Annotated in this window: 48 protein-coding genes; 36 read left to right on the forward strand and 12 right to left on the reverse strand. The window is 61.3% G+C overall.

The window, feature by feature from the left end; translation table 11 throughout:
• From H512_RS0117855 to H512_RS0117875, 5 genes are all read left to right on the forward strand, one after another.
• On the forward strand, window positions 1-193 hold a 193-nt coding region (locus H512_RS0117855; RefSeq protein ID WP_026784613.1), incomplete at its 5' end, for an integrase core domain-containing protein.
• Between the two features lie 221 nt (window positions 194-414).
• Window positions 415-1,608 carry a hypothetical protein gene (locus tag H512_RS0117860; RefSeq protein ID WP_026784614.1) on the forward strand — a complete coding sequence of 398 codons (1,194 nt, stop codon included), beginning with the start codon at window positions 415-417 and terminating at the stop codon, window positions 1,606-1,608.
• Between the two features lie 170 nt (window positions 1,609-1,778).
• Window positions 1,779-3,899 carry a ParB/RepB/Spo0J family partition protein gene (locus tag H512_RS24720; RefSeq protein ID WP_036792515.1) on the forward strand — a complete coding sequence of 707 codons (2,121 nt, stop codon included), beginning with the start codon at window positions 1,779-1,781 and terminating at the stop codon, window positions 3,897-3,899.
• A 69-nt stretch (window positions 3,900-3,968) separates the two neighbouring features.
• Entirely contained in the window at window positions 3,969-5,006 is a 1,038-nt protein-coding gene (locus H512_RS0117870; RefSeq protein ID WP_026784615.1) for a DUF7146 domain-containing protein, read from the forward strand.
• 315 nt (window positions 5,007-5,321) lie between these two features.
• Window positions 5,322-6,248, forward strand: coding sequence for a DUF2493 domain-containing protein (locus tag H512_RS0117875; protein ID WP_026784616.1), 927 nt, complete (start codon window positions 5,322-5,324; stop codon window positions 6,246-6,248).
• 10 nt (window positions 6,249-6,258) lie between these two features.
• Here H512_RS0117875 and H512_RS0117880 read toward each other — a convergent pair whose 3' ends face one another.
• Window positions 6,259-6,621 carry an MmcQ/YjbR family DNA-binding protein gene (locus H512_RS0117880; protein WP_026784617.1) on the reverse strand — a complete coding sequence of 121 codons (363 nt, stop codon included), beginning with the start codon at window positions 6,619-6,621 and terminating at the stop codon, window positions 6,259-6,261.
• Between the two features lie 253 nt (window positions 6,622-6,874).
• On the opposite strand from H512_RS0117880, the gene H512_RS0117885 reads away from it, so the two are divergent.
• Both H512_RS0117885 and H512_RS0117890 read left to right on the forward strand, forming a co-directional pair.
• A complete protein-coding gene (locus H512_RS0117885) occupies window positions 6,875-7,315 on the forward strand; it encodes a hypothetical protein (RefSeq protein WP_026784618.1) in 441 nt (146 codons plus the stop codon).
• Window positions 7,316-7,898: 583 nt separating this feature from the next.
• A complete protein-coding gene (locus H512_RS0117890; RefSeq protein WP_026784619.1) occupies window positions 7,899-8,228 on the forward strand; it encodes a DUF736 domain-containing protein in 330 nt (109 codons plus the stop codon).
• A gap of 83 nt (window positions 8,229-8,311) precedes the next feature.
• Here the strand turns inward: H512_RS0117890 and H512_RS0117895 are convergent, their stop codons facing one another.
• Window positions 8,312-8,557, reverse strand: coding sequence for a helix-turn-helix domain-containing protein (locus H512_RS0117895; protein ID WP_026784620.1), 246 nt, complete (start codon window positions 8,555-8,557; stop codon window positions 8,312-8,314).
• Between the two features lie 224 nt (window positions 8,558-8,781).
• Here H512_RS0117895 and H512_RS26500 point away from each other — a divergent pair, with 224 nt between their 5' ends.
• The 27 genes from H512_RS26500 (at window position 8,782) to H512_RS0118020 (ending at window position 31,963) form a co-directional block, all read left to right on the forward strand.
• Window positions 8,782-9,063, forward strand: coding sequence for a DNA -binding domain-containing protein (locus H512_RS26500; RefSeq protein WP_084798586.1), 282 nt, complete (start codon window positions 8,782-8,784; stop codon window positions 9,061-9,063).
• Between the two features lie 110 nt (window positions 9,064-9,173).
• Window positions 9,174-9,515 carry a transcriptional regulator domain-containing protein gene (locus H512_RS27675; protein ID WP_245585448.1) on the forward strand — a complete coding sequence of 114 codons (342 nt, stop codon included), beginning with the start codon at window positions 9,174-9,176 and terminating at the stop codon, window positions 9,513-9,515.
• Window positions 9,436-9,936 (forward strand): DUF2285 domain-containing protein, encoded by a 501-nt coding sequence (locus tag H512_RS26510; RefSeq protein ID WP_084798587.1) that lies wholly within the window; start codon window positions 9,436-9,438, stop codon window positions 9,934-9,936. Before H512_RS27675 ends, H512_RS26510 begins: the two co-directional genes overlap by 80 nt.
• Window positions 9,937-10,076: 140 nt before the next feature.
• The gene (locus H512_RS0117905) at window positions 10,077-10,358 is read left to right on the forward strand and encodes a helix-turn-helix transcriptional regulator (protein ID WP_026784621.1); all 282 of its coding nucleotides are present in this window, start codon (window positions 10,077-10,079) and stop codon (window positions 10,356-10,358) included.
• An 18-nt stretch (window positions 10,359-10,376) separates the two neighbouring features.
• Entirely contained in the window at window positions 10,377-11,537 is a 1,161-nt protein-coding gene (locus tag H512_RS24725) for a replication initiator protein A (protein WP_053240018.1), read from the forward strand.
• Complete coding sequence (gene parA / locus H512_RS0117915; protein WP_026784622.1) at window positions 11,534-12,187, forward strand: ParA family partition ATPase; 654 nt, start codon at window positions 11,534-11,536, stop codon at window positions 12,185-12,187. Before H512_RS24725 ends, parA begins: the two co-directional genes overlap by 4 nt.
• Window positions 12,184-12,435, forward strand: a complete 252-nt coding sequence (locus tag H512_RS0117920; RefSeq protein ID WP_026784623.1) for a ribbon-helix-helix protein — start codon at window positions 12,184-12,186, stop codon at window positions 12,433-12,435. The genes parA and H512_RS0117920 overlap by 4 nt, the downstream gene beginning before the upstream one ends.
• Complete coding sequence (locus tag H512_RS24730) at window positions 12,432-13,007, forward strand: DUF2840 domain-containing protein (protein WP_053240019.1); 576 nt, start codon at window positions 12,432-12,434, stop codon at window positions 13,005-13,007. The genes H512_RS0117920 and H512_RS24730 overlap by 4 nt, the downstream gene beginning before the upstream one ends.
• Entirely contained in the window at window positions 13,004-13,549 is a 546-nt protein-coding gene (locus H512_RS0117930) for a S26 family signal peptidase (RefSeq protein WP_026784624.1), read from the forward strand. Before H512_RS24730 ends, H512_RS0117930 begins: the two co-directional genes overlap by 4 nt.
• A 68-nt stretch (window positions 13,550-13,617) precedes the next feature.
• Window positions 13,618-13,950: a DUF736 domain-containing protein gene (locus tag H512_RS0117935; RefSeq protein WP_026784625.1), complete on the forward strand. Its 333-nt coding sequence runs from the start codon at window positions 13,618-13,620 to the stop codon at window positions 13,948-13,950.
• A 4-nt stretch (window positions 13,951-13,954) separates the two neighbouring features.
• Window positions 13,955-14,671: a lytic transglycosylase domain-containing protein gene (locus tag H512_RS24735; RefSeq protein WP_053240020.1), complete on the forward strand. Its 717-nt coding sequence runs from the start codon at window positions 13,955-13,957 to the stop codon at window positions 14,669-14,671.
• A gap of 244 nt (window positions 14,672-14,915) precedes the next feature.
• Complete coding sequence (locus tag H512_RS0117945) at window positions 14,916-16,655, forward strand: relaxase/mobilization nuclease domain-containing protein (RefSeq protein ID WP_026784626.1); 1,740 nt, start codon at window positions 14,916-14,918, stop codon at window positions 16,653-16,655.
• A gap of 273 nt (window positions 16,656-16,928) precedes the next feature.
• Complete coding sequence (locus H512_RS24740; protein ID WP_053240021.1) at window positions 16,929-17,789, forward strand: hypothetical protein; 861 nt, start codon at window positions 16,929-16,931, stop codon at window positions 17,787-17,789.
• Between the two features lie 294 nt (window positions 17,790-18,083).
• Window positions 18,084-20,069, forward strand: a complete 1,986-nt coding sequence (locus H512_RS0117955) for a conjugal transfer protein TraG (RefSeq protein ID WP_026784627.1) — start codon at window positions 18,084-18,086, stop codon at window positions 20,067-20,069.
• A 7-nt stretch (window positions 20,070-20,076) separates the two neighbouring features.
• Window positions 20,077-20,505, forward strand: a complete 429-nt coding sequence (locus H512_RS0117960) for a ribbon-helix-helix protein, CopG family (RefSeq protein ID WP_026784628.1) — start codon at window positions 20,077-20,079, stop codon at window positions 20,503-20,505.
• 203 nt (window positions 20,506-20,708) lie between these two features.
• Window positions 20,709-21,731, forward strand: coding sequence for a metallophosphoesterase family protein (locus H512_RS0117965; protein ID WP_026784629.1), 1,023 nt, complete (start codon window positions 20,709-20,711; stop codon window positions 21,729-21,731).
• A gap of 372 nt (window positions 21,732-22,103) precedes the next feature.
• Window positions 22,104-23,120 carry a P-type conjugative transfer ATPase TrbB gene (gene trbB / locus H512_RS0117970; RefSeq protein WP_026784630.1) on the forward strand — a complete coding sequence of 339 codons (1,017 nt, stop codon included), beginning with the start codon at window positions 22,104-22,106 and terminating at the stop codon, window positions 23,118-23,120.
• Window positions 23,117-23,449 carry a TrbC/VirB2 family type IV secretion system protein gene (locus tag H512_RS0117975; protein WP_026784631.1) on the forward strand — a complete coding sequence of 111 codons (333 nt, stop codon included), beginning with the start codon at window positions 23,117-23,119 and terminating at the stop codon, window positions 23,447-23,449. The genes trbB and H512_RS0117975 overlap by 4 nt, the downstream gene beginning before the upstream one ends.
• A complete protein-coding gene (locus tag H512_RS0117980) occupies window positions 23,449-23,730 on the forward strand; it encodes a VirB3 family type IV secretion system protein (RefSeq protein ID WP_026784632.1) in 282 nt (93 codons plus the stop codon). The genes H512_RS0117975 and H512_RS0117980 overlap by 1 nt, the downstream gene beginning before the upstream one ends.
• Before the next feature lie 16 nt (window positions 23,731-23,746).
• Window positions 23,747-26,227, forward strand: a complete 2,481-nt coding sequence (gene trbE, locus H512_RS0117985; protein ID WP_026784633.1) for a conjugal transfer protein TrbE — start codon at window positions 23,747-23,749, stop codon at window positions 26,225-26,227.
• Window positions 26,224-26,982, forward strand: a complete 759-nt coding sequence (gene trbJ / locus H512_RS0117990) for a P-type conjugative transfer protein TrbJ (RefSeq protein WP_026784634.1) — start codon at window positions 26,224-26,226, stop codon at window positions 26,980-26,982. Before trbE ends, trbJ begins: the two co-directional genes overlap by 4 nt.
• Before the next feature lie 10 nt (window positions 26,983-26,992).
• Window positions 26,993-27,361, forward strand: coding sequence for a putative entry exclusion protein TrbK-alt (gene trbK-alt / locus H512_RS0117995; protein ID WP_026784635.1), 369 nt, complete (start codon window positions 26,993-26,995; stop codon window positions 27,359-27,361).
• Between the two features lie 2 nt (window positions 27,362-27,363).
• Window positions 27,364-28,737 (forward strand): P-type conjugative transfer protein TrbL, encoded by a 1,374-nt coding sequence (gene trbL, locus H512_RS0118000; RefSeq protein WP_026784636.1) that lies wholly within the window; start codon window positions 27,364-27,366, stop codon window positions 28,735-28,737.
• Window positions 28,737-29,420 (forward strand): conjugal transfer protein TrbF, encoded by a 684-nt coding sequence (gene trbF, locus H512_RS0118005; RefSeq protein WP_026784637.1) that lies wholly within the window; start codon window positions 28,737-28,739, stop codon window positions 29,418-29,420. The genes trbL and trbF overlap by 1 nt, the downstream gene beginning before the upstream one ends.
• On the forward strand, window positions 29,417-30,493 hold the full coding sequence (trbG, locus tag H512_RS0118010) for a P-type conjugative transfer protein TrbG (RefSeq protein WP_026784638.1): 1,077 nt from the start codon (window positions 29,417-29,419) through the stop codon (window positions 30,491-30,493). The genes trbF and trbG overlap by 4 nt, the downstream gene beginning before the upstream one ends.
• Window positions 30,490-31,722 carry a TraB/TrbI/VirB10 family type IV secretion system protein gene (locus tag H512_RS0118015; RefSeq protein WP_026784639.1) on the forward strand — a complete coding sequence of 411 codons (1,233 nt, stop codon included), beginning with the start codon at window positions 30,490-30,492 and terminating at the stop codon, window positions 31,720-31,722. Before trbG ends, H512_RS0118015 begins: the two co-directional genes overlap by 4 nt.
• A 1-nt stretch (window position 31,723) precedes the next feature.
• A complete protein-coding gene (locus H512_RS0118020; RefSeq protein ID WP_026784640.1) occupies window positions 31,724-31,963 on the forward strand; it encodes a DUF2274 domain-containing protein in 240 nt (79 codons plus the stop codon).
• On the opposite strand, the gene H512_RS26515 is transcribed toward H512_RS0118020, so the two are convergent.
• From H512_RS26515 to H512_RS0118060, 9 genes are all read right to left on the reverse strand, one after another.
• Window positions 31,896-32,873, reverse strand: a complete 978-nt coding sequence (locus H512_RS26515; protein WP_084798589.1) for a LysR family transcriptional regulator — start codon at window positions 32,871-32,873, stop codon at window positions 31,896-31,898. The genes H512_RS0118020 and H512_RS26515 overlap by 68 nt on opposite strands.
• A 266-nt stretch (window positions 32,874-33,139) precedes the next feature.
• Window positions 33,140-34,501: a NosD domain-containing protein gene (locus H512_RS26520; protein WP_084798590.1), complete on the reverse strand. Its 1,362-nt coding sequence runs from the start codon at window positions 34,499-34,501 to the stop codon at window positions 33,140-33,142.
• Between the two features lie 83 nt (window positions 34,502-34,584).
• Entirely contained in the window at window positions 34,585-35,526 is a 942-nt protein-coding gene (locus H512_RS0118030; protein ID WP_026784641.1) for a carbohydrate kinase family protein, read from the reverse strand.
• A gap of 37 nt (window positions 35,527-35,563) precedes the next feature.
• The gene (locus H512_RS24745) at window positions 35,564-37,249 is read right to left on the reverse strand and encodes a GH32 C-terminal domain-containing protein (protein WP_053240022.1); all 1,686 of its coding nucleotides are present in this window, start codon (window positions 37,247-37,249) and stop codon (window positions 35,564-35,566) included.
• Between the two features lie 188 nt (window positions 37,250-37,437).
• The gene (locus H512_RS0118040; protein ID WP_026784642.1) at window positions 37,438-38,640 is read right to left on the reverse strand and encodes a NosD domain-containing protein; all 1,203 of its coding nucleotides are present in this window, start codon (window positions 38,638-38,640) and stop codon (window positions 37,438-37,440) included.
• 22 nt (window positions 38,641-38,662) lie between these two features.
• On the reverse strand, window positions 38,663-39,805 hold the full coding sequence (locus H512_RS0118045; protein ID WP_026784643.1) for an ABC transporter ATP-binding protein: 1,143 nt from the start codon (window positions 39,803-39,805) through the stop codon (window positions 38,663-38,665).
• A 14-nt stretch (window positions 39,806-39,819) separates the two neighbouring features.
• Window positions 39,820-40,656 carry a carbohydrate ABC transporter permease gene (locus H512_RS0118050; protein ID WP_026784644.1) on the reverse strand — a complete coding sequence of 279 codons (837 nt, stop codon included), beginning with the start codon at window positions 40,654-40,656 and terminating at the stop codon, window positions 39,820-39,822.
• A complete protein-coding gene (locus H512_RS0118055; RefSeq protein ID WP_026784645.1) occupies window positions 40,649-41,530 on the reverse strand; it encodes a carbohydrate ABC transporter permease in 882 nt (293 codons plus the stop codon). Before H512_RS0118055 ends, H512_RS0118050 begins: the two co-directional genes overlap by 8 nt.
• 67 nt (window positions 41,531-41,597) lie before the next feature.
• Window positions 41,598-42,860, reverse strand: a complete 1,263-nt coding sequence (locus tag H512_RS0118060; protein ID WP_026784646.1) for an ABC transporter substrate-binding protein — start codon at window positions 42,858-42,860, stop codon at window positions 41,598-41,600.
• Between the two features lie 226 nt (window positions 42,861-43,086).
• Here H512_RS0118060 and H512_RS0118065 point away from each other — a divergent pair, with 226 nt between their 5' ends.
• A complete protein-coding gene (locus tag H512_RS0118065) occupies window positions 43,087-44,106 on the forward strand; it encodes a LacI family DNA-binding transcriptional regulator (protein ID WP_026784647.1) in 1,020 nt (339 codons plus the stop codon).
• Window positions 44,107-44,172: 66 nt separating this feature from the next.
• Here H512_RS0118065 and H512_RS0118070 read toward each other — a convergent pair whose 3' ends face one another.
• Window positions 44,173-44,511: a hypothetical protein gene (locus H512_RS0118070; protein WP_026784648.1), complete on the reverse strand. Its 339-nt coding sequence runs from the start codon at window positions 44,509-44,511 to the stop codon at window positions 44,173-44,175.
• Between the two features lie 109 nt (window positions 44,512-44,620).
• On the opposite strand from H512_RS0118070, the gene H512_RS0118075 reads away from it, so the two are divergent.
• Window positions 44,621-44,875, forward strand: a 255-nt coding sequence (locus H512_RS0118075; RefSeq protein ID WP_026782280.1) for an IS3 family transposase, incomplete at its 3' end; no start/stop codon positions are given.

Genomic DNA, 44,875 nt, shown 5'->3' on the forward strand with positions numbered 1-44,875 from the left:
CGTCGAACGGTTCTGGCGATCGATCAAGTACGAGGAGGTCTACCTGAGGGCCTATGAAAGCGTTCGAGACGCAAGATCGTCGATCTCGAATTACATCGGCTTTTACAATTCCGGACGGCCACATTCGAGCCTTGACGGCAGCACACCCGACGAGGCCTACTTCGGCGGGCGACAGATGGCCGAGGCCGCCTGATCGCCGCCCGCGATTTCATCACGGCTCTGGTCGGGCTACGCCCTCCCGACGCCGTGATGAAATCGCGAAGCCCCGCAGTCGACACCCCGGCGTGAGATCCACTCAAATTCCGCGGGGCGCTGTCCAAACAATCGGGGCCACCTCTGAAGAGGCAGGTCGGAGTTTCGTGACAGGTAAGGGTCGGAGAGAAGGTCTTCAGTGCCTGTCGTGGAGATTGGTCCATGAATATGCAGATGCTGGATGCCCGCCGTGCCGTGAGCGGGGGCTATAAGGTGGACGTGACACGCGGCGAACGGCTCGGCCGGGTGTCGTCAGAGTGGTTCTCCAGGCCCGATGACGAGCGCTTCCTTTCGCTCGGCGATCTGGGCCATGCGGTGCGAGATCGGACGGAACGCAGCCGGACCCGCGTGGTCGAGACCGACCTCATCCGTGTCGAGGCGAGCCGCACCGACGACGAGCGCCTGTCGTTGATTCTGCCGGGTGCCGAGGTGCCGGCCGTGCCGACACACTGGAGCTTCGGCCAACTCGCGAGCCAGGTCGGTGCACCGGCAGCCTATCTGCGCCAGCTCCCGGCGGCGCTCGCCGGCATCAATCTGCAATACGGCCTCAGCACGCACCGCGGCGAGCAGATCAAGACGCTCGAAACCGACGACGGCCGTGTCGAACTGCGCGCCGTGACCGGCCGGGACTATGGACGCATCTACGACCACGAGTTGGTCGAGTCGGTGCAGCGCATTGCCGGCAACGGCACCGGCGACACGCGCTGGAAGATCCCTGGCGTCCTCGACTGGTCGACCGGCATTTACAATCCCCGCGTCGACATTACCAAGGACACCACGACGCTCTATGCCAGCGATCGCGACGTGTTCCTGTTCCTGGTCGATGACCTCAATCCCATCGAGGCCGGCAAGCTGCCCGATGGCTCGCCCGACCTCTATTTCCGGGGCTTCTATTGCTGGAACTCGGAAGTCGGCGCCAAGACACTTGGCATGGCGAGCTTCTATCTTCGTGCCGTGTGCCAGAATCGCAATCTCTGGGGTGTGGAGGATTTCGAGGAGGTCACCATCCGCCACTCGAAATACGCCGCCTCGCGTTTTGCTCACGAGGCAGCACCGGCGCTCCTCAACTTCGCCAACTCCTCGCCGATGCCCTTCGTCAACGGCATAAAGGCGGCGCGCGAGCGGGTCGTGGCGAAGACCGATGACGACCGCAGTGACTTCCTGCGCCGGCGCGGCTTCTCGAAGACCGAGACCGCGAAGATCATCGACACCGTGTTCGCCGAGGAGGGACATCCACCAACCAGCATCTTTGATTTTGTGCAGGGGATTACCGCCGCCGCCCGCGACAAGCCGCATCAGGACGCCCGCCTCGACATGGAGGCCAAGGCGAAGAAGCTGCTCGACCGCGCTGCCTGAAACCCGCCGAACCGGAGATGCGGCTTTCTGTATCTCCGGTTCGGTGCCTTCGTGCCTTTCCGTCTTTCCGGCATTGTAACGCCGTCCTCAGAGGAAGAGGGCGGCGCTTCGCTTCGTGACGGATTTGGTTCGAGAGAGAGGCTCTCGGCGTCCGTCACGGAGTAAGTTCCATGGCAACTGCCATTCAGAAGATTACCCTCGCATCGTCGCGCGACATCCCCTTCAATAAGCTGGTGCTCAGTCAGTCGAACGTCCGGCGCGTCAAAGCTGGCGTATCGATCGAGGAACTGGCCGAATCCATCGCACGCCGCGGCCTCATTCAGTCCCTGCATGTCCGGCCCGTCCTCGACGCCGAGGGTAAGGAGACCGGCATGTTCGAGGTGCCCGCTGGTGGCCGCCGTTACTGCGCGCTGGAATTGCTCGCCAAGCAGAAGCGTCTCGCCAAGACAACGCCCGTGCCCTGTGTCGTCGGCGATGCGGCGAGCGACATCCTGGTCGACGAGGTTTCACTCTCCGAGAACATCGACCGTGCGCCGTTGCATCCCCTCGACCAGTTCCGGGCGTTTCAGGCCATGCGCGACAAGGGCATGACCGAAGAGGCGATCGCCGCCGCTTTCTTCATCGGCGTCAACGTCGTGAAGCAGCGTTTGCGCCTTGCTTCTGCCTCACCCAAGCTGCTCGGCATCTACGCCGACGACGGCATGACGCTGGAAATGCTGATGGCCTTCACCGTCTCGCCGGATCACCACCGCCAGGAACAGGTCTGGGAGACGATCGGCAATGGCTGGCAGAAGGAGCCGTGGCAGATCCGGCGCATGTTGACCGAGACGACGGTCCGCGCGTCCGACAAACGCGCCGTCTTTGTCGGCATCGATGCCTATGAAGCGGCCGGCGGCATCGTGCTGCGCGACCTGTTCCAGTCCGACGATGGCGGTTGGCTTCAGGATGTTGGTTTGCTCGACCGCCTGGTCGCAGAGAAGCTGAAGACAATCGCCGATGAGATCACCGGCGAAGGCTGGAAATGGGTCGAGGCCGCCGTCAGCATTCCCTATGGCGTCACTCACGGCCTGCGCTCACTTTCCGGCACGCCGCTCGACATGACCGAAGAGGAAAAGGCGACGCGCGCCGCCTTGCAGGCCGAATACAATCGCCTGTCCGAAGACTACGAGAGCACCGAAGAGCTGCCCGAGGACGTTGACCAGCGTCTCGGCGAGATCGAGACGGCAATGGAAGCGCTCGACACTCGACCCGTCCGCTATGACCCGGCCGAAATCGCCATCGCCGGCGCCTTCGTCACCATCGATGCAGACGGTTCGCTGTCGATCGACCGTGGCTATGTCCATCCCGAGGACGAACGGCCGGTTGAGCCCGAGGCCAGCGACATACAGAACATGATGGACGGCGAGATCGTCGAACCCGCCGCTCCCGCCATCCCGCGCGCCGTCATCTCTATCGATGGTCAACCTGCTCAGCCCGAGGAGGAGGAAGAGGATGGCACTCGGCCGCTGCCTGATCGGCTCGTCGCCGAGTTGACCGCGCATCGTACGCTGGCGCTGCGGGATGCGGTGGCAAACCATCCGCAGGTCGCCATGACAGCCCTGTTGCACAAGCTGGTGTCGGACACTTTCCTGCACCGCCCGGCGACAGGCGCGCTCGAGGCGAGTGTCCGGCACGTCTTCTTCCCCGCCCAGACGGAAGAGTTGAAGGACAGCGCCTCGGCAAAGTCCGTCGCCGATCGGTACGAACGCTGGAGCGACGCCATTCCGGCCGATGACGACGCCCTGTGGGATTGGCTTGCAGCGCTTGGTTATGACAACCGCATGGAGTTGCTCGCCCATTGCGTCAGCTATGGCGTCAACGCGCTCTACGAACGGCCGAACCCCTACGGTGGCTCCGGCGTCAGCGAGCACGGGCTGAAAATCCGTCTCTCGCAGGCCGACCGGCTGGCGCGGGCGACCAAACTCGACATGGTGGAGGCCGGATGGCGGCCGACCGTCGACAACTATCTCGGCCGCGTCACCAAGGCGCGTATCCTTCAAGCTGTCCGTGAAGGTGCCGACGAACGGGCCGCGCAACTCATCGACCACTTGAAGAAGGGCGACATGGCCAAGGAGGCGGAGCGCTTGCTGGCCGACACCGGCTGGTTGCCGGAACAGTTGCGCATCCCGGTTGCGGACTCGTCTGTCGTGGAGACGGTGGCAAGCGGCGGTGAATTGGCCATGGGCGAAGATGAGACTATGGACGAGGATGATGTGGCCGACGGAGCGCACCCAGCGCTGGCGGCCGAGTAACCCAACCCAGGAAACCCCGCGACCACTGGCCCGTCAGCAATGGCGGGCCTTTTCTTTTGGAAGTGCATCATGGTGGAGAAACCGCATGATCTGGCCCGCCTCCTTGCAGACCACGCCGAGGCAGTTTGTCGGCACTATCTCGACGCCGGCCGGCGCCAGGGCAACTACTGGCAGGTTGGCGAGGTGCGCAACACACCCGGCCGCTCGATGTTCGTGCGGCTGAAAGATTCACCCAAAGGTCCGGCTGGCAAATGGACCGACGCCGCCACCGGCGAGCGTGGCGATCTGCTCGACGTTATCCGGGAATCCCTCGGCCTCGTCGATTTCGCCGATGTCGTGGAAGAAGCCAGGCGCTTCCTCAGCTTGCCGCATCCTGAACCGGAGCTGACGCGGAGATGGCACGCCAGCACGCCGGCGTCGTCAGGCTCGGCAGAAGCGGCGCAGCGGCTGTTCGCCATGTCGCAGCCAATCGGCGGCACGCTCGTGGAAGCGTATTTGCGCCATCGCGGCATTACGGCTTTGCACGCAACCGGAAACCTCCGCTTTCATCCCCGCTGCTATTATCGGCCCGATGAGCACAGCCCGACCGAAGTCTGGCCGGCGATGATCGCCGCCGTCACCAATCTCGACGGCAGGATTACCGGCGCGCATCGCACCTGGCTCGCACCCGACGGTTCCGACAAGGCACCAATCGACACGCAGCGGAAAGCGATCGGCGATCTCCTCGGGCACGCCGTCCGCTTCGGTATGTCCGGCGAAGTCATGGCGGCGGGCGAAGGCATCGAGACCGTCCTGTCGGTTCGTCAGGTGGTTCCCGGCATAGCGATGGCGGCCGCTCTTTCCGCAGCCCATCTCGCCGCCATCCTGTTCTCAACGTCACTTCGCCGCCTCTACATCATCCGCGACAACGATCCGGCCGGCGATGGCGCGCGCGATAGCCTGATCGAACGGGCGAACGTGGCCGGGATCGAGGCGATCGTGCTTTCGCCCAAGTTCGGGGACTTCAACGAGGATCTCGTCCACCTCGGCATCGACGCCCTCCGGGCCAACATCCGGGTCCAACTCGCCCCACAGGACGTCGCCCGCTTCATGATGCAGGCAGCGTGAACGGAAACGGCGAAGGCGGTGAGAGCCGTCGCTATCATGCCCGCCCGAATGCACCAACCATTGGAGAGGACCGCGCCCCGGCCTTCGAGAGGGCGATCGGCCCACGGCCGGGCCGACCCGGCAATGGCGGCGGCCGGCTATTTTCCGGCGCGGCCTGTGGGTCGCTTTCCATCGCGAGGCAAAATAGCCGGCCTCTGCCATCCTCCGCTGACGCTTCGGCCCCAACGCTTCGCGTCCGGGTGCAAGGCCGTCCCGGCCGTGGGCTTTGTCGCCATGAAGGCCGCGACGGTCGCGGTCCATCCGATGGAGCATCCCATGAGCGAGCACGACGACTTTGAGCCTCACCACGGCTCTTCCCCGACCGACCACATTCTGCAGGAGCTTCAGCTCTACGGCTACCGCCCCTTTGAGGATGAACCCGATCCCCGGGCACTGCCCGAAGGCAATCATGTCGCCGGTGCCATCGCCGACATCTTCGACGCCCTGATCTCGACGCTCGCCGACACCCGCCTCGAGTCGGACCTCGATGATCTCCTGTGGTCGACCGTCAATCTCTTTCACCGCGCCACCGGCCGGATCGAACGCGAACTGGACGACAACGAACAGGCGCAGCGCCGCAGCCAGCACGAACAGGACGGCAGCGAGGTGAAATCGGTCGAACTGGAACGCCTGACCGCCGAGGGCCAGACTCTGATCGAACGCCGCAACGCCTTCGAACTGATGCGCGATCAAGCCGCCGATCACTTCGAGCGTCACACCGGATCAAGCTGGCGGCCGCGCACCGGCTCAATGGTCAACCATCGCAACATGACTGCGGCGATGATCGAAAGTCGCGATTTTCTCGCCGCCAAGCGCCGCGCCGAGACCGAAGTCCTATTACCGGCCGGGCCGAAGATCGCCTTCTCCGGCGGCGACAGCACCAATCACAACCTCATCTGGGCCAAGCTCGATCAGGTCCATGCCAAGCATCCCGAAATGGTCCTGCTGCACGGCGGCTCGCCGAAGGGCGCCGAGAAGATCGCTTCCCGCTGGGCCGACCATCGTAAGGTGCCTCAGGTTGCCTTCAAGCCCGACTGGACGAAACACGCCAAGGCGGCACCGTTCAAGCGCAACGACCAGATGCTGGCCGTCCTGCCGATTGGCGTCATCGTCTTCCCAGGCACCGGCATTCAGGACAACCTCGCCGACAAGGCCAAGAAGCTCGGCATTCCGGTCTACCGGTTCGGTAATGGTGGCGCGTGAGCGCCACCGACTATGGCACAGCCAGCCCAAGCTCGATCCGCTTCTTCTTCGACAATCCCTTCGAGACGATGGAATGCGACGCGCGGATATAGTCGCGCAACGCATCGTCATCGAGGCCGGGCTTGGCGAAGTGCTGGATCCACTTCATCCCCCGGGACGCAAGATAAGGCGCGGGACGCAGTCCCGGCTGCTCCTTGAGTATTTCGTAGGCGATGTCGCTCACCTTGAAGGTGAAGCCCGGTTCGTTACCCTGCCATCCGCCGATCGCGAAGACCTTCCCGCCAACCTTCCAGACATGCGATCCACCCCACTGGACCACATAGCTCGTCGCCGGCAGCGCACCGCAGAACGCGTTGTACTCTTCGTAGGTCATGCACGCTGTCTCCGCCCGAGCCACGTTCAATGGGCTCAGCATGCGCTGCCGGTAGCCGGTTCCTACGCACGCCGAGTCCGGGATCGACAATACCAACTCGCCCCATGACGGGGCAAAGGTCGTCACGGCCGGGGCAGAAACCCTTGCCGGTTTCCACTCCCGGCGATCCTGGTTTCTTGCTATGTTCTGCTTCGCGCCGCGGTGGTGGTGGAAGGCGCGACCCTCAGAACTTTTCTTGTGGGAAGGCACCACCATGATCCTTCTCGGCATTTTCATCAGCATCGCGGCCATCGGCGTTTTCTGCTGGCTGCTGTTTACGCTGGCCGTCTTCGCGCTGCCGTTCTTCGCAGGCATCAGCGCTGGCGTCTGGGCCTATCACACCGGCGCAGACTGGCTCGGCGCCATTGTCGTCGGCGTGATAGGCGGTGGCCTCATGTTGGGTATTGGCCAATTCCTGCTTCTGATGGTGCGCCCGATGTGGGCGAAGTTGGCGATCGTGCTCATCTTCGTCGCACCGGCGGCCATCGCCGGCTACCACGCCGTCCATGGCATCGTGAAGCACACCATGCCGTCCGAGACCTGGCAGATCGTCTTCTCCATCATCGGCGCGGTCGTGGTCGGCATCACGGCGTTCCTGCGGGTTGCGGGCATGGCGACGGCCCACCACTCCGGCCGAGGCCTCGCTCGCAACTGACCATCCCCCTCTGTTCCGTTGGAGAACCAGAACTGGCAGCGAGCATATCAGCTTTGTCGTAGAAGCGGTGGCTGAGCGGCGATGACATCGGAACGGGCATAACCCGAGACGCGCGGTCCTCGTGGAGTGGCCAGAACCAGTGGCCTGCCAGATCCCGGCAAAACCGCCGTGATGCAGCGGTGAGCGTTCCGGGTAGATGACGGGGCGAGGTCGATGCACATCCAAGCCTGCCGGTAGGGAAGACGATGCCAGTAATGGATCGTTCATGTCTCCTGTGCCGGGAGCGAGGCACCGCCATCATCTCCGTCCTGCCTCCGTTCAGCGAGCGCTCCAAACGGCCTCTTCATTGGGCTGATCTGGCCGAAGGCCGGCTTCGCCTCGACCGCCTATGCCGCAACGGCGCGTCCTGACTTTCTTCCCCTGCGAACGGATTCGCATTCCTTGCGAGACAAGAAAGTCCCTCTCGCGCCGTCCTCCGCTGACGCTTCGGCCCTCAAGGGTGCGGCGTCGGTCGCCTCCGGCCTGTCGATCGCCATCGAGGCCGCATGGAGCGGGCTCGGAAACGGAAAACGGAGATTTGAAAATGGCGACCATCGGCACCTTCAAGAAGACCGGCTCGAACGAGTTCACCGGCGACATCGTTACCCTCAGCGTCCAGGCCAAGGGCGTGCGCATCGTCCCCGACCTGCGCTCCACCGGCGAAAACGCCCCCAGCCACCGCGTACTGGTCGGTCGCGCCGAGATCGGAGCCGCCTGGTCCAAGCGCTCCGCCAACGAGGACCGTCCCTATCTGGGTCTCAAGCTCGACGATCCGAGCTTCAACGCCCCGATCTACGCCAACCTCGTGGACGACGAAGACGGCGAGACCTTCTCGCTGATCTGGTCCCGCCCCAACGGGCGTCGGGGCGACTGACACCCCGAGCAAGGCCCCGGCCGGAGTGGCCGGGGTCGCCGCTTTTGGCGCAGCCACAAAGGCCACCGGCGAATGTGATTAGCCTACGGGTTATCGCGGCTATCAAGTTTGGAATTGCTCTGCGGTCGCCGAAGCAATTCTGCTGCTTCGACGCCCAACACTCTCGCTAGCCGGTCGACTACGTCGATGCTTGCGTTGTACACGCTTCGCTCAAGCGCGCTGATGTAGGTGCGATCAATGTCGGCTTGATGCGCCAACTCTTCCTGCGACAGCCCCTTAGCTTGCCGCAGGGATCTCAGATTGAGCGCCAAAACCTCTCGGATCTCCATGATCGAGAGAGCAGCGCCTTGTAGAGTATTTCACCACGGAGTATTCTCGACAAAGCGCATCGCGAAACGATCGCACGCCTATGTTTGGTCCAACTACCAAGGGCGAGGTGGCGGTTGCGCTTCGCTCGTCCGAAATTCACCGACTTTCGGACGAGGCTCGATTAGTAGATTGACAGTGGCTTAATCGGTTTATCAATGTCTGTTCGTTTTCTACGGTATCCCCCATGACGCATGAAGCGCCCGCTTTCTTCGATGAACCGCCGACCAGCGAAAGCCTTACGGATTACGACCGTAAGCACATGGTGCTGTATATGCGGCTACTTGATTCCGCGCGGGATGGTGCCGATTGGAGAGAAGTCGTACAGGTACTGTTCGGCTTCGATCCTGAAGCGAACTCAGACCGCTGCCGCAAAATCTATGACACGCATCTGGCTCGTGCCCGCTGGATGACTGAACAGGGCTACCGTGAACTCGTCCAGGAAGGACAGCGGCCGCCGACCGAGTGATGCTGAGGCGGCATCACCTGATGCTGTTTACCGAACTTCCATAAAGCAACCAGTCCGGGAATCGTGTCCTCCTCTTGCAACACTTCGCTGTGTGGGGGAGTACCACCTTGATGCCCGACGCATCCCAATGGCGCTCCTCGGAGATCTATGATCGCTTCGAGGATCTGACCGCTTCCGAACTTGCCTGGGAATGGCTCCGCCGCAACGAAGCCTACGACCGGGATTTCGCGACACTTGCAGATAAGGATGTTGACCCCCAAACGTTGACGGATCGCATCCGACAGCGTTGGGGGCTGATGTTTTCCGGTCGATCCAGCGCTCGACCTTCCCGCAGCTCAGGTCTTCTGGCTTCCCGAGGAGGACAGCAGCGTCGTGGTTCTCGCGCCGGCGCCAACCCCATTGGCTGGCAGCAACGCACCAAGTATAGAGATCGCAGGTTCGCTTATCGATAGCGACGGGGTTCATGGTTTTCACGATCTCAGCCGCAGTAGCCGTATTCAGATACTACGGCTCGGTGAACCGCCATCGGCGAAGCTCGTCGCAGTCGTGCCGCTCGGTCTTGAGGGTTTTGACCGGATCGAGGCGATCCACCGCCTTCTCGCGTCGCTCCACAACCGGGCCATTCCACCGGACACGCGTCTGACCCGCCAGCAGCGGACCAGACTAAGTCGAGCGCTCCGGGCCTTCGACGGTCAGCGTGCTGGAGCGACGCACCGAGAGATCGGCGAGGTACTATTCCGTATAGGGTCCCTCGACCGTGACGCCTGGCAGGCGTCCTCGGTTCGCTATGCCGTGATGTCGCTGCTGCGGGAGGCCCATGCCATGACTGCGGGTGGCTATCGCCGTCTCCTGCGTCATCGCCGGCGGCCCTGATCCGCCGGGCGTGTTCCCCGGTGTGCGATCTTGGCCCTCCTCAAATTCGCACTGCACCTTGCCGGCTCCGCTTCGCCATCGTGGCCCTTGTCAGCCGTCGTCCGCCGACGGCTTCAGCAAACACCATGAAAGGCCGATCCATGCGACCCGATCTCGCCGTGCTCCCGCCGCGCTTCCTGCGCACCAAGGAAGCCGCCGTATTTCTCAGCCTCTCCGCCCGAACCCTTGAGAAGCATCGGACCTATGGGACCGGCCCCGCCTACAAGAAGCTAGGCGGCCGTGTCGTCTACGCCGTCGACGACCTCCAGGCCTGGGCCGAGCGCGGGGCTGTCACGTCGACCTCCGATCCGCGCGGCAGTGTCCTGCCGGCCAAGCGCCAGACGCTGCCTGCCGTGCCGCAGCCCAGCCGCTACGCGCGCTGACCGCAGGCGGATTCCCAAATGGTGGCGCGGCATCGCTCCCCCTCGGAGCGCGGACAACTTGATTTGTTCCGGGCGCTCCCCGGCGACTTCGCGCCACGAGATGCGCAGGATCTCATGGCCTATCCATTCTTCTCCCTCTCAAAGTCGCATCGCGTCGCACCGATCGATTTTGCCGCCGGCAGCGTAACGATCCGTGTCGAGGCCGTGCCCCATCACGGCATGGCGACAATCTGGGACGCCGACATCCTGATCTGGGCGGCGAGCCAGATCGTCGAGGCACGCGACGCGGGGCTCCGCACCTCGCGCCTGATGGTCGCCACGCCCTATGAAATCCTTGCGTTCATCGGCCGCGGTACCTCTTTGCGCGACTATCAGCGCCTGAAGGCCGCTCTCGACCGGCTCCAGTCCACCACCGTCTGCACCTCGATCCGGCAGCCCGCCGAAGGCCGGCGTCATCGCTTCTCCTGGATCAACGAGTGGAAGGAGCGCACTGACCGCAACGGCAAGCCAGACGGCCTCGAGATGATCGTGCCGGACTGGTTCTACCGGGCGGTGCTCGACGACGCCTTGGTCCTCACCATTGATCGCGTCTACTTCGACCTGACGGGCGGCCTCGACCGCTGGCTCTATCGGATCGTACGCAAGCATGGCGGCCGTCAGCGCGATGGCTGGCGTTTTGACTTCCGGCATCTGCACGAGAAGTCCGGCAGCCTGTCGCCCTTCCGGCGCTTTGCCTTCGAACTGCGGGACATCATTCGTCGCCAGCCGTTGCCCGGCTACACCCTGTTTCTCGAGGTGGAAATCGGCGGCCGATTGCTGCTTGCCTTCGAGCCGACGCCACCCTGTGGACAGGCTGTGAATAGTCTCGTGCTATCGGGAACGCCGAGTATCGTGCCATCGGGAACACCCGCATCGTGCTATCGGGAACGCAAACAGGGTGCAACACACGGATCTCAAAAGAAAAATCGCGCCCTTAACTTAGAGTCTAACAAAGACTCTAACTCTGTTGAGCGCGCGCGCGATGTGCAGAACCTCGAAAGAGACAAGCAGAAAGAGCCCATCAGGCAGCCCAACAACACCAGCTCCAATGCGATTTTCCGTAAAGACGGCTTTCCGGCACCTGACAGTTCTGGCGGCCCACACTTTTCTTCCGATGACCGTTCGGGAGAAGCGCCGTGATTGTCGCGCTCCTCAACCAGAAGGGTGGCGTCGGCAAGACGACGCTGGCGTTGAACCTCGCCGGCGAATGGGCCAGGAGGGGAAAGTGCGTCACTCTGATTGACGCGGATCCGCAGGGCTCAGCGCTCGACTGGTCGCAGCAGCGTGAGCACGAGGGCCTGCCGCGCCTGTTCGGCGTCGTCGGTCTGGCGCGCGACACGCTGCATCGGGAAGCGCCGGAGTTGGCGCGGGATGCCGATCATGTCGTCATCGATGGGCCGCCGCGTGTGATGGGGCTGATGCGTTCGGCACTCCTTGCCGCCGACCTCGTGCTGATCCCGGTGCAGCCGTCACCGCTCGATGGCTGGGCCTCGGCCGAGATGCTGACGCTCATCACCGAGGCGCGCATCTACCGGCCGGAGTTGGCCGCGCGCTTCGTGCTCAATCGTTGCGGCGCCCGCACTGTGCTCGCTCGCGAGACGGCGGAGACATTGGCCGAGCACGATCCGCCGGTGCTCGGCAGCACCATCGGTCAGCGCGTTGCCTTCGCGGTCGCCGCGCAGTCGGGGCGGCTGGCCTCAGAACTCGACGGCGATACGCCCGCCGCGCGCGAGATCGCGGCGCTGGTGGACGAGATCGATCGGCTCGGTATCGGGAGGACAGTCCGATGAGCGAGCGTCCGACCCGCAGGGGTTTCGCCGCTCGGCCTGCCGATCCCGAGCACTGGATCAAAGCCGCCGAGACGTCATCGCGTGATGGGCATGCCGGCGATTTCACCGCACGGCTGACCATCGACGTGACACCGGACCTGCGCGGCCGGATCAAGATCGCCGCGTTTCAGCGCGGTGTCACCGTCGCCGACATGCTGCGCGAACTGTTCGCGCGCGAATTCCCCCTGAACTCAGGAGATCCCTCATGACCGGCAACGCGGCCGCTCGCGTGCACATCGGCCCCGTGCCGATCGCCCATGCCTCCGACGACCTCACCTACGTCGAACTGACCTGGGTGGAGAAGCGCATTGAGAACTGGATCAGGTTCGGCCGCCCTGCGCGCGAACAGGTGCTCGATCGTCACCGCCGTGTTCTCTCCTTCCGTACTGGCAGCATCTTCGCCTTCGTCCGCTGGGCCGCCAACGACTTCGGCACGCTCATCTCGCGCATCGACATCGTGCGTGCCGTCGAACCCGGAGAGCCCTACCAGACGCTGCCCTTTGTGCGTCCCGGCGGCGACATCCTGCTCAAGATCGAAGGCTGGCCGAAGATCGAACAGGTGCTCCGCCACATCGACGCCGTGGAGGCCGCTGGCATCCAACCTCAGGAAGTCGCGCCCGATCACTGGCGGCACGTCGCCAATCGCCTGAGCGTCGGCGAGGTGCCGCGCGCCTATACTGTTGCGCGCCATCAGGCGTGGCTCAAGCGAAGGGAGGTGGGCCCCGGTCCGCAAAGCGGACCGAAAGCTCCGGCAGAGCTTTCGGAGGGGCGAACGCGATGAGCCGCTTCGGCTACGTCATGGTGACGTATTTCACGACGATGGGCGTCGCCATCGCCGCCTTCGTTCCGACCTCGCTTCGGTTCGTCTGGAACGTCTCTTCCAGCGTGCCGATTGGGCTCTATCGCATAGAGCCCGTGGACCGTCTCGAGATCACCGATCTCGTTGCAGTCATGCCGGATGAGCCACTTGCCGACTACATGGTGGAGCGCGGCTATATCGGCCGTGGCGTGCCGCTCTTGAAGCATGTCGCCGCCTTGCCGGGGCAGGACGTCTGCCGCACCGGCCGCACCATCACCGTTGATGCCGTGCCGTTCGGTGACGCGCTTGACCGCGACCGGTTGGGCCGAGACCTGCCGGTCTGGCAAGGATGCGAGCGCATCGCGGACGGCGACCTCTTTCTCATGAACTCCTCGGTCCGCGACAGCCTGGACGGCCGCTACTTCGGCCCGATCCCGGCACGCGCCGTCATCGGCAAGGCGACGCCGCTCTACACCGACGAAGCTGGCGACGGCCGCTTTGCCTGGCGCGCAGCGACACGCTGACCGTCTCGGATTTGGCGGGCGCGGTGCTCGCCGATTGCTCCTTTCCCATCATCTACCAGGAGGTCTCGATGCAGATCGGTCAGTTCACGCGCAGCAAATCGGGCTTCACCGGGCATGTCCGCACCATCGGCCTCGACGTCGAACTCGCCGTCGTTCCGATCGAGCCATCCGACACCGAAAACGCTCCCGACTACCGCATCCATATCGACAGCGAAGACGGTCCCGAAGCTGGCGCCGGATGGAAGCGCACTGGCGAGCGCGCCGGAGAATTCGTCGCACTGATCATCGACGATCCCACTTTGGCGCAGCCGATCCGCGCCAACCTCTTTCGTGACAACGACGGCGGCAGCGCCTGGTCGCTACACTGGAACCGGCCGCAGAAGCGCGACGGGAAGGACTGACGCCATGCGCCGAGTGGTCCTTCTTCTCCTTTCCGGCCTGTCTTTCGTCTGCGTGTTTCCGGTTTCGACCTCCGCGGAACCCTCGACCGTCAGTCGCCCCTCGCAGCGCGATGTTTTCGGCGAGCACATAGCCGAGGCGGCGCAGCGCTTCGAGCTTCCCGCTACCTGGATCAGGGCGGTGATGCGTACTGAGAGCGACGGTGATCCGCGCGCCACCTCGCCGAAGGGCGCGATGGGGCTTATGCAGATCATGCCGGAGACATGGGCGGAACTGCGCATCCGATACCGTCTTGGCGATGACGCCTATGACCCACACGACAACGTCATCGCTGGCGCCGCCTATATCCGCGAGCTATTCGACCGCTACGGATCGCCCGGCTGGATCGCCGCCTACAATGCCGGTCCCGGCCGCTACGAGGCGTCGCTGAAGGGCCGTCTGCTTCCAGCAGAAACTCGCACCTATGTTGACGCCGTCGCGCCGAACCTCGACGGCGATGGTGATGCTGGCGCCACCATCATTGCGGCAGCGGATCCGTTCGCATGGATCAGCGCGTCACTGTTCATCGTGCAGCCGGACCGCAAGCCGGTTGTCGATTCCGCGCCGGCCGGGCGTCTGCCGAACGATGCGCTGGCCACGTCAACCATGCGCGATATTTCTGCCATCGTGCCGCAGTCGGGTGATCTATTCATCGCCCGGGCCGCTGGAGGGGCAGGGCGATGAGCGCATTGGTTCTCGATCGTACCATTGCGGGCTTTGGCGTTTCATGGAGTGCGCTAAGGCGGATCACGGGCGACACGACCGGAGGATGGCGAGATAAAAGGCCGCGAGGTGCGGCGTCGGTCGGTCGTGTTGTTTCAAGGGGTTATGAGTCGATTTCGCGAGGTACGGCGTTTTCGCGCACCTCGCCGCTCCGCTGTTTTCCTTTTGATTTCTTATGCTTGATGCGATGTGCGGAGCCCGAGCCATGAGCGGCGACGACGAGTTTCGCATTCGTCCAGGCCGTATCCGCTCGTCCGGTGCACAGCGCGCGCGGCCCTTCATCGCCCAGGCGCTCGCCGCCGCTCAAAAGGCCGGCGCTCGTGTCTCGCGCTCGGGACGGATCAGCCCCGGCAACCGCTCGACCTTCGGTCGCGGACGCACGGCCAGTGTCCGCGCCAACCGCCTGCTGACAGGCCGCTCTCGTGTCGTCATCATCAAGACGCGGGTGGTGCGCCATCACGCACGCGCCACGCCGCTGACGGCGCATCTCAACTATCTGCGCCGCGAGGGCGTCACCCGTGACGGGGAGACGGCCCACCTGTTCGGGCCGGAAAACGACGACGTGGATGGTCGGGCCTTCGCCGGGCGCACCGAAGAGGACCGCCATCATTTCCGCTTCATCGTCTCGCCCGAGGACGCCGTGGATATGGCAGACCTCAAGGGCTTCGCTCGCGACTTGATGAGGCAGATGGAAACGGACCTCGGCACGAAGCTCGATTGGACCGCCGTCGATCACTGGAATACTGACAATCCGCACGTCCACATCATCTTGCGCGGCCGAACTGACGGCGGCCAGGATCTCGTGATCTCGCGCGATTACATCAAGGAAGGGATGCGCGCCCGCGCCGCCGATCTCGTCACACGGGAACTGGGACCGCGCACCGATCTCGACATCTGCCGCAATCTCGATCGCCAGGTTGAGGCCGAGCGCTGGACGCAGCTCGATCGCCAGCTCGTTCGCGACGGCCGCGAAACTGGCGTTATCGACATGGCGCCGATTGCTGGCCAACAGCCTGACGAATTCCATGCCCTGAAGGTCGGGCGACTCCGCAAGCTGGAAGCCCTAGGCCTCGCCGTCGAGGTTGGTCCTGGCCAATGGATGATCGACGACAAGGCCGAGGCGACGTTGCGCGAACTCGGCGAGCGGGGCGACATCATCAAGCGGATGCACCGGGCGTTGACCGAACGTGGCATCGAGCGCGGATCGGCAAGCTATGTGCTCGCTGCAGAGAGTCTCGATACGCCGATCATCGGCCGGCTGGTCGATCGCGGCCTCGACGACGAGTTGAAAGGGACCGCCTATGCCGTGGTCGACGGCGTTGATGGCCGCACCCACCACGTCAAACTCCTCGATCTCGATGCCGCTGGCGACAGCGCGCCGGGCTCCATCGTCGAACTGCGCAAGTTCGAGGATGCGAAGGGACAGCGCCGCGTCGCGCTCGCCGTCCGCTCCGATCTCGACATCGACCAGCAGGTAACGGCATCGGGCGCCACCTGGCTCGATCGCCAGAACATCGCCCGCGAGCCGGTCGCGCTCTCAGATGGCGGTTTCGGCGCCGAGGTGCGACAAGCGATGGACCGCCGCGCCGATCACCTCGTCGAACAGGGCTTTGCCGAACGGCACGGCCAGCGTGTCACCTTCAGCCGCAACCTGATCGGCACGTTGCGAAGTCGGGAACTGGAGGCGCTGGGCGAAAAGCTCGCCGTTGAGTCCGGACAGCAGTTCAACCGAGCGAGCGACGGCGACTATGTCGCCGGTTCCTACCGCCGGCGCTTCGCGCTGGCCTCCGGCCGCTTCGCCATGATCGACGATGGCCTTGGTTTCCAGCTCGTCCCCTGGACGCCGTCTCTCGAAAAGCAGCTCGGCCGTCATGTCTCCGGCGTCGCCCGCGACGACGGTGGTATCGACTGGAGCTTTGGCCGCAAACGCGGATTGGGTCTGTGATGCTTCGCTATACTGTTTTCGAGATGAAGCCGAGATCGGTACGACGACTTGCTTCGACCCAAACTGGTCTTGGAACGATTTCTCCCTATGCCCCGAAAGAGGAGATCGGGCGCGACAGCGCTATGTTGAATGATTGCAATTCAGTTTTTAGCATGTCCTCAAGCGTGTCCCGTTGTCGATGTCATGATATGTTACCCGGGAACTTGATCGACCAAAGCGACTGGGAACGGCTGACCTGTACGAAATACGATTGGACCGACAGAGCGAAAGTGAATGAGCGAACCGCCGGCTCTTCAAATCACGCTGAACCCGAATGGCGTTGCCGCGCCGGCTCAGCGAACGGTTATTATCGCGACCCAGGTGGTAGCGACTGCCTTGCGCGCGCTTGCGAATGACGATCTTTCGCCACCCGAAATGCAAGGCGGGCCTTTGGGTTATCAGTTCACTGGACTTGAAATGAGCGACGAAGAACGTCGCGTGACGTTCCAAAACTGGATCTTGGGTAAAGGCTTTCAGGACTTGGCACGCGGCATACGCGAGACGTTGGAGGAAGCCGTCTTTTATTTAGCGATGATAAAGCGTGAGCCGAACTTAACAATGCTTGCGGAGATCGAAGCAGAGATTGCCGCTATACGCGCTACCGCCGCAAAGCTTGTGTTCCCAAAACTACTAGAAGACGTGAACGCCGGGCTTACCGCACCTATGGTGTTCGATGCTGAATTCCTGTCGCTGCAAAAAGCGCGAAACTGCCTGGAGCATCGTGGTGGGCGCGTAGGCGCACGAGATGTGGACGATACCGGGACAATGACGCTTAGCTTTCCACGCCTCCGCATGTTCTATCGTCGTGGTGATGCTGAAATCGAGCTGTTGCCTGGCGAGGTGATTGATACGCGTGAATCGGATACCCCGTTTGGCAAGGGCGAGGATGTTCCTATCTATATTCACCGCGTCACCCGGAGCCGCACGTACGCGCTCGATGAACCCGTCGTAATATTGGCGTCAGACTTTTTTGAAATCGCGATGGCGTGCCACCTTTTCGCCAGTGATGTCGCTGCGAAGCTGCCTATTCTGCCGGCAGCCCAACCGTTACTCGAAGATGACGATACTACAGGCGGCAGCGTGACCGTGGGGTAAGTACCGTCGAACGTGAGTTGATACTTCGTTCAATACCGCTGAACCTCTCGATCTTTTTGGTCAATTTTCCGAAAGCGGATCGAGAAATAGTCGCCCATCTTTACATTATTGACGACACTTCGAAGGTCGTCTACGGCCCAACGCGACCGTCTGACCAGACACAACGCGAAGGTGTCGTCGTGCGCCATGGCCTGTTTTTGCACGCTACAGCACGAGAACCCGTTTCGTCGCGCTAGTTTTGCTTGAGTTTCACGGCATATCCCCCCGCCTTCTTCTCCAGAAGGAGAAAAAGTCGTGTCCGCTACGAAAATTCTCTGGGGTCAGGTCCTCGTCGTCCTGTCCATCGTTCTCGCCTGCGTCTGGGGTGCGACCGAATGGGTCGGCTGGCGCCTCGCCTTCCAGCCGGAACTCGGGCTGCCCTGGTTCCGGCTGTTCGGCTTTCCATTCTACCTGCCGCCGTCGTTCTTCTGGTGGTGGTATTCCTTCGACGCCTATGCGCCATCGATCTTCGTCGAAGGCGCCTACATTGCCGCGTCCGGCGGCTTCATCGCCGTGGCGGTGGCAATCGGCATGTCGGTCTGGCGGGCGCGTGAAGCGAAGAAGGTGGAAACCTACGGTTCGGCGCGCTGGGCAGCTACGGAGGAAGTGAAGTCTGCAGGGTTGCTTGGCGCCGATGGCGTCGTACTCGGCCGCTACCATCGCGACTATCTCCGCCACGACGGACCAGAGCACGTGCTGTGTTTCGCACCGACGCGATCCGGCAAGGGCGTCGGCCTTGTCGTTCCGTCGCTGCTCACCTGGCCGGGCTCGGCGATCGTCCACGATATCAAAGGAGAGAACTGGCAGCTCACTGCCGGCTTCCGCGCCCGGCACGGCCGCGTGCTGCTGTTCGATCCCACAAATGCGAAATCCTCAGCTTACAATCCGCTGCTCGAGGTGCGGCGGGGCGAGTGGGAGGTCCGCGATGTCCAGAATATCGCCGATATCCTGGTCGACCCGGAAGGTAGCCTCGAGAAGCGGAACCATTGGGAAAAGACGTCGCATGCGCTTCTCGTCGGCGCGATCCTGCATGTCCTCTACGCCGAGGCGGACAAGACGCTGGCTGGCGTCGCCGCCTTCCTCTCAGACCCAAAACGGCCGATCGAGTCCACGTTGGCCGCCATGATGAAGACAGCGCATCTCGGCGAGGCCGGACCGCATCCCGTCATCGCCAGTGCTGCGCGCGAGTTGCTCAACAAATCGGACAACGAGCGGTCGGGCGTGCTCTCCACCGCCATGTCGTTCCTCGGCCTCTACCGAGATCCCGTGGTCGCGGAGGTGACGCGCCGCTGCGACTGGCGCATCACTGATATCGTCGGCAGTAAGCAGCCGACCACGCTCTACCTCGTCGTGCCGCCGTCCGACATCAACCGCACCAAGCCGCTCATCCGCCTGATCCTCAACCAGGTCGGCCGACGCCTGACCGAGGATCTGCAGGCCAAGGGCAATCGCCACCGATTGTTGCTCATGCTTGACGAGTTTCCTGCGCTCGGCCGGCTCGATTTTTTTGAATCTGCTCTCGCCTTCATGGCGGGTTATGGTCTCAAAGCCTTCCTGATCGCACAGTCGCTGAACCAGATCGAGAAGGCCTACGGGCCGAACAACTCGATCCTCGACAACTGCCATGTCCGCGTCAGCTTCGCCACCAATGACGAGCGGACCGCCAAGCGTGTGTCCGACGCGCTCGGCACCGCGACCGAGATGAAGGCGATGAAGAACTATGCCGGGCACCGGCTGTCGCCCTGGCTCGGCCACCTGATGGTGTCGCGCTCGGAGACGGCGCGACCCCTGCTCACGCCCGGCGAAATCATGCAGCTTCCGCCGAGCGACGAAATCGTCATGCTCGCCGGCACACCGCCGATCCGAGCGAAGAAGGCGCGATACTACGAAGACACCCGCTTCAAGGGACGCATCCTGCCACCGCCTGCGCTTGCCGCACCGAAGCAAGGTCGACCCGACGACTGGACGACGTTGCCTCTGCCGCCAGGCCTGCCACTCGCCGAGGTGAAATTGGCGTCTGAGAGCAATGATGACGATCCGACCGAATCCGAGCGGCGCCGGCAGCCAGAACTCAACCGCGTGAAGCCGGTCGAGAGGAAGGTGCCGATCGACAACGAATTCGAGATCGATGTGATCGACGAAGCCGAGGATGACGCTGTCCGCAACAGCCGCCTGCGCACCATCATGCAGGGCGTAGCCCGCCAGGTTTCGCTTGATCCGGGCGATGGTATGGATCTGTGAGGCGTCGATGACGAAGTCCACCCGCAAACAGCGCCTCTCGGTCTATCTCGATCCCACTGTGATGGGCGGGCTGGCAGAACACGCCGCGCGGCGCGATCAGTCGCGTTCGCTGATCGCGGAAGCCGCGATCGAATCCTTCCTCTCGCCCGATGCGGTCGAACGGCAGGAGGCCGCCATCGCCAAGCGGCTTGACCAACTTGACCGCCGCATGACTCGCCTCGAGCGCGACGTCGGCATCTCGGTGGAGATGCTCGCTGTGTTCGTGCGCTTTTGGCTCGCCACCACGCCGACGTTACCCGAACCCGCCGCGCAGGCCGCTCGCGCTCAGGCCGGCGCGCGCTACGACGCTTTCGTCGCCGCGCTCGGCCGACGCTTGGCCAAGGGGCCGAAGCTGCGGCAGGAAATCGCCGAGGATGTTTCGACACCAAAGGAATAGGGCGAGGCGAGGGCGCTGCGACCCGATCGGCCACCGAATCGGTGATATTACATATAGCGACAGGGGCTCATGATCATGCCGATGTACAATTCTTCATGGGCGACCGGTCTTGCCCCCTTTTCTTTCGCGAAACATTGCTCTGGCGCGTAGTCAGTGGAAGATTGAGGAAGTGTCGTTTTCTTTCTCGTCTGAGTTGCGGCAACATGCGATTTCTCCTTGTCTCCGACATCCACGACAACGTAACTGCGGTTCACCAGTTGCGTAACCTTGAACAGAACCGCTTCGATGCAATCGTCGTCGCCGGTGATATCGGGTCAAAGACCGCCGCGGAGACGTTGGGACTTCTGGCAACCTTCGCGTGCCCAGTGCTCTATGTCTATGGCAACTGGGACTACCGCCTCGGTTATGATGAGAATTTCGGCGTAGGCTGCCACCACCTCCATCTGGCGTCTTTTGCGTGCGGACCGCTGTCCTTTATCGGTTTCAGCGGCTGCCCGACCCATTGGGGGCGCAACCCGATCGGTGAGTGCCTGTACAAGCAGGTCGACGACAGGCACGCGGAAATCGTCAAGTCCAAGGCAGACGCCGAGGAGGCGTTCAAGGTGGCCAAAGCGGAGATTGAGACCGAGTTCGCAAGCCTACTGGAAGAGTTGCGCGGTGGCCGAAAGCGGCCGTTGGCGCGTGCCAAGACTGAGGCGCTCGAACAGAAACGCGATGCGCGCGTGCACAAGCTTCGAGCGTCTGTCGACAAGATCGAACAGTCTGAGCCCTATCAGGATTTTGTCAACGAGCGGTGGGCTGTCAGGGCGACCATCCTCGCGGAAAACCGGCGCGCGCTTGCAGAGATGATCCAGCAGTCTGCCGCGCCAGCGTCGCAGACTATCGTCGTGACGCATGAGCGGATGCCGGCAATAGCCGACGAGTTCAAGGGGGTGCCATTATTCCTGTTTGGCCACAGGCACGTTTTTGCCGACACCATGTTCAAGGGTGTCCGGTTCATCAACATGGCGGCGCTCGACATACGCCTGCTTGTAGAGTCCAAAGGGAATGAACTACAGGGCTGGGACAGGTTCCGAAACGTGAACGTCGGCAACTACGGCGTGATGGAGTGGAGTGAGTTTGGGGGATTTGAGATCGAGCGCAAGATGCTCGATCGGTATCCATTCGAGCAGGACTGGGCGGTCGTCCAGCACATGAGCATGCCCGGAGCGCCATTCCTGATCTAGCAGGTGATGAAATATGCCTCTGCGAAGCAATACTGTTTGGTAATGGCCGTCTTCGAAACCGTTTTGGTGGTCGGGTCAGGTAGTCCAATCGCACTTCACCCTCGTCTAGAATACAGGGATGCACTTGGTGCTGGAGTTGCCTCGGCCGAGCGCTCGCTCGGGACGCGAAGCACGCCGGACTGAGTGACCGCTTGGGGCGCTTGCGAACATCGGGGCTCCAGAAGCCAGCATTCAAGGCGCCGCCGTTTTCCTGTGTTTGCACGCTACGCTACTACGCCAACAAGTCATTGTTGAATCAGTCCAAAATCCGGCTCTCTTAATCGACCCCACATGGGGAACGTCTGTTTGTCCCCGTTTTGAACTCGGGGCGACATGAACGCTTTGCATCCCAATTCTGAAGGTCTGGCGCGGGGTGCGCGGATGCTGCGCACCGCGCTCGGCCCCGCCATCACCCGGCTTTTGGAAGATGCTTCCGTCATCGAGGTGATGCTGAACCCGGATGGGCGCATCTGGATCGACCGGCTTTCCGAAGGGCTGTCCGATACCGGCGAGCTGCTATCGCCGGCCGATGGCGAGCGCATCGTGCGCCTGGTCGCCCATCATGTTGGCGTGGAGGTCCATGCCGGCGCCCCGCGTGTCTCAGCCGAACTGCCGGAAACAGGCGAACGGTTTGAGGGTTTGTTGCCACCCGTTGTCGCGGCCCCCGCCTTCGCCATCCGCAAGCCAGCCGTCGCAGTGTTTACGCTCGAAGATTACGTCGCGGCCGGCATCATGTCGGCTGGACAAGCCGAAGCGCTACGCCACGGCGTCGCCACCCGCACCAACATCCTCGTCGCCGGTGGCACGTCCACCGGCAAGACGACGCTGACCAATGCGCTGCTCGCCGAAGTGGCGAAGACCGCTGATCGCGTCGTCATCATCGAGGATACGCGCGAGTTGCAATGCGCCGCGCCGAACCTCGTCGCTATGCGCACCAAGGATGGTGTGGCCTCGCTCTCCGACCTTGTCCGCTCATCGCTCCGCCTACGCCCCGACCGCATCCCGGTCGGCGAGGTGCGCGGCGCCGAGGCCCTCGACCTCCTCAAAGCCTGGGGCACCGGCCATCCCGGCGGCATCGGTACGATCCACGCCGGCAGCGCCATCGGCGCGCTGAGAAGGATGGAGCAACTCATCCAGGAAGCAGTCGTCACCGTTCCCCGCGCGTTGATCGCCGAGACCATTGACCTCGTAGCCGTCCTCTCCGGCCGCGGTTCCGCGCGCCGGCTTTCCGAACTCGCCCGTGTCGAGGGGCTTGGCTGCGACGGCGACTACCGCGTCGTGCCCGCCGTCATCGGGGGCGACGGCGGCCTATCCTCTCATAGCCCCAGCCCCGAAGGAGAAACCCCGTGATCCAGGTCTCACATCTGGCGCGTCGTTGTATCGCCACCTCCGTTTCCATCACCGTGTTCGCCATGGTGATGGCCGCGCCTGCCCATGCTTCCGGCTCGTCAATGCCGTGGGAGCAGCCGCTGCAACAGATCCTGCAGTCGATCGAGGGCCCGGTCGCCAAGATCGTCGCCGTCATCATCATCATCGCCACGGGTCTGGGGCTGGCGTTTGGCGACACATCCGGCGGTTTCCGCCGCCTGATCCAGATCGTGTTCGGCCTGTCGATCGCCTTTGCCGCCAGTTCGTTCTTCCTCAGCTTCTTCTCGTTCGGCGGCGGGGCGCTGATCTGATGGCGGGCATCTCTGATCAGGGAAGCGAAGTTCCGGGCTTCATGGTTCCCGTCCACCGGGCACTGACCGAGCCGATCCTGCTCGGTGGCGCGCCGCGCGCCATCGCCATCATGAACGGAACACTGGCCGGTGCAATCGGCCTCGGCCTTCGCCTCTGGCTGGTCGGTATCGCCATCTGGGCGATCGGCCATGTCGCGGCGGTGTGGGCCGCCAAGCGCGACCCGTTGTTCGTCGATGTTGTGCGCCGTCATCTGCGCATTCCGGTGCATCTGTCGGTCTGAGGGAGAGGACGCGCCCATGATGAACCTCGCCGAATACCGTCGCACCTCCGCCCGTCTTGCCGATTTCCTCCCATGGGCAGCGTTGGTCGGCCAAGGTATCGTGCTGAACAAGGACGGCAGCCTCCAGCGCACGGCACGTTTCCGGGGGCCAGATCTCGACAGCGCCGTCCCTGCCGAGTTGGTCGCCATCGCCGGCCGGCTCAACAACGCCTTTCGCCGTCTCGGCTCAGGCTGGGCGATCTTCGTGGAGGCGCAGCGACATACTGCGACCGCTTATCCAGCCAGCAGCTTTCCCGACGCCGCCTCAGCCCTGGTCGACGCCGAGCGCAAGGCGGACTTCGAGGGCGAGGACGATGAGCGAACGTCCCAGTGGGAGGTTCATCGGCCGAACAGCGCACATTTCGAGTCCAGCTATTTCCTGACCTTCACGTATCTGCCACCGGCGGAGGACGCCGCACGCGCCGAAGGCTGGCTCTACGAGGGCCGCGAGACGAAGGGCATCAACCCGCGAGAGGCCCTGACGGGTTTCGCCGATCGCACCGATCGCATCCTCCAACTGGTCGAATCCTTCCTGCCGGAATGTGCTTGGCTGACGGACGGCGAGACACTGACCTACCTGCACAGCTGCGTCTCGACCAAACGCCATCGTGTCCGGGTGCCAGAGACGCCGATGTATCTCGACGCGCTTTTGGCCGATCAGCCGCTGACCGGCGGGCTGGAGCCGCGCCTTGGCCATCAGCACCTGCGCGTCCTCACCATCACCGGCTTCCCGACCGTGACGACGCCGGGCCTGCTCGATGAGTTGAACCGGCTCGCCTTTCCCTATCGCTGGTCCACCCGCGCCATCCTGCTCGATAAGACCGATGCGACCAGGCTGCTCACCAAGATCCGACGCCAGTGGTTTGCCAAACGCAAGTCGATCGCCGCGATCCTCAAGGAGGTGATGACCAACGAGCAGTCCGTGCTCGTAGACACCGATGCGTCGAACAAGGCGGCCGATGCCGACCTCGCGCTTCAGGAATTCGGCGCCGACTATGCCGGTATCGCTTATGTCACCGCGACGGTGTCGGTATGGGACACCGATCCGCGCGCCGCCGATGAGAAGCTGCGGCTGGTCGAGAAGGTCATTCAGGGCCGCGACTTCACGGCGATGATTGAGACCATCAACGCGGTGGATGCCTGGCTCGGCAGCTTGCCGGGGCATGTCTATGCCAACGTCCGCCAGCCGCCGATCAGCACCTTGAATCTCGCTCACATGATCCCCCTCAGTGCTGTGTGGGCGGGCGAGGCGTGGGACGAGCACTTTGCTGCACCGCCCCTGCTGTTCGGCAAGACCGAAGGCTCGACCCCGTTCCGGTTTTCCCTGCATGTCGGCGATGTCGGCCACACGCTGATCGTCGGTCCGACCGGTGCCGGCAAGTCGGTGCTGCTGGCGCTGATGGCGCTCCAGTTCCGTCGCTACGCGGGCGCGCAGGTCTTCGCCTTCGATTTCGGCGGCTCGATCCGCGCTGCTGCGCTCGCCATGGGTGGCGACTGGCACGATCTCGGCGGCGGCCTCACCGACGGTTCGGAATCCTCAGTCAACCTCCAGCCGCTCGCCCGTGTAAATGACGCGGCCGAACGCGCCTGGGCGGCCGACTGGATCGTCGCCATCCTGACCCGCGAAGGCGTCGCCATCACGCCAGAGGTCAAGGAGCATATCTGGACGGCGCTGACCTCGCTCGCTTCCGCGCCGGTCGACGAACGCACCATCACCGGCCTCTGCGTCCTGTTGCAGTCCAACGATCTGAAGCAGGCTCTCCGCCCGTATTGCATTGGCGGGGCATGGGGTCGGCTGCTCGACGCCGAGAGCGAACATCTTGGTGCTGCTACAGTCCAAGCGTTCGAAACCGAGGGTCTGATCGGCACCGAGGCCGCTCCCACGGTGTTGGCCTATCTGTTCCATCGTCTCGAAGACCGGCTCGACGGATCACCGACGCTCCTCATCGTTGATGAAGGCTGGCTGGCGCTCGACGACGAAGGCTTCGCCGGCCAGCTTCGCGAATGGCTGAAGACGCTCAGGAAGAAGAACGCCTCGGTTGTCTTCGCCACCCAAAGCCTGTCAGATATCGATGGCAGCGCGATCGCGCCGGCGATCATCGAGAGCTGCCAGACCCGGCTTCTGCTGCCGAATGAGCGGGCGATCGAGCCACAGATCACCGCCATATACAGGCGCTTCGGCCTGAACGATCGCCAGATCGAGATCATCGCGCGAGCCATGCCCAAGCGCGACTATTACTGCCAGTCACGACGCGGCAACCGGCTGTTCGAGCTGGGGCTCTCCGAGGTGGCGCTGGCGCTGTGCGCCGCATCCTCCAAGACCGATCAGGTCGCTCTTGCAACTGTCTTCGCCGAACATGGCCGCGACGGATTCCTCGACGCCTGGCTGCGCCGTCGAGGACTGAACTGGGCCGCCGACCTCATTCCCGACCTGACCAATCTGGAGAAAGTGCCATGACTCTGCGCCGTTCGTGCGCGGCGCGCTTCGCCGCTGCCTTGCTTTTCGCTTCCACCGCCGTCGCACCGATGCTGCCGCTGCCCGTCCATGCGATCGTCGTGTTTGATCCGACCAACTACGCGCAGAACGTCCTTCAGGCCGCCCGCGCGCTTCAGCAGATCACCAACCAGGTCACCTCACTCCAGAACGAAGCGCAGATGCTCATCAACCAGGCCCGCAATCTGGCGAGCCTGCCGTATTCCTCGCTCCAGCAGCTTCAACAGTCGGTGCAGCGTACGCAGCAGCTTCTGGGGCAGGCACAGAATATCGCCTTCGATGTCCAGCAGATCGATCAGGTCTTCCAAAAGCAGTATGGCAGCGTCTCGATGTCGGCGTCAGACGCGCAACTGGTCTCTGATGCCCGCTCGCGCTGGCAGAACACCGTCGGCGGCTTGCAGGACGCCATGCGGGTACAGGCCGGCGTCGTCGGTAACATCGACACCAACCGTGCGCAGATGTCGGAACTGGTCGGGCACAGCCAATCGGCGACGGGCGCCCTTCAAGCGACACAGGCCGGCAATCAGCTTCTCGCCCTGCAGGCACAACAACTCGCCGACCTCACAGCGGTGGTGGCCGCGAACGGCCGGGCGCAAGCGCTCAGCGACGCCGAGCGGGCGGCCGCGGCAGAGCAAGGCCGCGAACAGCGCCGCCGCTTCCTGACGCCAGGCACGGGCTATCAGCCCGGTTCGGCCAAGATGTTCTACGGCAGCAATTGAGGACAACGCGATGGACGGCAAGATCCTCGCACGCCTCTGCGCCGTCGCCTTTGTCGCGATCGCCATCGTGGCGATGGTGACCGAGATCAAGCGCTCCGATGATCGGCAGGATGGCTTCGCCGCTGAGACCAGACCGGTCAGGAAACGAGATCATCTTGATACGGAACTCAGCCGTTGCAGTTCGCTCGGCGAGGCAGGGTCGCGCGATGCGTCATGCCTGAAGGCTTGGGCCGAGAACCGTCGCCGGTTCCTTGGCCAGACGGATCCTGCCGCGTCCTCGGCGCCAGCCGCACCGACCACGTTGTTCCCGAATGCCCCTGGAGTTGCCGATCAGCCCGACCCCGTGGCGCCCATTACCTCTCAGGCCGGGGAGCACTGACCATGGGCGGCACCGGCGTCATCGACCATTTCCTTGAGGTGTTCACCCGCTACATCGACGGCGGCTTCGGCCTCTTGAGGCCTGAGGTGGCCTTCATCGCCACCACGCTGATCGTCATCGATGTGACGCTGGCGGCGCTGTTCTGGAGCTGGGGCGCCGACGATGACATCATCGCGCGCCTCGTCAAGAAGACGCTGTTCGTCGGCGTCTTCGCCTACATCATCGGCAACTGGAACAACCTTGCCCGCATTGTCTTCGAGAGTTTTGCAGGCCTGGGGCTCAAGGCGTCGGGCACAGGCTTTTCGGTCAGCGATCTCCTGCGCCCCGGCAAGGTGGCGCAGACCGGCCTCGACGCCGGCCGGCCGCTGCTCGACTCCATCTCCGACCTGATGGGCTGGATCTCGTTCTTCGAGAACTTCGTCCAGATCGCCTGCATGCTGTTCGCCTGGGCGCTGGTGCTGCTCGCCTTCTTCGTCCTAGCCGTCCAGCTCTTCGTCACCCTGATCGAGTTCAAGCTGACGACGCTGGCCGGCTTCGTGCTGATCCCCTTCGGCCTGTTCGGCAAGTCCGCCTTCATGGCCGAGCGCGTGCTGGGCAACGTCATATCCTCCGGCATCAAGGTGCTGGTGCTCGCCGTCGTCATCGGCATCGGCTCGACGCTGTTCTCCGAGTTCACCGCCGGTTTCGGAGGCAATACTCCGTCGATCGACGACGCCATGGCGATCGTGCTCGCCGCGCTGTCGCTGCTTGGGCTCGGCATCTTCGGTCCCGGCATCGCCAACGGCCTCGTTTCCGGCGGCCCGCAACTCGGGGCCGGAGCGGCCGTCGGCACCGGCCTTGCCGCCGGCGGCATGGTTGCGGCAGGCGCCGCTACGGTCGGCGCGGTCGCGTCCGGTGGCGCTGCTCTTGCCGGAGGTGTTGCCGCTGCCGCGCGAGGTGGAGCCACGCTCGTCGGCGGCGCATCCACAGCCTACAGCCTCGGCGCCGCCGGACAGTCCAGCGCATCCGGCGTTGCGTCCGGTCTCGGTGGCGTGGCGAGCGCAGGCGCACGGGCTGCCGTCTCCCCGCTGAAGAATGCCGCAGCGCGTGCGGCGGCAAGTCTGAACGACAGCGCGCAGTCGGGTGCTCGCTCTGCCTTCGAGATGACGGGCGGATCGTCCACCGCCGGTACGATTGGCGGCGATGCCTTCGAGGCTGGAACGACTTCAGCGTCCGCCGCACCGACTTCCGCCAGCGGCGGTCCGCCGGCCTGGGCCAAGCGCATGAAGCGCTCGCAACAGATGACGCACGGTGTCCAGGCGGCCGCCCATGCCGTGCGCAGCGGCGACAGCCACGGCGGTGGCTCCTCCGTCAACCTCTCCGAAAGTGACCGCTGATGTTCAGACGACCCTCCACCCATTACGGCAAGTCCCCTCAGCCTGAGACGCCCTATCAGCGCGCCGCGCAGGTTTGGGACGAACGCATCGGCTCGGCCCGCGTACAGGCGAAGAACTGGCGGCTGATGGCCTTCGGCTCGCTGGTCCTGTCGGCCGGCCTCGCCGCTGGCCTCGTCTGGCAATCGATGCGTGGCAGCGTCGTTCCCTGGGTGGTGCAGATCGACAGGCTCGGTGCGGCACAAGTCGTCGCTCCAGCCGAGGCCGACTATCAGCCAACCGATCCGCAGATTGCCTTCCACCTCGCCCGCTTCATCGAACAGGTCCGCTCGATCCCGGCCGATCCGGTCATCGTGCGGCAGAACTGGCTGCGCGCCTACGACTTCACAGCGCAGGGCGGCGCGTTGGCGCTCAACGACTACGCCCGCGCCAACGACCCCTTCACCAAGGTCGGCAAGACGCAGATTGCCGTCGATGTTTCCAGCGTCATCCGCGCCTCGCCGGACTCGTTCCGCATTGCCTGGGTTCAGCGCACCTACCAGGACGGCTCGCTTGCCGACACCTCGCGCTGGTCCGCCATCCTCACGATCATCGTGCAGCCGCCGCGCGACGCCGACAAGCTTCGGGCGAACCCGCTTGGAATCTACGTCAACGCCATCAACTGGTCGAAGGAGCTTGGGCAATGATGCCGATCTTCCGTCATGCCGGGAGTCCGGCTTACCTCACACACGTCATTCCGGGTTTCCGTTTTGGCGGCTCTCAGGCCTTCCGTAATCCCTCACTTGCGGCTCTGCTGCTTTCCGCTTCCGTGCTCACCGGCTGTGCCTCGGCCCATAAGCCACCGGAGATCTCCTATGACGACGCTGCGCCCGCCGTGCAGGCGACCGAACCGCCTCTGCCGGTCAAGGTCGTGGAGTTGCCGAAGCTACTGCCGCTTCCCGGCCAGTTGAAGCCGGTCGGCAAGGACGGCAAGGCAGAGCCTGAACCGGCCGATCCCGCCGCTCGGGTGAACCTCGCCAACGCCGCTGCGCGCGTACAGCCGGTTCGCGACGGCTTCATCAACGCGATGCAGGTCTATCCCTTCGTCGATGGCGCGCTCTATCAGGTCTATTCGTCGCCCGGCCAGATCACCGACATCGCGCTCCAGCCGGGCGAACAGCTCGTCGGCTCCGGTCCCGTCGCTGCCGGTGACACCGTGCGCTGGATCATCGGCGATACCGAGAGCGGCACGAACACCACCAAGCAGGTCCACATCCTCGTCAAACCCACCCGGCCGGACCTGATGACCAATCTCGTCATCAATACCGACCGGCGCACCTACCACATGGAACTGCGCTCCACTGAGAAGACCTACATGGCGTCGGTCTCATGGCAGTATCCGCAGGACCAGCTCATCGCGTTGCATCGTCGGAACGCCGAAGCGCAGGCGGTTCAGCCCGTCGCCACCGGTGTCGATCTGTTGAAGGTGAACTTTCGCTACGATGTATCCGGCGATCGGGCGCCATGGCGGCCGCTGCGCGCCTTCGACGACGGCAAGCAGGTGTTCATAGAGTTCCCGCGCGGCATCGGCCAGGGCGAGATGCCGCCGCTGTTCGTCGTCGGTCCCGAGGGCGACACCTCCGAGCTGGTGAACTACCGGGTGCGCGACAACTACATGATCGTCGATCGGCTGTTCGCCGCCGCCGAACTGCGCTTCGGCGCCGCCAAAGACCAGAAGCGCGTGCGCATCTCCCGCACCAATGGAAGGCCGGCATCATGAGCGAGATTGATCCCGAAAAGGGGAGGGGACCTGAGCCTGTTGGCGAGGACGACACCTTTCCGCTGACCGGCGAGCCAGCCGCGTCCATGCGGCTGCGTCCCGAGCCGCCGCGTGTCACCCGGCTGTCGCGCAAGGCGCTCGCCGGCATCAGCCTCGCCGCCAGCCTGGGGCTCGGTGGTGCGCTGATTTATGCGCTCCAGACCCGGCACGGAAACAATCAGGGTCAGGAACTCTATTCCACCGACAACCGCTCTACGCCGGATGGCCTCGCCGGACTACCGAAGGATTATTCCGGTGTGCCGAAGCTTGGTCCGCCTCTGCCCGGCGATCTCGGCCGCCCGATCCTCAATGCGCAGGAGTCTGGCAAAGCCGTGCCGACCCCGCCGATCGCCATGCCCAATCCCGGCATCAATCAGGAAGAACAGCGCCGGCTTCAGGAGACCGAATCCGCCCGAACCGCGCAACTCTTCTCGTCGACGCAAACGCGACCGGCGAACAACCCAACGCCCGCCACCACGACGACAACGGTCCCCCAACCCGACCTCTCAAGCCTCGGACTGGCACCGCAGCCGGCGACGCCCACCGCGCAGGACCGACAGCTCGCGTTCCTCAACCAAACACCAGATAAACGCACCGTCTCACCCGATCGCGTTGCCGCACCCGCGTCGCCCAATGTGCTTCAGGCCGGTGCGGTCATCGCGGCGGCGCTGATCACCGGCATTCGCTCGGATCTTCCGGGGCAGATCACCGCCCAGGTGACCGAGAATGTCTACGACAGCCCGACGGGACATATTCTCCTGATCCCGCAGGGCACACGCATCATCGGCCAATATGACAATGGCGTCGGCTTCGGTCAGCGCCGTGTGCTGCTGGCCTGGAACCGATTGATCTTCCCCAACGGCCGCTCGATCGTGCTGGAGCGACAGCCGGGTGCCGATGCCGAAGGCTATGCCGGGCTCGAGGATGGCGTCGACTATCATTGGGGTGAGTTGTTCAAGGCAGCGGGCCTCTCGACGTTGCTCAGCATCGGCACCGAGATGGGCTCCTCCAGCGAGGAGAGCGCCATCGTACGGGCCTTGCGCCGCGGTGCCGCCGACAGCGTGAGCGACATCGGGCAGCAAGTTGTCAGCCGTCAGCTCAATATCGCGCCGACACTGACCATTCGACCGGGGTTCCCGGTCCGCGTAATCGTCACTCGCGATCTCGTGCTTGAACCCTATGGAGGATAATATGGCAAAGCTGAAGCTTGGCCTCATCGCCGAGGACAAGCCCGTGAAAGTCACAGTGGAGTTGCCGGCCAGCCTGCATCGCGACCTCATCGCCTACGCCGACATCCTTGGCCGCGAGGCTGGGCAACCGCCGGCCGATCCGATCCGCCTGATCGTTCCCATGCTGGAGCGCTTCATCGCGACGGATCGGGAGTTTGCGAAAGCTCGACGGACGATTTCTTCGCCGAAGACGGAGAGTTGAGGGCTACTTTGCCCGAGCGCGCCATCGACCGAGCAAGGCTCAAAAGCCGACGACAGGCCGGATTGTCGTTTCGAGGCGACCACACCGCACTGAAAGGCAGGACTTCATCGGCTATAGGCCGATAAATGATACCGGAGAATTGCACACCTATAGCTGACTCGCTAATTGCAGTGAGTCCACACCCAATGGCCACCATTGAAAGCAGATTATCTCGCCCAACATTATGAACCTGGATCGCTGTATGGTGGCCAAAAGCGGCTAACCGTCGCAATAAATAGTCACGGATCTCCGGGCCCGGTGCCGCGTAACTAACAATAAACTTCTCATCTAGGAGTTCATGCCAATGCAGCTCTGCTTGGCCTGCTAACCGATGTTCGCTCGGCAGCGCCATGAACACCCTTTCCGTCCAAAGTCGGTCAGTTTGACAGCCGGGCCATTCGGCTGCCCCCGCCACAAAAGCCACATCCAAATGCAATCGGTGAATTGCTGCTACATGTTCTGCTGTATCACCATCGATAAACTCGACTTTGATACTGTCATACAGCTTGCAAAAGCGACTGATTAGCTCCGGAAGAAAACCCGACGCTAATGACGAAAGCAGTCCGATCCTGAGCTGACCCGCCTCATTGCGCCCAACGGCAGATACATCCCGGGCCGCGCTCTCAATCTGACGGAGCACCGTACGCGCGCTGACAAGAAAGTGCTCGCCGGCGAAGGTCAGAGTTACGCCACTGCTGTTCCGGTGAAAGAGTGACGCGCCCAGGTGATCTTCAAGGTCGCGGACACGCCGGCTGATAGCCGGCTCCTGGACGCCCAGCTTAAGAGCGGCTCTGCGAAAACTTCCACACTCGGCTGCAACGATAAAAAAGCGCAGGTGCCGAATACTTCCTTCGAATAGTGGGCGGTTCATCTATGTGCCTCAACAACGTTGGGTTGCATAAAGATTTTATAGATAAGCAACCGGGCGAATGTAACGCACTAAGAATAGAATTAGGGGGGGCGTTTGGGAGGGTTTATACGTTATTTTGAGCAAAATGCTAATGCAGCGGTCCTCGTTCTATAATATATTTTACTCCAGTCTAGGCTGGCTTATGAGTACTGCGCCGTCCTCAAGCCTGCGCCCCGGCGCGACGCGCGCGAAAAGAGGCGTCGCGTCGCGTTCACCAAAAGTGAAGTTTACCGTTGTTCGCCTGGAAGCGGGGTTCCTCTAAAAGCGTTCACGGACTTGTCCATCAAAACTTGTGCATCGGTTCCGGAGTCAAGTATTGTATTTTGAATGGATCTGTCTTCAATAAGTATATTTACAACATCAAGGGATATAAGTTTATCGGTTGACAGTAATGCTTCTACTTGCGTTGAAAAACAGGCGCTGTTGGGCGCAGAATTCACTGCCGATGCCTCAGTTGTGGCCACGATATGATTACTTGCTATGTAATTACATTTGCCTGAGGCAACACGAATTATCACAGGCTTTGCGGATGACGGTTTTAGAAATTTAGTATCGATGGACTCCGAAATATGGTTGGCGATAACCGAATTGTTGTTTCCGTTTATATGCAAAAGGCCAAATTGGTCATCTAGGCCGTTGTCATATGGTGTCATGGGCGCCCAGGGCTCCCTGTCTCGCAAGAAGTGGTTTGATGACACTAGGTTCTCGGAGCAACTACCCGAAAAAATCAACATTCCAGGATAGAAGGAATGGAACCTGTTCCCTGTGATCGAAGACCGCGCCACGTTGGAGAAATGAATGCTACTTTTGCCTCGTGGGAAAACATTATTTGCCGATACAAGGATTCCGCCGTAATTCTCCGCGTATATTGAGTGACCGGTGTATCCGGCCCCTACAAGGTTATTGGAAATTCTTGAGGCTTGCCCCATCCCTCTTAGTTCGATGCAGTTGCCGCATTCTGCAATGAAATTGCCATCGATCGTTAATGCGTCCGCATCGTACGCGATGACTCCATGCTCCAAGTATATGATGCCCATGCCAGTCATTCGGAATGAGTCATTGGCGCTGGCGATATAGATGCCCGTCTTGCCGTTTTTGTAGGAGTTTTCGGAGTCACCGTTTACCGAGGCCTTCCCGGTGAAATGCAGGCCATCGATACAGAAATCTGCAAACTCGACGGAACTAATTCGCGGATCTCCGTCGCGTCTGATGAGAAAAGCAGCTCTGCCAGCCGCATCGTCGGCCGCCTCTTCTGGGATGTCTACGAGGATGCGACTCCCCCCCGGCCACACTTCGTGCCAGTGTGCCAGCTCATGTGAAGGGGTGTTGAAGCGAATACTTGAGGACGTGAACCCATGTCCGGAGCCCATGATTTTCAAGTAACTGATATCGACAACGACTTGGCTAACCAGATGATAATCTCCCGGAGGAATATAGATCACCGCTCCGGGCTTCCCACCATCATTTATATATGGGTTCGCCTGCCTGTTCTTGACGTCCGCAATGATATTGTTAATTACCGCCCCAATATCCTCTGAAGGATTCCCCTCTGACCATTCGGTCACATCATAGTAATTTCCATTGGCCATTTCGGTACTTCCTTGAAGTTCTTATCTGCCGTTTGAGGCAAGCGGTGACATGTCGGGCGGCTTCGGGCCTGCCGCCCTCTCGGCTAGCGATCCCAGCTCGGCGAAACTTCCGACTTCCAGGGTGGGTTGGCGCCTGCACGCGAACAGGTGATAGCAGCGCAGCGGGTACCGAAGGCGAGAGCTGCAGCGAGCTCGTCGCGGCTGATGGCTTCCAGCGCTGATCGTTCGATCCGCCCTGCCTCTCGGAGTGCCACCAAAAGCGAGCCCTGGAATGTATCGCCCGCGCCGATGCTATCGACTACCTTGACGGCCGGAGCCGGGACTTCAACTTGGCCGGCCGTTGCGTGCCAGGCGGTGACACCCTCACTGCCGCGCGTGACGACAAATAGCGCAACTCCGCTAGCCAGCGCTTCATTGGCTTTATTTTGGAAATCATTGCCGCCAAAGAGAAAGTCGAAATCCAGGTCCGACATGCGGACGATATCGGCAATGGCGATGAACTCCGTCATGCGAGCAAGGTACTTAGTCTTGTTTCGAACAAGCGAAGGACGGCAGTTGGGGTCAAATGACAGTGTTGTTCTGCCCTTGGCGTCCCGGAACATCGCTAGGTACTCGGTGGCGGCAGGCTCGTTGATCAGCGTCGTCGAGCCAACGTGAAGGGCATCGATCTGGTCGAAAGAGAACGATGTGGGATCGTAAGCCCAGAGTTGCGCCGCCGTGACCTCATCGTAGAAAGCATAGTGCGGCTCGCCGTTTACGAAGCGAACAAACGCCAGCGTTGTCTCGTTGTCGGAATGGCGCGCATGACGAAGCGACACGTTGGAAGCGGCGAGGTGATCGGCCACCATCGTTCCGAACATGTCGGTCGAAATACCGCCAACGAAACCCGCCGGAGACCCGAGGCGAGACATCGCCACGGCGATATTGAGGCAGGACCCGCCGACGGCGGGAACATAGGCATCCCTGCCGTCGGCAGATTTAACGGGCACAAAATCGATCAGGGCATCGCCGCAAGATAGCAGCATGGTTTCGCTCCAGTGGGATAGGATCGCTCTCAGCCGATCAGGCCCCGAAGATCGGTTCAGCGAGGTGAAGGGCGCTCACTGTCACCTTCGCCAAAGACGAAATTCGAATGTGATCGGGAGACGTATTGGCATAGCTGCGACGTGTGCCGCAGACTCTGCCGCCGTCGGCGAAGACCTCGACGATGCCGGCATCGTAGATGACCCTGATATCATCGGCCGTATCGAGCCGGGCAGCGTACCGAATGGATCCGTCGTCCTGTTCGAGACGGACGGAAATCATGCCATCACGCACTGTCAGTTCGAACGAAAGCCGATTAGCATCTGATGCCTTGATGGTTGTTCCTTCAAGCGGACCAGATAGACGCGCTTCGAACGGATATTTCCCGATCGCATAGCCGTCGTCACGGTCAGGCGTCAGTATTTCCTTTCGGACCGCGGTTTCGAACTCTTCGGCAATTCTCATGGAGAGCCGGTTGCGCTCGTCGAGGCATAGCTGACGTGGCAAGGACAGCTCCCCCGAGTAGGGCGACACGGCTGTTTTTCGGTATTCCCAATTAAACAGCCAAGCGAAGGCGATTTGCCTGTCTTCAGCTCTGAAGCTTTGTAAGGCGTAGAAATCAGTCCCAAAATCAAGGACTTGAAGCTCAACGCTTTCGGGTATGAAGGCGTCGTTCACAAAGTTGCCGACCAGGGCGTAAAGCAAGTTATGTCGGCCCGTCGATGCTTCGGTCAGACCGACGAAGCCCATCAACAATATCCACTTACCGTTGAGTGGGAAAAAATCCGGACATTCGATAGCGCGTGCACCCGCCTCGGCATACTCCTTTGGGGCGCGGTAGAGCGGGCCTAGATACGTCCACTCAGAGAGATCGACAGACCCATAGAGAAGCACTGCCGGATCGCCATCAAGGCTTGCGCCGAGCACCATTCGATAGCCACCGGCGGCATCGTCCCACCAAACTTTCGGATCGCGAAAGTCGTGATAAACGCCCTTCGGTCGCTCTTCGATTATCGAAGTTACGCATTCCGCTTTGATCGTATTCCGATCCGGAATGGCAAGCTTTTGAACCTCACGATAACCGGTGAATAGATCATAAGCCGGCAAACGCTCCGTGTAGAAGAACACATGTTGTCCGTTCTTGCCCTCGAAGGCTGTGCCGGAGAACGCGCCACCCGTGGCACCTAGCCGCCATAGCTCCTGCTCAGGATGGAGGAAAACAGGAAGATGAAGCCAGTTGAAGAGATCCTTGCTGGTGGCATGCCCCCAATGCATCGGTCCCCAGTCGTTGCCACAGGGATGAAACTGATAAAAGACATGCCAAGTATCGCCGATTTTGCAGAGGCCGTTCGGATCGTTCATCCAATTTTTAGGCGGAGAGAAATGAAGCGACGGACGCTCCTCATCGCAGCGCATCCAGTTCGACAGTTCTTCACCGTGGCGACGCATAATTCCTGCGGTACTGAAGTCCCACATCGTGATGCCTACCGCCGCCACGGTTGCGGGCACATAAGAGTAAGCCCAGAAGACGGTGACGGTGTCATCCCACTCGAAAGTCGTCTCAGATGCTTCGCGATGGTGATAGCTGTAAGAGGCCGGCACCGCAGAAAGAGCCGGTATCTGCCACACAGTTTGGTCCCGGATGCCGATCGTGATCCTACCAGGGCCCTGGGCCCAGAACTCAATCCTTTCGCCAGATTCTAGATGGACAGATGCGCGCGTCACGGGGACCTCGGAAAGAAGAGGGCCGATGGATCCGGCCCTAAGTTGGGAAGAGAGAGATTTAGCTATCCACTCCGGAGACCACGTGTGGGCCAGCACCAAACTAGACAGATCTTGCGTTGGCAGCTGCGGACGAGCAGCCGTCGCATTGCCAACGGACAGGTAGCCTTCGGTGATACCCTGACTGGGACTTAGGGATTGGGAACGATTGCGTTCAGCGTTCCGAGATCTGTAATTTGAGCGCTCGACCCACTGTAAATTACTTTGCTTTGTGTAAGCGCGGAGCCAAGCCGGACCGCGACATACTGGAGGTTTGGAATAGCGGCGAGAACATAGTGGTTGTCGCTGATCCAATTGTAGATGCCGGATTCCGCGTTGATAACGATGATCGGGCCGTCGGCTGCCGTATAACCCTGCGGATCAACGAGGAAATGGTTATTCGAGATTTTATTGTTGTCGCCCTGAACTCGGAATATGCCGTAGGTTTCTTGCAGGCCGTTGTTATAATTCTGGAAAGGGCCATAGGTCTCATTTTGCCTGCGGACCAGATTTGCTGCGACGAGCGTCTCGTTTGTACCAATCAGTCGGATCATCCCAGGATAAAAGCCGGCCAGCCGATTTGCCGAGACGCTGCACCGTGCGCTGTTGATAAGCTCGATCAGGCTGCCACCTCTGGGAAATACGTTGTTTGCAGCAACCAATAGTCCTTCGGCCCCAGCTGCCGCTATCGACTTGCCATTGTAGCCCCCGCCGATCAGGTTGTTAGTCACCTTGCAAGATTGCGAGGCGAGGAGAAGTTCCACGCAATTGCCGCATTCAGCAATGAAGTTACCGTCAATGGTCGTCGCGTCCGCCCCTTCTAGAACCAAGGCATGTTCCAGGTACACAAACCCCATGCCTCTAATCACGAAAGAGTCGCAATCTCCCTCGACATAAATGCCTGTTTTATTATTGACGTAACTGTTGCCGTTTCCGCTGAAATGCAGTCCATCCATGCAGAAGTCGCGAAACTCTATACTTGAGAGGCGCGGCTGTGTTCCGTTACGATTGGTAACAATTGCGGGGGCGCCCGTGAGTTTGACTTTTACATGGCTACCGCCAGCGACGGTTTCCCGCCAGCCTGAGGTATCGGGCGTGTTGTCGCGAATGCTGAGAGACATAAATCCGTGCCCCTCGCCTCGAATGGTTAGATACGAGATATCAATGACGACCTGCGTCAGTAGATCGTAATCGCCCACAGGAATGTAGATATCACCACCAGGTTTCACAGTCTGGCTGGTCTGGTGGGCTTTGATATCTGCGATGATTTCATTGATGACAATCCCGATATCCTGCGAGGCGGGTACCGAACCATGAAACTTCGTTACATCGTAAGTCGTATGCTGGTTAGTCATCTGAAGTCACTCCTCTATTCGCCTACCAAAGGCTCTTGCGCGTTTGAGGGTCAAAGAAGTGCAGTTCCTCGGCCGCAATAGCGACTCGAGCGTTGTCATCGGCACGGACCGAGCTTTTCGGTGAGAACCGGGCGACAGCCGTGCGCTCATGCCCGATATCGCTTGCAGCATCTGGATCGCCGGCGTCGATCCATGGGGCGTCGATGACGAGATGCACCATCGCTTCCGAGCCAAGTGCCTCAACAAGCTTTACGTGCGCTTTGATCTCGGCTGAGGCGGGATGTAGCGTTGCGTCGTTCATGTGCTCGGGACGAATACCGACCACGAGATGCCGGCGAATTGCTCCATTAAGAGATGGACGCTGGGCAAAGACACTGGCGGGTATGTTGAATGTGTTACTTCCGAGCTTTAGTTCGGTACCGTCGAGCGTCGCCTCGTAAAGGTTCATTGACGGCGAGCCAATGAAAGCCGCGACGAACATATTTACCGGGCGCGAGTAAAGGTTCTGCGGCGTGTCAACCTGTTGCAGTACACCGCCCTTTAGGACCGCCACTCGGTCCCCCATGGTCATAGCCTCGACCTGATCATGGGTGACGTAGATCGTGGTAACCTTGAGGTTGCGCTGCAGGCTGGCGATCTCGGCACGCATCTGCACTCGCAACTTAGCGTCAAGATTGCTGAGCGGCTCGTCCATCAGAAAGGCTGCTGGTTGGCGCACGATGGCGCGCCCCATCGCCACGCGTTGGCGCTGTCCGCCCGACAGATGAGCGGGCTTTCGGTCAAGATGTGGCGTCAGTTCGAGGGTTCGGGCAGCAGCCTCAACGCGGGCGGCGATTTCGGCTTTATCAAGGCCGGCCATGAGCAGCGGAAAAGCGATGTTTTCGCGTACCGTCTTGTGCGGATAAAGAGCGTAGGACTGGAACACCATGGCGATGTCGCGATCTTTAGGATCAACATCGTTGACGATCCGTCCGCCAATGCGGAGTTCACCGCTTGAGATACTCTCCAGTCCGGCGATCATTCTAAGAGCGGTGGACTTTCCGCAGCCGGAAGGGCCGACGAAGACCATGAACTCGCCGTCTTTGATATCGAACGTGAGGTCGTGGATCGCATGAAAATTGTCGCCGTAGATTTTGTTGATTTTGTTGAGCGAGATCTCGGCCATGGCCGCGGTTTCCTTCACCCTTTGACGGCGCCGAACGTAAGGCCGCCGATGATCTGTTTTTGAAGAGCAAGCGTAATGGCGATGACGGGGAGCGAGTAGACAACCGCAGCGGCCGTCATTGGACCCCAGGCGAGGCCGAAGACCGAATTATACTCCGCAATGACTATGGGGGCGGTCTTTGAGTTCTCTGAAGTGAGAAGCAATGCGTAGAGGAATTCGTTCCAGCTGGCGATGAACGAGAACAGAGCCGTTATGGCGATGCCACTCTTCATCACGGGTAGGATGATTTTTCTGAAGGCTTGAAAGCGTGTGCAGCCATCCATCCGTGCCGCCTCCTCAAGGTCCCGCGGAATACCTTCAAAGAAGGCTGCGAGAAGCAGGAGAGCGAGCGGCACCGCTGTTGACGTGTGGGCAAGAACAAGACCGGGAACGGTGTCTAGAAGACCGAGGCTTTTCAGTAGCTGGAACAGCGGAACGCCCAGCGAAACGGCTGGCACCATTCGCGTCACCAAGGCGAACAGCAGGAAAACCACCGTCAACTTCCGTCGATATTGAGTGGCGACATAGGCGGCTGGCAGTGCCAGGATCAGCGACAGGATGGTCGTGAGAACTGCTACAATTAGTGAGTTTGCGAAAGCGTGCGGCAGCGTCGAGTTGACTAGCACTTCGCGAAAGTTCTCAAAGGAAATGCTTTCGGGGAAGAAGTGCGGTGGGATCTGTTGTACGTCCGCGGCCGGCTTCAAAGAAGTCATCAGGAGGTAGACGTATGGCAGCGCGTAGGACAGCACGAGGACAAGAGCTGCAGCGTTGATCATGGCTTTCCCAATGTCGCGTTGGTTGACATCAGTCATGAGCTGACCTCCAGATCTTCCAGTAGGCCAGAGCGGCGAGGAGGATCATGACAAAAAGAAAGAGGGTGGCTGAAGCTGAGGCTGAGCCAAGGTCGCCGTAGCGGACCATTCGTTGATAGATGTTCATTGAAAACACTTCAGAACTATGCGCCGGGCCGCCTTGAGTCTGGATCCAGATAAGGTCGAAGGTTTTGGCGGCATCGACACCACGGACGATCACCACCACGGCGATCACCGGCCGCATCATGGGTAGAGTCACATGCCAAAAGCGCCTGAGGGCATTAGCCCCGTCGATCCTGGCGGCCTCGATCAAATCCTTTGGGATGTTGGTAAGGCCGGCATAGGAGACGAGGGCGACGAATGACGTCGTTAGCCAGATATCGGCGAAGGCAACCGAATAGATTACGAGATCCTGATCGGACAGCCACTGAATGTCGCCAGGGTCGCGGATCAGCCCGATGGCGACAAGACCGTAATTGAGGATGCCAATATTCCCGATCAGCAGGAAGCGCCAAAGCAGACCCGCGACGATTGGAGGAACCATGAGGGGTAGGGCGAAAACCGTGCGATGAAGTCTCGATTTATCGGCGATCGCGTTGAACAGCAGTGCGGCGCAGAAGCCGAAAAGAAACTCGAATGCCAAGGCGAATACGGAGTACTTGATCGTTCTCGCCGCGCTCTCTGCAATACGGGGCGAGGTCAAGGCGTTGACATAGTTGGCAAGCCCGACCCATTCACGAACGTCTGGCGCAATCGTCTTGACCGCAAAGAGGGAGTTGTAGATCAGCAAGCAGATCGGGTAGGCGACCAAAAGCCCAAGAAACAATGCGGCCGGCATCAACATGCCAAGCACGAAGCGGTTTTCCGATGACATCGCCATCTCCAGCTGCGGTGAGAAGTGGGGAGCAGAAGCTCCCCGTCTTCAGTTTGAACCCAGTCTGTCAGGGATGCAGGATGTCTTGGATATTGCTCTTGGCTTCGGCCAGGACGTCGGCAACGTCGACCTTGCAGGTCAGTGCCTTTTGAACCGCCGGTAGGACGGCCTCGTCGACGATCTCCTGGAAATGCTCATTGAGCGGACGCCCCTGAGTGGCCGGCGCGCTTAGCGTTTCAAGGAGCGGTCCGAAATGTTCATAGCCGGGTTTGCCAAAATAGCTCTTGTAGGCCGAGTTGGTCGCTGCAAGACCGAGGGGCGCTTCGATGCCCAGAGCATTGTGGGCTTCGGCATAGGCGATGAACTTCTTTGCCGCTTCCTTATTCTTGGAAGTGGACGGCACAACGTTGTACCAAGGCCCGGGGATAGCGGCGACTCCAGCCTCACCGGCAAGCATCGGCGCCACACCAACCTTGCCGTTCACGACGGAATCCTTGGGAGTCATCTTGTAGGCGTGCGCCCAGAACTTCATCATGGCCGTCTTGCCTTGATAGAAGAGGTTCTGTGCCTCACCCCAGCCGATCTCGTTGACGTTCTCGGGCACGGAATGGTCGACGCAGTGCGGGGCGATATAGAACTCGAGTGCTTTGCGGTGAGCCTCGTTGTCGACGATGACGTTACCATCCTTGTCGAGGATGACGCCTGGCGATCCTGCCTGCAGCACGTGCGCCATCCACTCTTCCGCGAACGTGCCGATGGTGTCGGTACCCCAGAAGTCGATCGCGCCATCACCCTTGGTCGAGCGGGTGAAGAACTTGGCCATGTCGCGCCACTCCTGCCAGGTTTTGGGCGGAGCGAGGGGGGAGCCATACTTCGCCTGGAAATCCGCCTTTTCCTTTGGATCCTCGAACAGGTCCTTGCGATAAAAAACGATCTCGGCATTCGCCCAAGCCGGCATGCCGATCATCTTGCCGTTGACCTTGGCATCGGCGAGTAGCGTCGGCGGTAGGTCACCTCGAACTTCGTCGGTGAATAGATCGGAAAGATCCTCCACATGATCGGCGAACTTTGCGTTCCACACCACGTCTATGGTGGCGACATCGAAGCTCGACGAACCGGAGGCGATTTCGGCCGACAGTTTGTCGAAGACGCCCTGATAGGGGACGACCGTAAAGTTTACTTCTATGCCTGTGTCGGCAGTGAATTTGGCGGCAACAGCCTTCTGCAGCATTTCGCCGCCGCCCTCAACGAGCACGTTGATCCGCTCGGCTGACAACGCCGGCGCTGCAAGCAGCGTAGCTAATGCGGTCGCATACAGCAGTTTGTTCATTTCGTCCTCCCTTGAAATCACGACGCCGACGCTTCGCTCCCGAGGCCTCGTCGGTACCCCCACGTTGCGCCTGAGACAGGGCTCCCGGCGATGGATCTTGAGAGGGCGGCTCGGAACGTAGAGGCCTATGACGACGTCGTCAAGCGCATTTGACGACGTCGTCATATAAATTTGTCGACGTCGTCAGTGGTGTGCACTATGGTCCAGCCGAGATGAGGTAGATTTGATGGTCAGTATCATTGACGTCGCTCGCGCGGCAGGCGTTTCCAATAAAACAGTTTCTCGCGTCGTGAATGGGGAACCGTATGTGACACCGGAGATGCGCGAGCGAGTCGAGCGAGCCATTCGTGATTTGGGTTATGTCCCGAATATGGCTGCTCGCATGGTGCGATCCAGTAGGTCGCGAACCTTCGGCATCATCACCGACTATGTTTCGACGACGCCTTACTCCGGCGACATCGTTCGTGGCATTCAGGATTGGGCAACGGCCAACGGCAAGATAATCCTTCTTGCCAATACAGGCGGTGATCCTGAGCGCGAGCTAAGCATCTGGAACACGTTTCGCTCTCACCAAATCGAAGGCGTGCTCTATGTAACGATGTATCATCGCGTCGTTGATCCCGAAGCGGGCGACGTTGACCTTCCAACCGTCCTCATCAATTGCCATCCCGGCTCGCGTGTAGATTTGCCGTCGATCGAGCCCGACGACACACAAGGTTCCCTCGATCTGACACGATATCTGTTGGCGCGCGGTCACAGGCGAATCGGCTATATCCGTCTCAACCCAATTCTTCTTGGTGGCGAACAGCGCTACGAGGCATTCCGTCACGCCACGACTGAAGCTGGAATCCCTGAGAATGATATCATCGTGCGGCTCGGTATGGAGGGGCCGGTCGGCAAAGAAACTAACTACGTCTATTCGGCGGCACGCGACATTCTCAGTGATGAAAACCGGCCCACAGCGATCATGTGCGGGAACGATGAGATGGCCATCCAGGTTTATCTTGCAGCGCTGCACCTCGGCTTGAGAATCCCGGAGGATGTTAGCATAGCGGGGTTTGATGATTTCCAGACATTGTCACTTGCGCTAAAACCTGAGCTGACCACGGCGGCTCTTCCCTATTATGATCTGGGTTTCAAAGGAACTGAGCGCCTGAATCAGCTTATCGAGATCCCGGCGGACAGGCCGTCTCGTGTCGTCGTGCCGTGCGAATTAATTGAACGCGGTTCTGTTTCCAGTAAATAGCCGTGCGCTCCCGCGAGATAAATCAAGCAGCGAGTATTTGGGCTTGGGTGTTGGATACGTCGGTGCCTAGAGATATTTTGAGCGGTACCCCTCCTCTGGCGCTAGCCATTTTTCGATGAAATCGAGCGGATCTAGGCTTCCCATCATTGCCCTGGCTAGCGTCAGCCGCTCCAGCAGAAGTTGTCGGCAATTTTCGTCTACTGTCGCCAACCGCTCTTCCGCTTCAGAGAAAAACTGCTCAATCGCGACGGCTTTTCCCCACTTCTCGATGATCTCTGACAGTTGCTGCCTACTATCAGTGAGAGCTTGAGCGGCCTTTCGGGCGTCTTCTTGCCGCTCGTATCGTTCTCGCCGCTCCTCCCACTCCTTTTTCCTCTTCGCGGCCTCCTCATCCGCAGCTATCATCAGCCGCTGAAGCTTGTTTTCAGAGGTGGCTCCGCAAATTCGGACGGTGGCTTGAGTGGATTTTGCGCCTGAGAGCGGCGACGATGTCGCCGAGGATCAGGAGCACCCGATGACCAGACGAACCCGCCGCACCCACTCTCCGGCGTTCAAGGCAAAGGTGGCGCTGGCCGCCGTGAAGGGCGAGAAGACGCTCGCGGAGTTGGCGCAACAGCACGACGTGCATCCGAACCAGATCACGGCGTGGAAGAACCAACTCCTGGACGGCGCAGCCGGCGTGTTCGGTGGCGAGAAGGCGGAGGCCGCCGGGACGCCCGTCGACCTGAAGGCACTTCACGCGAAGATCGGAGAGCTTGCGCTGGAGAAC

The organism is Pleomorphomonas koreensis DSM 23070, from assembly GCF_000425185.1.
GTDB lineage: Bacteria > Pseudomonadota > Alphaproteobacteria > Rhizobiales > Pleomorphomonadaceae > Pleomorphomonas > Pleomorphomonas koreensis.

What these genes read in the sequence shown, in the direction of transcription:
- trbL (WP_026784636.1), top strand. Translation starts at nt 27,364, where the DNA reads ATGGGCGGCACCGGCGTCATCGACCATTTCCTTGAGGTGTTCACCCGC.
- H512_RS0117945 (WP_026784626.1), top strand. Translation starts at nt 14,916, where the DNA reads ATGAGCGGCGACGACGAGTTTCGCATTCGTCCAGGCCGTATCCGCTCG.
- trbE (WP_026784633.1), top strand. Translation starts at nt 23,747, where the DNA reads ATGATGAACCTCGCCGAATACCGTCGCACCTCCGCCCGTCTTGCCGAT.
- H512_RS0117895 (WP_026784620.1), bottom strand. Translation starts at nt 8,557, where the DNA reads ATGGAGATCCGAGAGGTTTTGGCGCTCAATCTGAGATCCCTGCGGCAA.
- H512_RS27675 (WP_245585448.1), top strand. Translation starts at nt 9,174, where the DNA reads ATGCCCGACGCATCCCAATGGCGCTCCTCGGAGATCTATGATCGCTTC.
- trbK-alt (WP_026784635.1), top strand. Translation starts at nt 26,993, where the DNA reads ATGGACGGCAAGATCCTCGCACGCCTCTGCGCCGTCGCCTTTGTCGCG.
- H512_RS24725 (WP_053240018.1), top strand. Translation starts at nt 10,377, where the DNA reads ATGGTGGCGCGGCATCGCTCCCCCTCGGAGCGCGGACAACTTGATTTG.
- H512_RS0117960 (WP_026784628.1), top strand. Translation starts at nt 20,077, where the DNA reads ATGACGAAGTCCACCCGCAAACAGCGCCTCTCGGTCTATCTCGATCCC.
- H512_RS0118045 (WP_026784643.1), bottom strand. Translation starts at nt 39,805, where the DNA reads ATGGCCGAGATCTCGCTCAACAAAATCAACAAAATCTACGGCGACAAT.
- H512_RS0117885 (WP_026784618.1), top strand. Translation starts at nt 6,875, where the DNA reads ATGATCCTTCTCGGCATTTTCATCAGCATCGCGGCCATCGGCGTTTTC.
- H512_RS0117860 (WP_026784614.1), top strand. Translation starts at nt 415, where the DNA reads ATGAATATGCAGATGCTGGATGCCCGCCGTGCCGTGAGCGGGGGCTAT.
- H512_RS26520 (WP_084798590.1), bottom strand. Translation starts at nt 34,501, where the DNA reads ATGGCCAATGGAAATTACTATGATGTGACCGAATGGTCAGAGGGGAAT.
- H512_RS0117965 (WP_026784629.1), top strand. Translation starts at nt 20,709, where the DNA reads ATGCGATTTCTCCTTGTCTCCGACATCCACGACAACGTAACTGCGGTT.
- H512_RS0117980 (WP_026784632.1), top strand. Translation starts at nt 23,449, where the DNA reads ATGGCGGGCATCTCTGATCAGGGAAGCGAAGTTCCGGGCTTCATGGTT.
- H512_RS0118055 (WP_026784645.1), bottom strand. Translation starts at nt 41,530, where the DNA reads ATGTCATCGGAAAACCGCTTCGTGCTTGGCATGTTGATGCCGGCCGCA.
- H512_RS0117875 (WP_026784616.1), top strand. Translation starts at nt 5,322, where the DNA reads ATGAGCGAGCACGACGACTTTGAGCCTCACCACGGCTCTTCCCCGACC.
- H512_RS0117870 (WP_026784615.1), top strand. Translation starts at nt 3,969, where the DNA reads ATGGTGGAGAAACCGCATGATCTGGCCCGCCTCCTTGCAGACCACGCC.
- H512_RS0117905 (WP_026784621.1), top strand. Translation starts at nt 10,077, where the DNA reads ATGCGACCCGATCTCGCCGTGCTCCCGCCGCGCTTCCTGCGCACCAAG.
- H512_RS26515 (WP_084798589.1), bottom strand. Translation starts at nt 32,873, where the DNA reads ATGAACCGCCCACTATTCGAAGGAAGTATTCGGCACCTGCGCTTTTTT.
- H512_RS0118065 (WP_026784647.1), top strand. Translation starts at nt 43,087, where the DNA reads ATGGTCAGTATCATTGACGTCGCTCGCGCGGCAGGCGTTTCCAATAAA.
- H512_RS0118040 (WP_026784642.1), bottom strand. Translation starts at nt 38,640, where the DNA reads ATGACTAACCAGCATACGACTTACGATGTAACGAAGTTTCATGGTTCG.
- H512_RS0118050 (WP_026784644.1), bottom strand. Translation starts at nt 40,656, where the DNA reads ATGACTGATGTCAACCAACGCGACATTGGGAAAGCCATGATCAACGCT.
- H512_RS0117880 (WP_026784617.1), bottom strand. Translation starts at nt 6,621, where the DNA reads ATGACCTACGAAGAGTACAACGCGTTCTGCGGTGCGCTGCCGGCGACG.
- H512_RS0117890 (WP_026784619.1), top strand. Translation starts at nt 7,899, where the DNA reads ATGGCGACCATCGGCACCTTCAAGAAGACCGGCTCGAACGAGTTCACC.
- H512_RS26500 (WP_084798586.1), top strand. Translation starts at nt 8,782, where the DNA reads ATGACGCATGAAGCGCCCGCTTTCTTCGATGAACCGCCGACCAGCGAA.
- H512_RS0117930 (WP_026784624.1), top strand. Translation starts at nt 13,004, where the DNA reads ATGAGCCGCTTCGGCTACGTCATGGTGACGTATTTCACGACGATGGGC.
- H512_RS24740 (WP_053240021.1), top strand. Translation starts at nt 16,929, where the DNA reads ATGAGCGAACCGCCGGCTCTTCAAATCACGCTGAACCCGAATGGCGTT.
- H512_RS0117935 (WP_026784625.1), top strand. Translation starts at nt 13,618, where the DNA reads ATGCAGATCGGTCAGTTCACGCGCAGCAAATCGGGCTTCACCGGGCAT.
- H512_RS0118020 (WP_026784640.1), top strand. Translation starts at nt 31,724, where the DNA reads ATGGCAAAGCTGAAGCTTGGCCTCATCGCCGAGGACAAGCCCGTGAAA.
- H512_RS0117920 (WP_026784623.1), top strand. Translation starts at nt 12,184, where the DNA reads ATGAGCGAGCGTCCGACCCGCAGGGGTTTCGCCGCTCGGCCTGCCGAT.
- H512_RS24730 (WP_053240019.1), top strand. Translation starts at nt 12,432, where the DNA reads ATGACCGGCAACGCGGCCGCTCGCGTGCACATCGGCCCCGTGCCGATC.
- H512_RS0118060 (WP_026784646.1), bottom strand. Translation starts at nt 42,860, where the DNA reads ATGAACAAACTGCTGTATGCGACCGCATTAGCTACGCTGCTTGCAGCG.
- H512_RS24735 (WP_053240020.1), top strand. Translation starts at nt 13,955, where the DNA reads ATGCGCCGAGTGGTCCTTCTTCTCCTTTCCGGCCTGTCTTTCGTCTGC.
- H512_RS0118015 (WP_026784639.1), top strand. Translation starts at nt 30,490, where the DNA reads ATGAGCGAGATTGATCCCGAAAAGGGGAGGGGACCTGAGCCTGTTGGC.
- H512_RS0118070 (WP_026784648.1), bottom strand. Translation starts at nt 44,511, where the DNA reads ATGATAGCTGCGGATGAGGAGGCCGCGAAGAGGAAAAAGGAGTGGGAG.
- trbJ (WP_026784634.1), top strand. Translation starts at nt 26,224, where the DNA reads ATGACTCTGCGCCGTTCGTGCGCGGCGCGCTTCGCCGCTGCCTTGCTT.
- trbB (WP_026784630.1), top strand. Translation starts at nt 22,104, where the DNA reads ATGAACGCTTTGCATCCCAATTCTGAAGGTCTGGCGCGGGGTGCGCGG.
- H512_RS0118030 (WP_026784641.1), bottom strand. Translation starts at nt 35,526, where the DNA reads ATGCTGCTATCTTGCGGCGATGCCCTGATCGATTTTGTGCCCGTTAAA.
- trbG (WP_026784638.1), top strand. Translation starts at nt 29,417, where the DNA reads ATGATGCCGATCTTCCGTCATGCCGGGAGTCCGGCTTACCTCACACAC.
- H512_RS24720 (WP_036792515.1), top strand. Translation starts at nt 1,779, where the DNA reads ATGGCAACTGCCATTCAGAAGATTACCCTCGCATCGTCGCGCGACATC.
- trbF (WP_026784637.1), top strand. Translation starts at nt 28,737, where the DNA reads ATGTTCAGACGACCCTCCACCCATTACGGCAAGTCCCCTCAGCCTGAG.